At 60.6% G+C, this 57253-nt stretch carries 49 protein-coding genes and 2 pseudogenes (1 of these 51 cut by a window edge); 17 read left to right on the forward strand and 34 right to left on the reverse strand.

The genetic code is table 11. From position 1 onward, the window contains the following. Positions 1-307: 307 nt before the first annotated feature. The 3 genes from AC1Q8Q_RS25300 to AC1Q8Q_RS25310 all read right to left on the reverse strand — a co-directional run bounded on the left by AC1Q8Q_RS25300 (position 308) and on the right by AC1Q8Q_RS25310 (position 3701). Positions 308-1558, reverse strand: a complete 1251-nt coding sequence (locus AC1Q8Q_RS25300; protein WP_492615650.1) for an OprD family porin — start codon at positions 1556-1558, stop codon at positions 308-310. Positions 1559-1725: 167 nt separating this feature from the next. After that, a complete protein-coding gene (locus AC1Q8Q_RS25305; RefSeq protein WP_033045241.1) occupies positions 1726-3375 on the reverse strand; it encodes a cation acetate symporter in 1650 nt (549 codons plus the stop codon). Further along, the gene (locus AC1Q8Q_RS25310; protein WP_020800907.1) at positions 3372-3701 is read right to left on the reverse strand and encodes a DUF485 domain-containing protein; all 330 of its coding nucleotides are present in this window, start codon (positions 3699-3701) and stop codon (positions 3372-3374) included. The genes AC1Q8Q_RS25305 and AC1Q8Q_RS25310 overlap by 4 nt, the downstream gene beginning before the upstream one ends. A 388-nt stretch (positions 3702-4089) precedes the next feature. Here AC1Q8Q_RS25310 and AC1Q8Q_RS25315 point away from each other — a divergent pair, with 388 nt between their 5' ends. Further along, the gene (locus AC1Q8Q_RS25315) at positions 4090-5046 is read left to right on the forward strand and encodes a LysR family transcriptional regulator (protein ID WP_080725407.1); all 957 of its coding nucleotides are present in this window, start codon (positions 4090-4092) and stop codon (positions 5044-5046) included. A 17-nt stretch (positions 5047-5063) separates the two neighbouring features. On the opposite strand, the gene pqqE is transcribed toward AC1Q8Q_RS25315, so the two are convergent. The 6 genes from pqqE to AC1Q8Q_RS25345 all read right to left on the reverse strand — a co-directional run bounded on the left by pqqE (position 5064) and on the right by AC1Q8Q_RS25345 (position 10639). Next, the gene (gene pqqE / locus AC1Q8Q_RS25320) at positions 5064-6239 is read right to left on the reverse strand and encodes a pyrroloquinoline quinone biosynthesis protein PqqE (protein WP_492615651.1); all 1176 of its coding nucleotides are present in this window, start codon (positions 6237-6239) and stop codon (positions 5064-5066) included. Further along, entirely contained in the window at positions 6211-6486 is a 276-nt protein-coding gene (gene pqqD, locus AC1Q8Q_RS25325) for a pyrroloquinoline quinone biosynthesis peptide chaperone PqqD (RefSeq protein ID WP_083348688.1), read from the reverse strand. Before pqqD ends, pqqE begins: the two co-directional genes overlap by 29 nt. Beyond that, positions 6483-7235 carry a pyrroloquinoline-quinone synthase PqqC gene (gene pqqC / locus AC1Q8Q_RS25330; protein ID WP_033043061.1) on the reverse strand — a complete coding sequence of 251 codons (753 nt, stop codon included), beginning with the start codon at positions 7233-7235 and terminating at the stop codon, positions 6483-6485. Before pqqC ends, pqqD begins: the two co-directional genes overlap by 4 nt. Before the next feature lie 159 nt (positions 7236-7394). Further along, positions 7395-7466, reverse strand: coding sequence for a pyrroloquinoline quinone precursor peptide PqqA (pqqA, locus tag AC1Q8Q_RS25335; protein WP_003243383.1), 72 nt, complete (start codon positions 7464-7466; stop codon positions 7395-7397). 88 nt (positions 7467-7554) lie between these two features. Further along, positions 7555-9651: a PQQ-dependent dehydrogenase, methanol/ethanol family gene (locus AC1Q8Q_RS25340; protein WP_151141473.1), complete on the reverse strand. Its 2097-nt coding sequence runs from the start codon at positions 9649-9651 to the stop codon at positions 7555-7557. A gap of 55 nt (positions 9652-9706) precedes the next feature. Next, positions 9707-10639, reverse strand: coding sequence for a transporter (locus AC1Q8Q_RS25345; RefSeq protein ID WP_033044819.1), 933 nt, complete (start codon positions 10637-10639; stop codon positions 9707-9709). A gap of 258 nt (positions 10640-10897) precedes the next feature. Between AC1Q8Q_RS25345 and AC1Q8Q_RS25350 the strand changes: the two genes are divergently transcribed. Continuing rightward, complete coding sequence (locus AC1Q8Q_RS25350; protein WP_492615652.1) at positions 10898-12808, forward strand: sigma-54-dependent Fis family transcriptional regulator; 1911 nt, start codon at positions 10898-10900, stop codon at positions 12806-12808. 53 nt (positions 12809-12861) lie between these two features. Here the strand turns inward: AC1Q8Q_RS25350 and AC1Q8Q_RS25355 are convergent, their stop codons facing one another. Both AC1Q8Q_RS25355 and AC1Q8Q_RS25360 read right to left on the reverse strand, forming a co-directional pair. Continuing rightward, the gene (locus tag AC1Q8Q_RS25355) at positions 12862-13134 is read right to left on the reverse strand and encodes a DUF4242 domain-containing protein (protein ID WP_033044821.1); all 273 of its coding nucleotides are present in this window, start codon (positions 13132-13134) and stop codon (positions 12862-12864) included. A 91-nt stretch (positions 13135-13225) separates the two neighbouring features. Then, positions 13226-14716, reverse strand: a complete 1491-nt coding sequence (locus AC1Q8Q_RS25360) for an aldehyde dehydrogenase family protein (RefSeq protein ID WP_489327978.1) — start codon at positions 14714-14716, stop codon at positions 13226-13228. 273 nt (positions 14717-14989) lie between these two features. On the opposite strand from AC1Q8Q_RS25360, the gene AC1Q8Q_RS25365 reads away from it, so the two are divergent. Beyond that, positions 14990-16018, forward strand: coding sequence for an AraC family transcriptional regulator (locus AC1Q8Q_RS25365; protein ID WP_168757667.1), 1029 nt, complete (start codon positions 14990-14992; stop codon positions 16016-16018). A 79-nt stretch (positions 16019-16097) separates the two neighbouring features. On the opposite strand, the gene AC1Q8Q_RS25370 is transcribed toward AC1Q8Q_RS25365, so the two are convergent. Continuing rightward, the gene (locus AC1Q8Q_RS25370) at positions 16098-17021 is read right to left on the reverse strand and encodes a transporter (protein ID WP_033044824.1); all 924 of its coding nucleotides are present in this window, start codon (positions 17019-17021) and stop codon (positions 16098-16100) included. 55 nt (positions 17022-17076) lie between these two features. Next, entirely contained in the window at positions 17077-18261 is a 1185-nt protein-coding gene (gene acmB / locus AC1Q8Q_RS25375) for a methyl acetate hydrolase AcmB (RefSeq protein ID WP_454866539.1), read from the reverse strand. Between the two features lie 373 nt (positions 18262-18634). Between acmB and AC1Q8Q_RS25380 the strand changes: the two genes are divergently transcribed. The 5 genes from AC1Q8Q_RS25380 (at position 18635) to AC1Q8Q_RS25400 (ending at position 24533) form a co-directional block, all read left to right on the forward strand. Then, positions 18635-19876 (forward strand): OprD family outer membrane porin, encoded by a 1242-nt coding sequence (locus AC1Q8Q_RS25380; protein ID WP_020801120.1) that lies wholly within the window; start codon positions 18635-18637, stop codon positions 19874-19876. Positions 19877-19917: 41 nt separating this feature from the next. Continuing rightward, positions 19918-21273, forward strand: coding sequence for a spinster family MFS transporter (locus AC1Q8Q_RS25385; RefSeq protein ID WP_033044825.1), 1356 nt, complete (start codon positions 19918-19920; stop codon positions 21271-21273). Positions 21274-21358: 85 nt separating this feature from the next. Next, positions 21359-22333, forward strand: coding sequence for an AraC family transcriptional regulator (locus AC1Q8Q_RS25390; RefSeq protein ID WP_083348693.1), 975 nt, complete (start codon positions 21359-21361; stop codon positions 22331-22333). Between the two features lie 95 nt (positions 22334-22428). Further along, the gene (locus AC1Q8Q_RS25395) at positions 22429-23538 is read left to right on the forward strand and encodes an NAD/NADP octopine/nopaline dehydrogenase family protein (RefSeq protein ID WP_492615653.1); all 1110 of its coding nucleotides are present in this window, start codon (positions 22429-22431) and stop codon (positions 23536-23538) included. Continuing rightward, a complete protein-coding gene (locus tag AC1Q8Q_RS25400; protein ID WP_492615654.1) occupies positions 23535-24533 on the forward strand; it encodes a 3-hydroxybutyryl-CoA dehydrogenase in 999 nt (332 codons plus the stop codon). Before AC1Q8Q_RS25395 ends, AC1Q8Q_RS25400 begins: the two co-directional genes overlap by 4 nt. A 28-nt stretch (positions 24534-24561) precedes the next feature. On the opposite strand, the pseudogene AC1Q8Q_RS25405 reads toward AC1Q8Q_RS25400, so the two are convergent. Further along, positions 24562-25134, reverse strand: a pseudogene (locus tag AC1Q8Q_RS25405) (alpha/beta fold hydrolase); the annotation flags it as partial. 186 nt (positions 25135-25320) lie between these two features. Here AC1Q8Q_RS25405 and AC1Q8Q_RS25410 point away from each other — a divergent pair. Next, positions 25321-25908: a CGNR zinc finger domain-containing protein gene (locus tag AC1Q8Q_RS25410; protein WP_168757669.1), complete on the forward strand. Its 588-nt coding sequence runs from the start codon at positions 25321-25323 to the stop codon at positions 25906-25908. Between the two features lie 30 nt (positions 25909-25938). On the opposite strand, the gene gudD is transcribed toward AC1Q8Q_RS25410, so the two are convergent. Beyond that, positions 25939-27291 carry a glucarate dehydratase gene (gudD, locus tag AC1Q8Q_RS25415; RefSeq protein WP_492615655.1) on the reverse strand — a complete coding sequence of 451 codons (1353 nt, stop codon included), beginning with the start codon at positions 27289-27291 and terminating at the stop codon, positions 25939-25941. A 41-nt stretch (positions 27292-27332) separates the two neighbouring features. Further along, positions 27333-28697, reverse strand: a complete 1365-nt coding sequence (locus AC1Q8Q_RS25420; protein WP_492615656.1) for an MFS transporter — start codon at positions 28695-28697, stop codon at positions 27333-27335. A 557-nt stretch (positions 28698-29254) separates the two neighbouring features. On the opposite strand from AC1Q8Q_RS25420, the gene AC1Q8Q_RS25425 reads away from it, so the two are divergent. Continuing rightward, positions 29255-29965 carry a FadR/GntR family transcriptional regulator gene (locus AC1Q8Q_RS25425; protein WP_033044833.1) on the forward strand — a complete coding sequence of 237 codons (711 nt, stop codon included), beginning with the start codon at positions 29255-29257 and terminating at the stop codon, positions 29963-29965. A gap of 49 nt (positions 29966-30014) precedes the next feature. Here AC1Q8Q_RS25425 and AC1Q8Q_RS25430 read toward each other — a convergent pair whose 3' ends face one another. From AC1Q8Q_RS25430 to AC1Q8Q_RS25440, 3 genes are read right to left on the reverse strand one after another with little or no spacing between them, the layout of a single operon-like run. After that, positions 30015-30686, reverse strand: coding sequence for a GNAT family N-acetyltransferase (locus AC1Q8Q_RS25430; protein ID WP_020801111.1), 672 nt, complete (start codon positions 30684-30686; stop codon positions 30015-30017). A gap of 17 nt (positions 30687-30703) precedes the next feature. Continuing rightward, positions 30704-31150: a GNAT family N-acetyltransferase gene (locus AC1Q8Q_RS25435; RefSeq protein ID WP_020801110.1), complete on the reverse strand. Its 447-nt coding sequence runs from the start codon at positions 31148-31150 to the stop codon at positions 30704-30706. Between the two features lie 2 nt (positions 31151-31152). Continuing rightward, complete coding sequence (locus AC1Q8Q_RS25440) at positions 31153-31782, reverse strand: FMN-binding negative transcriptional regulator (RefSeq protein WP_020801109.1); 630 nt, start codon at positions 31780-31782, stop codon at positions 31153-31155. Between the two features lie 90 nt (positions 31783-31872). Here AC1Q8Q_RS25440 and pdxR point away from each other — a divergent pair, with 90 nt between their 5' ends. Next, entirely contained in the window at positions 31873-33405 is a 1533-nt protein-coding gene (pdxR, locus tag AC1Q8Q_RS25445; RefSeq protein WP_033044835.1) for a MocR-like pyridoxine biosynthesis transcription factor PdxR, read from the forward strand. A 31-nt stretch (positions 33406-33436) separates the two neighbouring features. On the opposite strand, the gene AC1Q8Q_RS25450 is transcribed toward pdxR, so the two are convergent. From AC1Q8Q_RS25450 to AC1Q8Q_RS25480, 7 genes are all read right to left on the reverse strand, one after another. Then, the gene (locus AC1Q8Q_RS25450) at positions 33437-38014 is read right to left on the reverse strand and encodes a hypothetical protein (RefSeq protein ID WP_492615657.1); all 4578 of its coding nucleotides are present in this window, start codon (positions 38012-38014) and stop codon (positions 33437-33439) included. Between the two features lie 158 nt (positions 38015-38172). Beyond that, positions 38173-39273, reverse strand: coding sequence for a polyamine ABC transporter substrate-binding protein (locus tag AC1Q8Q_RS25455; RefSeq protein WP_492615658.1), 1101 nt, complete (start codon positions 39271-39273; stop codon positions 38173-38175). Positions 39274-39290: 17 nt separating this feature from the next. Next, entirely contained in the window at positions 39291-40319 is a 1029-nt protein-coding gene (locus AC1Q8Q_RS25460) for a histone deacetylase family protein (protein WP_110754915.1), read from the reverse strand. 447 nt (positions 40320-40766) lie between these two features. After that, entirely contained in the window at positions 40767-41762 is a 996-nt protein-coding gene (locus AC1Q8Q_RS25465) for an AraC family transcriptional regulator (protein WP_020801375.1), read from the reverse strand. A 64-nt stretch (positions 41763-41826) separates the two neighbouring features. Continuing rightward, positions 41827-42456, reverse strand: a complete 630-nt coding sequence (locus AC1Q8Q_RS25470) for a LysE family translocator (protein ID WP_020801374.1) — start codon at positions 42454-42456, stop codon at positions 41827-41829. Between the two features lie 71 nt (positions 42457-42527). Next, a complete protein-coding gene (locus tag AC1Q8Q_RS25475; protein WP_033044696.1) occupies positions 42528-43877 on the reverse strand; it encodes an NCS2 family permease in 1350 nt (449 codons plus the stop codon). Positions 43878-44167: 290 nt separating this feature from the next. Next, positions 44168-44611 (reverse strand): MarR family transcriptional regulator, encoded by a 444-nt coding sequence (locus AC1Q8Q_RS25480; RefSeq protein ID WP_020800029.1) that lies wholly within the window; start codon positions 44609-44611, stop codon positions 44168-44170. A gap of 82 nt (positions 44612-44693) precedes the next feature. On the opposite strand from AC1Q8Q_RS25480, the gene AC1Q8Q_RS25485 reads away from it, so the two are divergent. Then, a complete protein-coding gene (locus AC1Q8Q_RS25485) occupies positions 44694-45860 on the forward strand; it encodes an aminotransferase-like domain-containing protein (RefSeq protein ID WP_033042653.1) in 1167 nt (388 codons plus the stop codon). Positions 45861-46036: 176 nt separating this feature from the next. Here AC1Q8Q_RS25485 and AC1Q8Q_RS25490 read toward each other — a convergent pair whose 3' ends face one another. The 5 genes from AC1Q8Q_RS25490 to AC1Q8Q_RS25510 form a co-directional block, all read right to left on the reverse strand. Beyond that, positions 46037-46408 carry a glutathione S-transferase N-terminal domain-containing protein gene (locus AC1Q8Q_RS25490; RefSeq protein WP_020800031.1) on the reverse strand — a complete coding sequence of 124 codons (372 nt, stop codon included), beginning with the start codon at positions 46406-46408 and terminating at the stop codon, positions 46037-46039. Positions 46409-46510: 102 nt separating this feature from the next. Beyond that, positions 46511-47056 (reverse strand): GTP cyclohydrolase I FolE, encoded by a 546-nt coding sequence (gene folE, locus AC1Q8Q_RS25495; protein WP_020800032.1) that lies wholly within the window; start codon positions 47054-47056, stop codon positions 46511-46513. A gap of 77 nt (positions 47057-47133) precedes the next feature. After that, positions 47134-47691 (reverse strand): Smr/MutS family protein, encoded by a 558-nt coding sequence (locus tag AC1Q8Q_RS25500; RefSeq protein WP_020800033.1) that lies wholly within the window; start codon positions 47689-47691, stop codon positions 47134-47136. Between the two features lie 87 nt (positions 47692-47778). Then, positions 47779-48099 carry a hypothetical protein gene (locus AC1Q8Q_RS25505; protein WP_020800034.1) on the reverse strand — a complete coding sequence of 107 codons (321 nt, stop codon included), beginning with the start codon at positions 48097-48099 and terminating at the stop codon, positions 47779-47781. Between the two features lie 131 nt (positions 48100-48230). After that, positions 48231-48821: a cysteine hydrolase family protein gene (locus AC1Q8Q_RS25510; protein ID WP_020800035.1), complete on the reverse strand. Its 591-nt coding sequence runs from the start codon at positions 48819-48821 to the stop codon at positions 48231-48233. Between the two features lie 239 nt (positions 48822-49060). Here AC1Q8Q_RS25510 and prmB point away from each other — a divergent pair, with 239 nt between their 5' ends. Next, positions 49061-49969 (forward strand): 50S ribosomal protein L3 N(5)-glutamine methyltransferase, encoded by a 909-nt coding sequence (gene prmB, locus AC1Q8Q_RS25515; RefSeq protein WP_492615659.1) that lies wholly within the window; start codon positions 49061-49063, stop codon positions 49967-49969. Between the two features lie 46 nt (positions 49970-50015). Here the strand turns inward: prmB and AC1Q8Q_RS25520 are convergent, their stop codons facing one another. Both AC1Q8Q_RS25520 and AC1Q8Q_RS25525 read right to left on the reverse strand, forming a co-directional pair. Further along, positions 50016-50807 carry a hypothetical protein gene (locus tag AC1Q8Q_RS25520; protein ID WP_020800037.1) on the reverse strand — a complete coding sequence of 264 codons (792 nt, stop codon included), beginning with the start codon at positions 50805-50807 and terminating at the stop codon, positions 50016-50018. A gap of 92 nt (positions 50808-50899) precedes the next feature. Beyond that, positions 50900-51897, reverse strand: a pseudogene (locus AC1Q8Q_RS25525) (alpha/beta hydrolase). Between the two features lie 83 nt (positions 51898-51980). Here AC1Q8Q_RS25525 and aroC point away from each other — a divergent pair. From aroC to AC1Q8Q_RS25540, 3 genes are read left to right on the forward strand one after another with little or no spacing between them, the layout of a single operon-like run. After that, complete coding sequence (gene aroC / locus AC1Q8Q_RS25530) at positions 51981-53072, forward strand: chorismate synthase (protein WP_020800039.1); 1092 nt, start codon at positions 51981-51983, stop codon at positions 53070-53072. Positions 53073-53079: 7 nt separating this feature from the next. Next, positions 53080-54240 carry an MFS transporter gene (locus tag AC1Q8Q_RS25535; RefSeq protein WP_492615660.1) on the forward strand — a complete coding sequence of 387 codons (1161 nt, stop codon included), beginning with the start codon at positions 53080-53082 and terminating at the stop codon, positions 54238-54240. 12 nt (positions 54241-54252) lie between these two features. Continuing rightward, positions 54253-54795: an acireductone dioxygenase gene (locus AC1Q8Q_RS25540; RefSeq protein WP_492615661.1), complete on the forward strand. Its 543-nt coding sequence runs from the start codon at positions 54253-54255 to the stop codon at positions 54793-54795. 76 nt (positions 54796-54871) lie between these two features. Here the strand turns inward: AC1Q8Q_RS25540 and AC1Q8Q_RS25545 are convergent, their stop codons facing one another. Continuing rightward, the gene (locus AC1Q8Q_RS25545; protein WP_020800042.1) at positions 54872-55147 is read right to left on the reverse strand and encodes a DUF3509 domain-containing protein; all 276 of its coding nucleotides are present in this window, start codon (positions 55145-55147) and stop codon (positions 54872-54874) included. 344 nt (positions 55148-55491) lie between these two features. Here AC1Q8Q_RS25545 and AC1Q8Q_RS25550 point away from each other — a divergent pair, with 344 nt between their 5' ends. After that, on the forward strand, positions 55492-57253 hold the 5' portion of the coding sequence (locus AC1Q8Q_RS25550; RefSeq protein ID WP_020800043.1) for a long-chain-acyl-CoA synthetase. The gene runs 77 nt beyond the window's last position; the window shows 1762 of its 1839 coding nt (coding positions 1-1762); its start codon is at positions 55492-55494; the stop codon falls past the right edge of the window.

The following is a 57253-nucleotide window of genomic DNA, read 5'->3' on the forward strand; positions in this document are numbered from 1 at the left end:
ACCATAAGCCGCCGTTACCGCAGCAATGGATATGTACGCAGGCAACCAATTTCACACAGGGCTTCCTGTGACGCCCCCGCATCACCGTTGCGCACGACTCAATTAACGCGTCGTCAGCGGAACGCAGAGCGTCCCGGGCGGCATTCCTTTGCTGCGCGTGGGAACGATCAAAACACAGGCATCACCAAAGTCAGGTCGGCTTTAAGGCCGCCTCGCTTTGGCTGTTGATCGCGAGCGCCCCGTTAACCACGATGGCCGGAGAGAGGGCATGCCGAACCCCAGCGAGGCACCGAGTGGCGGGGGGGATTTACCAGAGCGCCAGGGTATAGCTGAGGATCAGTCGATTCTCATCCAGGTCACTGCCGAAATGGGTCGAGCGCACCGTCGCGTTGCGCCACTTCACGCCGACATTTTTCAGCGGCCCGCTCTGTACGACGTAGCCAATGTCGGTATCCCGTTCCCACTCCTTGCCTTGCGGGCGGTTTGCGCCCAGATCGATGTTGTCGCCGCTGAGGTAGCGGGTCATGAAGGTCAGGCCCGGCACGCCAATGGCCGCAAAGTTGTAGTCGTAGCGCGCCTGCCAGGACTGTTCGTCCTTGCTGGCGAAGTCGCCAATCTGCACGAAGTTCACCAGGAAGGCGTCGGTGCCGTTGACGTAGGCGTAGCCGGTGTCGCCGCTCATGCCTTGATAACCCAGGCCCAACGCATGCCCACCAAGGTTATAGGTGAACATTGCGCCAATGGCGTTGTTATCGACATTGCTGCCCCCATCGTCCGTTGAACGGGCGAAGCGCAGATCCGTCTTCAACGACTGGCCGGTCGTCACTGGCAACACGTAGGTCAGGTTGACCAGGTGCTGGCTGTAGAAGTTGTCGAGGTGACCGTAGCTATAGCCGGTGGCGAGGTTGCTGGTCCATTTGTAGTTCAGGCTGGCGAAATCGAAGCGGTCGCTGTCGATGTGACGTGTGGTGATGCCCTTGGCGCCGGTTCGGGTGATGCCCATGTCCTCGTAGTCCGAGGAGTCGCGCTGATTGACCTGCGTCAGGCGCCCGGCGTCCACGGTCAGGCCTTCGAGTTCCAGCGACGTCAACTGACCGCCCTTGAAGGTTTGCGGCAACAACCGTGAATCGTTAGCCAGTACCGTCGGCAGTTTCGGCAGCAACGTGCCGAGTTTCAGTGTGCTTTTGGAGGCGCGCACTTTGGTGGTCAGGCCCAGTTCGCCGTACTCGTCCTGCGCACCCTTGCTCGTGTCGCGATGGCGTTTGAGCAGGCCGGAACCTGCGCGATCAGGGCTGGAGTCGAGCTTGACGCCGACCAGTCCGATGGCATCGAAACCGACACCGATCAACCCTTCGGTGAAGCCCGATTCATAGCGCAGCAGGAAGCCTTGGGCCCATTCCTCTTGTTTGGATTGGGCGGCGTTGGCCTGACGATAATCTCGGTTGAAGTAAAAATTGCGCAGCTCCAGGCTGGCCTTGCTGTCTTTGATGAAGTCCGCATGGGCCTGGGTGGCAAGGCTGGTGCCTGCGAGGAATAGACTGAAAAGGGTAGGTTTCATGTTTGTCTCTTGTTGTTATGGGCAAGCCGATCCCGCACTGGCCGTGGCCGGTGGAGGGAAGGCTGGTTGGCGGTGCCCTGGCCGGGCGGCGCAGGGCGGGCGTAAAAAAGCGCGAAGCCAAGGGGCGCACTCGCGCTCGAGGCATTGGCCCCGGAAACACTGCAGCGTCAGTGACTGCTGGCCATGGCAGCGCCCAGGCCGGTCTGGGCGCGCACGAACTGATCGGCATAGGCCGCGCGTTCACGATCGGCACGCTCGCTGCGGTCCAGCCTGGACACCACCACGATAACCAGGAAGGCCAGGGGCATGGAGAACAGTGCCGGCTGGTCGTAGGGGAAGATCGCCTGGGCATGGCCCAGTACACCGACCCACACCGACGGCGAACCGATGACCAACGCCAGGGCGCTGACCAGGCCGGTCAAGCCGCCGTAGAGGGCGCCGCGGGTGGTCAGGCCACCCCAGTACATGGCCATGATCAGTACCGGGAAATTTGCCGAGGCGGCGATGCCGAACGTCAGGCCGACCAGGAAGGCGATGTTTTGGCCTTCGAACAGAATCCCCAGGGAGATTGCGACAATGCCCAGGCCGACAGTGGCGATGCGCGACACGCGCATTTCCTGCTTCTCGTCCGCCTTGCCCTTCTTGAATACCGAGGCATACAGGTCGTGGGAGATCGCCGAGGCGCCGGCCAGGGCCAGGCCGGCTACCACTGCAAGGATGGTGGCGAAGGCAACGGCGGAAAGGAATCCCAGAAACAGGTTGCCGCCCACCGCTTTGGCCAGGTGCATGGCTACCATGTTGCCGCCGCCGATCATGGCACCACCGAGCTTACCGTCGACGTAGTACTGCGGGTCTGTGCCGACGATGACGATGGCGGTGTAGCCCAGGATGCAGACCACGAGGAAGAAAAAGCCGATGAACACCGTGGCAAACAACACCGATTTGCGCGCCTCCTTGGCATTGGGCACGGTGAAGAAGCGCATCAGGATGTGCGGCAGGCCGGCGATACCGAAGACGAGGCCCAGGGACAGTGACACCGCGTTGACCGGATCGGCCAGCAAGGTGCCCGGGCCCATGATCTGCACGCCGCTGGCATGCACCGCTACGGCCTGGGCCGACAGCGTCTCGAAGCTGAAACCGAAGCGGCTCAGGGCCATCAACATCAGGGTCGTGCCGCCCGCCAGCAGCAGGACCGCCTTGGTGATCTGCACCCAGGTGGTCGCCAGCATGCCGCCGAAGATCACATAGACCAGCATCAGCAGACCGACCACCACCACCGCCGTACGATAGTCGAGGCCGAACAGCAGCTTGATCAGTTGGCCGGCACCGACCATCTGCACCACCAGGTAGCAACACACCACCGTCAGCGAGCCGAGGGCGGCGAAGCTGCGCACGCGAGTCTGGTCCAGGCGCAGGGAGACGATGTCGGCGAAGGTGTAGCGGCCCAGGTTGCGCAGGCGCTCGGCCATCAGGAAGGTGACGATGGGCCAGCCGACGAAGAAGCCGATGATGTAGATGAAGCCGTCATAGCCCTTGGTGAACACAAGGCTCGAGAGCCCCAGCAACGTGGCGGCAGACATGTAGTCCCCGGCGATCGCCAGGCCATTCTGGAAGCCTGTGATACCGCCTCCGGCGCTGTAGAAGTCGGCAGCGGAACGCGTACGGCGGGACGCCCACCAGGTGATCAGCAAAGTGGCGAGGACGAAGACGAAGAACATGCCGATGGCATGCACATTGAGCGGTTGTTTCTCGGCAGTGATGGGGGCGGCGGTGGCCAGCAAGGGGCTGAAGGCGAGCAGGGCGAGTAGGGGTTTCATGCGCGGGTCTCCTGCAGGATCTGCGCGCTGAGCGCGTCGAAGCGGGTGTTGGCGGTGTGCACATACCAGGCGGTCAACAACCAGGACAGCAGGATAATCGCCACGCCAATCGGCATCCCGAGGCTCAGGTGGCTGCCGTCGTACATTGGCAAGTGCAGCCAGGCGGGTGCAAAGGCCACGACCATGATGAAGCTGTAATAAACGGCCAGGACCACGGCGCTCAGGGACCAGGCCAGCAGCGAACGCTGGCGCGTAAGGCGTTGGAAGTTGGGATTGGCCCTGACCTGGGCGCAGATCTGGACATGGTTCGGATGGTCAGTCGTCATCGTGAGGCTCCGCTTTTTTAATTGTTGTTTGTCGGCCTTTTGAGGGGCGTACGGGTACCCGGGCGACGTTCCGAAACGGAGCGTCACCTGAATGCTGCTGGAGTCGTTGCTGCCCTGGCGATCTTCCGGAGGCGAGGGGATGTTGATGGCGAAATCGGGTGCCAACAGTGGGCCCGCCGCATGAACCCGCGGTGGGTACGAATGCGACAGATTGCACTGCCGCGCAGTTGCCTTTTTTCGCCTTGAAAACAGGCTTTTGAGCCTGCATTCAGGCCGTCAGCCCTGATTGAAATCAGGGCCTTTCCGCTTGCGAAATGCTGCTGGTAAAACCAGGCTGGATGCGAGTATATGTTGGCTAATTTCCAATAAGAATTGGCAGAAAAGCCTGATGAATATGCAAAATCGCACAACGCAAAACCAAGTGAATTGGGACGATATGCGTTTCTTTCTCGAGGTCGCCCGTGCGCGCACCGCCAGTGGCGCAGCACGCCGCCTGGGGGTCGACTACACCACGGTGTCGAGGCGCATCCGCGCCCTTGAGCAAAGCCTTGGCGCACTGCTTTTCGAGAAGTCCCGTGCGTCGGGTTTTGTCATGACGGTCGAGGGGCAACGCCTGATCAGTCACGCCGAATCATTGGAAAGTACATTGCTGGCAGCGTGCGAGCAGGTATCGGGAACCACCGCGGGGCTCGCCGGGCATTTGCGCATCGGCTGTACCGAAGCGTTCGGCTCCTGTTTCATCACCACGCAGATGAGCCATTTCATCATCCACTATCCGCACATCTCAGTGGACATCCTGCCGGTCCCGCACTTCGTCAACCTGTCGCGACGCGAGGCGGACATCGCCATCACCCTGGAGCGTCCTGAACGGGGGCCCTACGTGTGCTCGCGCCTGTGCGACTATCGCTTGCGCCTGTATGCGACACCGCAGTACCTGGCCGATCATCCACCGATTACCAGCAGCGAGGATTTGGCCAGTCACCCGTTCGTGACCTATGTCGAGGACCTGGCCTTCAGCTTCAAGCTGCTCTACCTGAACGACCTGCTGCCCGGCGCGCACAGCCGCCTGCGCAGCACCAGCGTAGTCTCCCAGTACCATGCGGCTTTGGAAGGCCGCGCGCTGGCCATTTTGCCCTGCTTCCTCGCCGGTCCCGACCCGCGCTTGTGTGAAGTGCTGCCGGATGAGGTCGAGGTCACTCGACAGTTCTGGATGTACTACAGCGAGGATCTGCGCAAGCTCAAGCGGATCACTCTGGTAGCCGACTATTTGCGTGCCTGCGCGGAACTCAATCAGCCGCTGCTGATGGGCGAGTCCCGTGTGATGGCGTACTTGCCGTCGCCCTGAATCCTGGGTTAACGCATTCAACCGTTCTTGACGATCAGGCGTGAGTTTCGTTCATTGCGAAAGGCCAGTTGTTCAATGGTCTGGGTCGCGTGCTCGGCCTCTTCGCGGGCCTTGAGGATCACGCCGTGATGAGGCGACTTGCTGCACACCGGGTCCGCGTTGCGCGCATCCCCCGTGAGCATGAAGGCCTGGCAGCGACAGCCGCCGAAGTCCTTTTCTTTCTCGTCGCAGGAGCGGCATGGCTCCGGCATCCAGTCGTAACCGCGAAAGCGGTTGAAGCCGAACGAGTCGTACCAGATGTGCTGCATGCTGTGCTCGCGCACGTTGGGAAACTGCACCGGCAGCTGTCGGGCGCCATGACAGGGCAGGGCGGTGCCGTCCGGTGTGACCGTCAGGAAGATACTGCCCCAGCCGTTCATGCAGGCTTTCGGGCGTTCTTCGTAGTAGTCCGGGGTGACGAAAATCAACTTGCAGGGATGCCCTTCGGCTTCCAGTTTGGCGCGGTATTCGTTGGTGATGCGCTCCGCACGAACAAGCTGTTCCCGGGTCGGCAGCAGCCCCGCCCGGTTGAGTTGCGCCCAGCCGTAGAACTGGCAGGTGGCGAGTTCGACGAAGTCGGCCTCCAGGGCAATGCACAGCTCGATGATGCGGTCGATCTTGTCGATGTTGTGCCGATGGGTCACGAAGTTCAGCACCATCGGGTAGCCATGGGCTTTCACGGCGCGGGCCATTTCCAGCTTTTGCGCGAAGGCCTTTTTCGAGCCCGCCAGCAGGTTGTTCACCTGCTCGTCGCTGGCCTGGAAACTGATCTGGATGTGATCGAGACCAGCCTTCTTGAAATCGCTGATTTTCTGCTCGGTCAGGCCGATGCCGGAGGTGATCAGGTTGGTGTAGAACCCCAGCTGGCGAGCTTCGCCAATCAGCTCGGCGAGGTCCTGGCGCACCAACGGCTCACCACCGGAAAAGCCCAACTGCGCCGCGCCCATCTCGCGGGCCTCGCGGAACACCTTGATCCACTGCTCGGTACTCAACTCCTGGCCTTGTTCGGCAAAATCCAGCGGATTGGAGCAGTATGGGCATTGCAGCGGGCAGCGATAAGTCAGTTCGGCCAGCAACCAAAGGGGCAGGCCGATCTCGGGCTTGGGCGGCACTTGCCTGGATGAATCAGGCAAGTTCGATCCAGTGCTGCGCACGGGCAACCTCCATGAATTGCTCGATGTCGTCACCGAGCTCAGGCACATCGGGGAACTGCTGGTTGAGTTCCTTGATAATCGCGGCGACATTGCGCTCGCCATCGATCAAGCCGCCAATCAGCGCGGCGCTTTCATTGAGTTTAATCATGCCTTCCGGGTACAGCAGCACGTGGCCTTTCTGTGCCGGTTCGTACTGGAAACGGTAGCCAGGACGCCATGACGGGGTCTTGCTGCGATCGAAACTCATAGGGGGATTCCTTTGTGCCAGACCCGTTCACTCGTCACCGTATGGTAGGGCGGGCGGTTCAACTCATAGGCCATGCTCATGGCATCGAGCATGCTCCAAAGTATGTCCAGTTTGAACTGGAGAATTTCCAGCATGCGCTCCTGGCCTTCCCGGGTCGTGTAGTGCTCGAGGGTGATGGCCAGGCCGTGCTCGACATCGCGCCGCGCCTGGCCCAGGCGGGTGCGGAAATACGCGTAGCCGGTGGGGTCGATCCACGGGTAGTGCTGCGGCCAGCTGTCCAGGCGCGATTGGTGGATCTGCGGGGCGAACAGCTCGGTCAGCGAGCTGCTGGCCGCTTCCTGCCAACGGGCGCGACGGGCGAAGTTGACGTAGGCGTCGACAGCAAAACGCACGCCGGGCAGTACCAGTTCCTGGGAGCGCAATTGGTCCGGGTCGAGACCGACGGCCTGGCCCAGGCGCAGCCAGGCTTCGATACCGCCGTCTTCGCCGGGGGCGCCGTCATGGTCGAGCAGGCGTTGAATCCATTCGCGACGGACCTCGCGGTCCGGGCAATTGGCCAGGATGGCCGCGTCCTTCAGGGGGATGTTCACCTGATAGTAAAAGCGGTTGGCAACCCAGCCCTGGATCTGCTCGCGGGTGGCCCGGCCTTCATACATCGCCACGTGGTAGGGGTGGTGGATGTGGTAGTAGGCGCCCTTGGCGCGCAGGGCGGCTTCGAATTCGGCGGGGGACATGGGGGTGTCGGTCATTGCGGTTCTCCAACGAACAGCCGTAGAAATGAGGCGTTATTACCGGCCTCTTCGCGAGCAGGCTCGCTCCCACAGTAGATCGCCTTCCCCCTGTGGGAGCGAGCCTGCTCGCGAAGGGGCCATCGGTTACAGCACAAGACTCATGCCGTCACTACAGGGTCACCGGTTGGCGAAGTACATCGTGACTTCGAAGCCAATGCGCAGGTCGGTGTAGGCAGGTTTGGTCCACATGATCGAGTTCCTCATTGTTTTTGGGTTGGTTAGTTGCCCGGCAGGGTGGCGAGCCCGGTCATCCGGACTCGCCACTTTTACGCTACGTCTACGGCGTGGCCTTGGCCGCAACCGGTTGCTGTGCCTTGAGGTAAGCGGCGTACTCCTGGCTCATGACGTAGTGCTTGATCTTCTCGACATCGGCGGGCTCGAGGCTGTCCTTGAAGGAGGGCATGCCTAGCGGCCGCAGTACGCCGTCCAGGACAATCTGCTGGAACAGGTGGCGGCGCGATTCATCGGACTTGCGCAGATCGGGGATCAAGCCACCACTTTGCGCGCCCACACCGTGGCAGACGGAGCAGTAGGCGCCGTACAACTGCTGGCCGGCGGCGATATCCGCGGCGGGAGCGTCGACCGGTGTTGGCGTGCGGTTCACCGCCACCACGGCTTTTTCCGGCAGTGGCGGAAGGGAGGCCTTGCCATCGAGCTTGAACACCAGCAGGCGGCTGAGGTTACCGGCTCCCGGCGCGACGGCGGCATCGCCTCCGATCAGCGGGGCGACACCGCCCCAACCGGCCATCACGGCGATGTACTGCTCACCGTCCAGGCTGTAGGTGATGGGGGCGGCGACGATGCCGGTCTGTGCGCCGAACGACCAGAGTTTTTTTCCCTTGTCTGCGGAATAAGCGACGAAGTTGCCGTTGGCCGTACCCTGGAACACCAGGTTGCCGGCGGTGCTGAGGGTGCCGCCGTTCCAGTAGTGATCGTAGGGTACGCGCCAGGATTCCTTTTGCTTGACCGGGTCCCAGGCCAGCAATGCACCGGAAACAGCCTCGCGGGGAATCTCGGTGGCGTCGGAGAAGCCCGCGCCGGTGTTGAAGCCCTTGCGCTTTATGAAGTCCTTGCCTTCGTTGCGATAGACACCCGGGATCTCCTGATAGGGAATATAAACCAGGCCGGTTTGCGGGTTGAATGACATCGAATGCCAGCCGTGCGCGCCGAAGGGGCTCGGCCACATGACGATGGGCTCTTTCTCGTAGCGCACACCGGGTGCCTCCACCGGCTTGCCGGTCGCCAGGTCGATCTTCTCGGCCCAGGTGACCTTGCCGAATTTTTCGGCAGAGAGCAGCTCGCCGGTCTGGCGGTCGATGACGTAGAAGAAGCCGTTTTTCGGCGCTTGCATCAGCACCTTGCGCGGCTTGCCGCCGATCTCCAGGGTCGCCAGGGTAATCTGCTGGGTGGCGGTGAAGTCCCAGGAGTCGCCCGGGGTCACCTGATAGTGCCAGGCCAGCCGACCGGTGTCCGGGTTGAGCGCGAGGATCGAGGACAGGTAGAGGTTGTCGCCGCCACCGGGGCTGCGCAGCTCGCGGTTCCACGGCGAACCATTGCCGGTGCCGATGTACAGCAGGTCCAGCTCAGGGTCATAGGCCATGCCGTCCCATACCGTGCCGCCGCCCCCAAGCTTCCAGTACTCGTCACCCTTCCAGGTCTTGGCCGCTTCGGCCAGCTCTGGGTGTTCGTAGGGCTGGTTCGGGTCGCCGGGCACCGTGTAGAAGCGCCAAGCCATCTTGCCGGTCTCGGCATCATAGGCGGAGAAGTAGCCGCGCACGCCGTATTCGGCGCCGCCGTTGCCGATGATGACCTTGCCCTTTACCACACGTGGCGCGCCGGTAATGGTATAGGGCTTGCTGTTGTCGGTGGTCTGCTGGCTCCACACCTCTTTGCCGGTTTTTGCATCGAGGGCAATCAGTCGCCCGTCCAGGGTGCCAATGAAGACCTTGCCGTTCCACAGCGCGACGCCGCGATTGACCGCGTCGCAGCAGGCGTCGCGGGCTTTTTCGCGGGCGATCTGCGGATCGAAGGTCCAGAGCGTCTTGCCGGTGCGCGCATCCACCGCCATCGCGCGGCTCCAGGACAGCGATGTGTAGAGCACGCCGTCGGCGAAGAGCGGCGTGGCTTCCAGGCCACGGTGGTTATCAAGGTCGAGGGACCAGGCCAGGCCCAGCTTGTCGGCGTTCTTCGCGGTGATCTGGTCCAGGGGGCTGAAGCGCTGTTCGTCGTAGGTGCGGCCATGGCTGAGCCATTGGCTACCGTCTTGCTTGCTGGCAATGATGGCGGCCTGGTCGACCTGTGCGGCGACGGCCAGCGGCGCCAGCAAGGCGAAGGCCAGGCCAGCGAGAATTCGGGATGCAGACTGCGTGTTCATAGACGCAGGACTCCTGTTATTGAAATTGGAATGAGACCCTGGCGAGCGGCGGTGGCTAGAACAGCTGCAGGATGCGCAAGTTGATGCGGCTGTCCTCCTCGAAGCCGTTGTCCACCGCGATGTCCTGCCCGTAATTGACCATCAACTGGGTGCTCGGGGTGACGAAGTACGACGTGCCGACTGTGAATTTGCTGGTGCCCGGCTTGTCGTCCATATCTATGTCACTGATGTTGCTTTCACCGCCCCAGAGCTTCGAAACGCCCGCGCGCACATCGAAACGCTCGGTGAAGTTGTAGCGTAGAAAAGCCTGGCCCTGATAGAGAGGGTCCTGCTTCTGGGTTTCGCTGGCTCTACCGAAGTCGTCGTTGTGGCCAAAGAACGTCACGTCGCCGACCAGATCGAGGGTCAGCTTTTCGGTCAGGCCGGTGATATAGCCCGCTTGCAGGGCGAGCTTCCAGCGGTTCTCGCCGAGGTTGATCGCGCGGTCCTTGTCGTAGCTCCCAGTGGGTACGTAGAGGAACGGGGTGATGCCGAAGTAGCGGCGATTTTTCGGTTCATTCAGCAGCCAGACGGTGGCGGCAAGGATCAGGTCGCCAGTGCCGCTGTCGTTGCCCAGGTCTTGCAGATCATCCTTGGCTCGCAAGTTGCCGAACGGCAGGAGGAACTGCGGGTCGACGATGTAATCGCCAATCTTGGTGAAGTGCACGCCGCGCAAAATACCGATGTCGGAATCCAGGCCGGCATCGATCGGTACCTTGTGGCCGTCGGAGTAGAGGGCATTGCGTTCGGCATGCTGGTAATAGACCAGGCCCAGGTTGGTGCCTTCGGGAAGTGCGGTGTAATCGCCGGCATCGACGTCCACCGCCAGGGTGCTGCAAGAGAAACCGGCCAGCAGGCCGAAGAGCGAAGCGTGCAACAGATGGGCCAGGCGAAACTTGTGTGGTGGCCAGCCCGGGCTGCGAGGAGCCGGCTCTGTGCTCATTTTCATGACATTACCTTTATTGTTTTTGTTTATGATCAACTTAGTGCCGGAGCGGTTATCCGGACTAACGTGAAGTCATTGAGCAGAGCTTGTGCCAGCTTTTTCTGGATTAATAAAAAAGCTTTTAAATCAATGGCTTGAGTAATAATAAGAAGTGTCGAAGGCCGTGCGGGAATAGTCCCGCTGTATCGCTGGCTCAATTTGAGACAGTGGCTTGGGGTCGAGCTGGCCCACTTCGAGACATTCGGCCGCGAGACGCATGCCATGCCCAAATCCAACAGCCCCGCGACACCCCCTTCGCGCAAGCGTTTCGTCGACTCACAAGTGATCGAGAGATCCTGGCAGCGCTCGCAGAATTACGGCCTGTGCCAGCGCGACAATCTGCTGTTTGACGCGCCGGTGGTTGCCAGTCGCGAGCAGATCGCTGAAAGCAATCGCCTGTTGCTGACCTGCGCTGCTCCGGAGATGGAGCAGCTGCACGCCGCCCTGTCGCCGAAAGACTGGGTGCTGGCCTGCCTCGATCTGGAAGGCGTGGTGCTCAGCAGCCTGGGCCGACTCAGCCCGGACAACCGCGAGTTGAATCAGGTGTTCCGCGTCGGTGCGCAGATTTCCGAACAAAACGTCGGCACCACCGCACCAAGTTGCGTCCTCACCGAACGCGACTCGGTGTTTTTTGTCGGCGAGGAGCATTACCTGGAGGAGGCTCGCCAGTTCTCCTGTCTGGCCACGCCGATCTTCGGCCTGGATGGCGGCATAGTCGGGGTACTGGACGCCAGCAGCAAACATGGCGTGCCCTCGGTGTACACCCTCGATTCCCTGGTGTTCGCCGCGCGTGCCATCGAAAACCGCATGTTCGCCCAGCTCGGCGATGTGCTGCTGGTGCACTTGCACCATCGCCTGGACATCCTCGGCACGCCACTGGAAGGCCTGCTGGCCTTCGATCCTGCCGGCAAACTGCGCTGCGCCAACCGCATCGCCGCACAGTTGTTGACGCTCGGTGAGATCCAGGCCGGCCTGGACTTCGCCGAACTGTTCGACATGCCCTTCGTTCATGCCACCTGTTACTGCCGCCACGACCTCAGCGCGCCGTTGCGCCTGCGCAGTCACCACCGCGGCGAACTGCATGCTTGCATCACGCTCGGCCCCGGGCAGAAACCGACGCGGGGACAGCCTCCGGTACTCTCGCGTGCGAAAACCGCCGAGCCGCTGCCACCGCCGCAAGCCGGCCCCTGTCTGCAGGATCCGGCCCTGCAGGAGGCTCTGGCCCGCGCACGCAAGGCTTTCGCCCGCGACATCCCGGTATTGATCAACGGCGAGACAGGCACTGGCAAGGAGGTCTTCGCCCGTCTGTTGCACGAAGGCAGCAGCCGCGCTGGCGAAGCCTTCGTCGCGATCAACTGCTCGTCCATTCCGGCCAGCCTGATCGAGTCGGAATTGTTCGGCCACGCCGAAGGTGCCTTTACCGGCAGCCGCAAGGGCGGCGCCAGCGGCAAGATCGAACAGGCGCACAAGGGCACCCTGTTCCTCGACGAGATCGGCGACATGCCCCAGGAGCTGCAGGGTCGCCTGCTGCGCGTGTTGCAGGAGCGCAGCCTGACCCGCCTTGGCAGCAGCGAGGTGATCAAGGTGGACTGCGCGCTGATCTGCGCCACCCACCGCGACCTCAAGCAGCTCAGCGCCAACCATGGATTCCGCGAGGATCTCTACTACCGCATCAACGGCCTGCGCGTGGTGCTGCCAGCGTTGCGCGAACGGCACGATCTAGTGGAACTGATCCAGCACCTGTTGTGCGCCGAAACCACCGCACAGCAGGCGCCCAGGCTGAACAAGGCGGCGCTGCAGGCGCTGTTGTCCTATCGGTGGCCTGGCAATGTCCGCCAGCTTTACCAGACCCTGCGCCTGGCCGCCGCCCTGGCCGAGAATGAAGGCGAGATCGGCCTGCAGCACCTGCCGGACGACGTAATGGAGGTTGGTGATACCCTGGCCTCGCCAGCGGCAGGCAAGCCGCAGTCGCAGCCGCAGCCACAGGCGGGGGATACCTTGCTGGCCTCCAAGCAGCGCGCAATCAAGGCGGCGGTGGAGGCGAGCGGCGGTAACCTCTCGGCTGCCGCGCGCAGCCTGGGGATCGGGCGCGCGACGCTGTACCGCAAGCTCAAGGGGATGCAGGAAGATTAACGCCACGGGCAAGACCGCGCTCCAAGAGGAGCGGCGGCCTTGCGCACGAGGTCCTAGCGGGCGGTGTTCGCGCCGATGATATCGAGCACTTCGGCCACGCTGTTGGCCGGGAAGCCGCCTTGCTCGGCATGTTCGCGGATCAACTGTTCGTTAGCCGCGATGTACAGGCAGTAGACCTTGTCGCCTGTCACATAACTGTGGAGCCATTGGATGTGAGGCCCCATGGTGCTGAGCACGGCACAGGACTTCTGCGAGATGGCCCGGAGTTCCTCGGCCGAGAGTTTTCCAGCTCCCGGGATTTCCCGTTCGATGACATATTGAGGCATGACAGTTCCTTCAAATGAGTGGTGAGCGATGACGCATCACCCGAGATGAAAAGGCAGAGACCGCGCAAGCCGGCCCCAGCCTGAGAAGGGATTACAGCTTGATCATTACCGTCTTCAGTTCGGTGTAGTGGTCGATCGCTGCCGCACCCAGTTCACGGCCGACGCCGGAGAGCTTGTAGCCGCCGAAGGGCAGCACCGGGTCGAGGGCGCTGTGGCAGTTGACCCAGACCGAGCCGGACTTGATGCGCGGGATCATGCGGTGCACCGCGCTCATGTCATTGGACCAGATGCTGGCCCCCAGACCGTAGCTGTTGTCGTTGGCCAGGTGCACGGCCTGGTCGATGTCGTCGAAGGGCATGGCCACCAGCACCGGGCCGAAGATTTCTTCCTGCACCAGGCGATGCTGCTGGTCGACGTCGACGATCACCGTGGGTTGGACGAAGTAGCCGGGGCCGAACTTCTCGCCGCCGCAGGCGATGGTGGCGCCCAGTTCGCGGCCCATCTCGATGTAGTTGTGCACCCGATCCTGTTGCTTGGCGGAGATCAGCGGACCCATGGACACGCTGGGGTCCAGGCCGTTACCGAGCTTCATGCCATTGGCGATATCGACGATGTCGCCCACCACCCGGTCGAAATGCTTGCGGTGCACATACAGGCGCGAACCGGCGCAGCACACCTGGCCCTGGTTGAAGAAGATCGCGCTGGCGGCACCGGCCGCGGCCACCTGCAGGTCGGCGTCCGCCAGGACGATGGTTGGCGATTTGCCGCCCAACTCCAGGGTCACGCGAGTCATGTTGTCCATGGCCGCCTTGCCGATCTGCTTGCCCACTTCGGTGGACCCGGTGAAGGTCAGCTTGTCTACTCCCGGGTGATTGCTCAGCGCCGCGCCAGCGTTAAGACCAGTGCCGGTAACCACGTTGAACACGCCGGTCGGGTAGCCGGCTTCCAGCACAAGCTCGGCCAGCTTGAGGGCACTCAGGGGGGTCTCGTCGGCAGGCTTGAGTACCAGGCTGCAACCGGTGGCCAAGGCCGGGCCGAGTTTCCAGCAAGCCAGCATGAAGGGAAAGTTCCAGGCAACGATGGCGCCAACCACCCCAACCGCCTCGCGGCGGATGAAGGCATGGAATTGGCTGTCCGGCATCAGCGGCAGGGACGGGTCCACAGTAGTGCCCGAGAGCTTGGTGGCCCAGCCGGCCATGTAGCGCAGGGAGTCGATAGACAGTTGGACGTCCACCAGGCGTGCCATCTGCACGCTCTTGCCGTTGTTCAGGCATTCCAGCTCGGCGATCACCTGGGCGTCGCGCTCGATCAGGTCGGCCAGCCGCCACAGCAGGTTCTGCCGCTCGCGTGGGCGCATGTGGCTCCAGGCGGAGTCATCGAAAGCGCGTCGCGCGGCTTGCACGGCGCGATCCACATCGACATGGGTGGCGGACGGCACGTCCAGCAGCAGCTTGCCGGTGGCCGGATTGCGCACGGCCATCGTCGCGCCGCTGGCGGCGTCCATCCATTCGGCGCCGATCAGCATGCGCGATCGTCTGGAGAGGAATTCAACGGTCTTGGGATGCAGTGGAAGGTGTTCCATGGGCGAGGCCTCGTTGTTGTGATTTTTGTCCCAAGCCCCGGAGCAACGCCTGTGCCAGCCTGCTAAAAACGCCGTGGCGCCGGGCGTGATGCGTTGCCAATGAGCATTGCGCACAGGTATGACGAAGGCAGGGCTGTATCGAACCCGTACAACTGTTTCAGAACGGGACAGTCACCATCAAAAAGCTCTTTACGCAGGGTCACTGGCACCGGATGATCCCAGTCCAGCAAGAGCATTCACCCGACCCTAGAAAAATAAAAAACAGGTGTCTTCATGCTTCTCGACCATGCGTTGTTAACAGATGTCAGCGGCAAGCCGATACGCCAGCAGCACAAAGTTTTTTCAACCGAGTGGGATGAAATCAGCGCCTGGTCGGATCGCGTTTACATGCCCTATCGTGTCACCCCCAAAGGGCAAGCCATCAAGCCTCGCGCCACCATGCATTCATCCAGGATTGGGGAGTTGACGCTGACCCGTTTTGGTTATGGCGTGGCGGTGAGCGTCGATGATTTTTCGCCTGAGGCGGGGAATGCCTTGCTGCTCACGACCATTGGCGGCAATGCCCGGCATTGGACACAACGTTCAGACACTGAAGATACTGCAGTGGGTGAGTCCTTCATTGCCGATTGCAGTCGTGTCGAATACCGGGTTGACCTGGATCCGGATCACCTGCAACTGAATTTGACCCTTCCACATGCAGTCTTGGAGCAGATGGCGCAGCAGTGGTTTGGGTTCGTGCCCGACGATCGATTCTGGAGGCATAAGTGCATCATCGGTGGGGTCGGTTCGAGCTGGCTAAGTCTGCTGGAGTACACGGTTCGGTGTGTTGCCGAAGCTGGCGAACACATGACTGAGGGACGTATGGGGGCTCATCTGCAGCAAGCGCTGTGCGTTCATCTGTTGCGAGAGTGGGCTGGTCGCGCCGCACAAGCCGGACTTGATTTCAACAGTCCAAAGAACCGGATTGCGCCCCGCTACGTGAGGGCTGCCGAAGAATTCATGAGTGCCAATGCAGCTAGCCTGCCGACGATGGCAGAGGTTGCCAGTGCGGTCGGGACCAGTGTGCGGGCATTGAGTGGGGCCTTCTCGCGCTTTCGCGGTATGACGCCCGGTGCGTTCCTGCGCGAGCAGCGGCTACAGGGGGTACACCGCGATTTATGGGTGGCGGATCCAGAGTCGGGCGCGACAGTTTCTGCCATTGCCTTTCGATGGGGTTATCTGAACCTGGGTGATTTCGCGGGGCTCTATCGCAAGCGTTTCAGTGAACTGCCGTCACAAACCTTGCAGCGCCGGTTGCGCTAGCGGCTTGATGAAAAAAAGGGCACCGAGAGTAACGTCAACGCCACTCTCGGTGCCCACCAACCCAGCCAATCGCAGCGGGTCAGAACACCCACAGCAACCGTAGGTTAACCCGCTGTTCTTCCTTGAAACCATTGTCGACCGATACGTCCTGGCCGTAATTGAGCAGGGCCTGGAAGGTCGGGGTCATCCAGTAGGATCCTCCGACACGATACTTGCTGGTACCGGGTTCATCGTTCTGGTCCTGGCCATCGATGCGCGTCTCGCCGCCCCAGAGTTGAGACGCGCCGACGTGCACCGACAGCTTGGGTGTAACGGCGTACCTGAGGTAGGTCTGGGCTTGCCATAGCGGCTTCTGGCGCAACGTCAGGCCTTGACTCGTGAGGTCGTCATTCTTGCCGAACAGCGTGACGTCGGCGGTGAGGTCCAGGGACAATCTGTCAGTGAGGCCGGTCACATAACCGGTCTGCAACGTCATCTTCCAACGGTTTTCACCGAGGTTGAGTGCATCGTTGCGGTCATAGCTACCGGTCGGCACGAACAGGTAGGGCGCAATGCCCCAGTAACGGTTCTTCGCCGGATCGTTCACGAGCCACAGGGTCGAGGCCAGAATCAGATCACCCGTGCCACTGGTTTGTCCCAACGCGTCGTTGTCGCGTGTTCCTTCCAGGCGACCGAAGGGCAACAGGAACTGCGTATTGATCGTGTAGTCACCCAACTGCTGGTAATTGGCGACGCGCAGTATGCCGATATCCGAGTCGAGTCCCGCTTTGATCGCAACCTTGTGACCGTCACTGTAGAGCGACCGCCGCTCGGCATGCTGCAGGTAGAGCAAGCCGATATTGCTGCCGGCTGGAAGCGCAGCGGCGTATTCGCCGGCGTCCACATCGATGGCATGGGCGTTGCCGGCCAGGGTGGCCAGCAGCAATGCGGCACCGATCATTGAAGTATCCAATGCGCAAGCTGAGAAACGAGCGCGCGCAGGGGTACGCGTGGAGATCTCCATGAGTCACCTGTTTTTGTTTTTGTAGGTTTTAGAGAGGGGTGAATCAGGAACCGGCTCAGTGGCTCAGGTTGCGGTAGGCCGCCGTTTCGAAATCCAGATAACCCTGGGTCGATACAGGGTCTACGAATGGCAATATCTGGGTGGCCCAAAAGCCACCGATGCCATTCTTGCGATCGATCCAATAGAAGAGATTGGCCAATCCAGCCCACGCCAAGGAGCCCGCGGGGCGACCGGTGGGAGCGTCTTGTTCGTTGATCATGAAACTCAACGCCCACGACTTTGGCATGCCGGGGAAAAATTCCGCAGTATGGGAAATACTCGGAATCACGCAGGGAAGGGCTTTTATCTTCAAGTTGTCGAGGCCGTTTTGCTCGGCGAAACGAATCGTCTCCGGCTTCAGGATCCGTCCGTGATCACCTTGTCCGTCGTTCAGCCAGGCGCGGATGAACAGGCAGTAATCCTTGACTGTCGAAAACAGGCCATGGCCTCCCATATGCACTTCGGGTTCCGGCGGGAGGAGGGAGCCTTCGACCGGGCTCAGCGATCCATCCTCTTCACGCTGGTGCATGCCAGCCCGTCGCTGGAGCATTGACGGGGTCATGGTGAAGGCCGTGTCGGTCATGCCCAGAGGCTCAAAAATACGCTGTTGCATGACTTCACCCAGGCGCTTGCCGGTAATGGCCTCGACCACCAGGCCGGCCCAGTCCATGTTGGAGCCGTATTCCCACTGCTCACCCGGCTCGAACAGCAACGGCGTCTTCAGGGCAGCCAACGATCCGCTGATGATGCTGGGTTGTCGTTGTTCCTGGACCAGCCTGTTGTAGTGTTCGTTGAAGAATTCGTAACCCAGGCCTGCGGTGTGAAGCAGGAGCATTCGGGTGGTGATGTGATTTTTCGCAGGGCGAAGCCGTGGGGTGCCGTCGCTATCAAACCCTTCGAGCACCTTGAGTTCGCCGATCATCGGCAGGTAGTCCCTGGCGGGCGCATCGAGATCCAGTCGGCCTTCCTCGACCAACTGAAGCACGGCGGTGGCGGTTATCGCCTTGGTCGTGGAAAACATCGCGAAAACACTGTCGGTCGTCATTGCCCCTGTTTGACCGAGCGTTCGTTGCCCTGAAGCACCCTCGTAGAGCAAACCGTCTCGCCCGGTGACGGCAGCCACGACGCCTGGGACGCGCTGCTGCCCAACGGTGACGGTTTCGAGTATCTGGTCGAATGCTGATGTAGAACCTGGATTCATTATTCTTATTCTCCTTAAACCCAACCCTGGTGCGCTTGGCTAGCGCCTGGAGCGGGATGTGCAGTGACAGGACTGATTGGGCCGACGTGAAGCGATGAACGTCGGGCCAGGGGAGATTAAGAAAATAAAACCGGAGCGTTTGTCGGCTGCCGGCAGAGGGTGTCGGAATCCGGCATTTATCCAATTACCTGCTTCGCCTAAGGGAAACCTTTAGCCGCACGGGAGATTTCCCCCCTTCGGATGCTGTTCATCTTGATACCGGCGCGGCGTCTACTCGCTTACCTTGCGCACACAGGAAGCGTGTCGTCGTAGCGGACTGTTCCATTGAGCTCGCCTTGCGCTTACCCCATAACAATAAGAATGGAGATATCAGGTGAAGCAATCTTGCCGTGGGCTCGGTATTGCCAGTGTGATCGGGGTTATCTGTTCGCCATTGGCAGCTCATGCCGATGTGATCGATGACAGTCATTTCAAAGTGGATACGCGTAACTTCTACTTGCACCGAAACTACACCAACACCCATGCACCGGTGTCTGAAGTGCACAGTTGGTCTCAGGGTTTCGATGCGCAATTTACCTCCGGCTACACCGACACGGCCTTGGCCATTGGCCTGGATGTGGATGCGCAATACGCCGTGCGTCTGGATTCCTCGGGCAACGACGGTTCGCTGCCGTACAGTGTGAGCGATCAACAGACGGCCAATGACTACAGTCGCGCCGGTGCGACCTTCAAGATGCGCTACAGCAAGACCGAGTTAAAGGTGGGTGACCTGCGCCCGCAATTGCCGGTGGCGTTCGATGACCCCAGTCGACAGCTGGATACCATCTATCAAGGGGCCGTGGTCGAGTCCAAGGAAATTGACGGATTGACCGTGACCGGTGGCCGCTTCTGGTCTGCCGTGACACGGGAGTCTTCCAATCACGAAAAGCTCTACAAGTTTGGCTCCACCGATAATCTCGACAGTGACGGCCTGGATTTTGGCGGCGTCACTTACGACATCAGCAAGACGTTGCAAGCCAGTTACTTCTACGGCGTCCTGCACGATATCTACCAGCAGCACTATTTCGGCCTGATGCACATGGCTGACCTGGGCAATGGCTACAAACTTAAAACCGACTTGCGCTACTTCAATAACAATGAAGACGGCAGTGCCTTGAACGGTGAAATTGACAACCGCTCCTACGGTGCCCTGTTCAGCTTGCTCAAGGGGGCGCACATGTTCGGCCTCAGTTACCAGCGCATGCTCGGTGACAGCGTGTTCCCGACCATGAACGGCTATATCCCGCAACCTTACCTGGTGCACTGGTCGTCCCTGGGTTTTGTCCGCCCCGATGAAAAGTCCTGGGGCGCGCGCTACAGCTATGACTTTGCCGGGATGGGCGTGCCGGGGCTGAAATTCTACACGCGCTACATCAAGGGCACGAACTGGGACCGCGGCGGCAACTTGAGCGACAACCAGGAAAGCGAACGCTACCTGGGGCTCAATTACGTGGTACAGAGCGGGGCGCTGCAAGGCCTTGGACTGGACCTGCGTAACATCGATGTGAAACAGAAGTACGGCTACGACTACAACGAGTTCCGTGTCGCCACGACCTACACGTGGAAGTTCTGGTAAGCGCATTGACTCCATAACAATACAAATAGGAGCAAAGACTAGTGAATATACAGGTCGATAACCCGGTCCTGCAGCGCAAGAAAACCTACGTCTACGAGTGGTACGTGGTGGCGCTGTGCATGATCGCCTACATCTTTTCGTTTGTGGATCGGCAGATCCTGGCGCTGATGATCGAACCGATCAAGGCCGACCTGCAGATCAGCGACACCCAGTTCAGCCTGCTGCACGGGCTGGCCTTTTCGTTGTTCTACGCCTTCATGGGCATGCCCATCGCCTATCTGGCTGACCGCTTCTCCAGGCCGAGGATCATCGCCGTCGGCGTGGTGTTCTGGAGCCTGGCGACCGCAGCCTGCGGCCTGAGCAAGAACTTCCTGCACATGTTCCTCGCGCGCATTGGCGTCGGCGTTGGCGAAGCGGCCCTGTCGCCCTCGGCCTACTCGATGTTCAGCGACATGTTCCCCAAGGAGAAACTCGGTCGCGCCGTGGGCATCTACTCGATCGGCTCGTTCGTCGGTGGCGGCCTGGCCTTCCTGGTGGGTGGCTATGTGATCGCCATGCTCAAGGACATGAACACCATCGAGGTCGCCTTTCTCGGCGCGATGAAAGCCTGGCAACTGGCGTTCTTCATTGTCGGCCTGCCCGGTATCGTGGTCGGCCTGTTGATCTGGCTGACCGTGCGCGACCCGGCGCGTAAAGGCCTGCAGGTCGATGCCCAGGGTCGAGCCAAGAAGGTCGCCATGAGCGATGGCTTGCGCTTCCTGGGTCGTCACCGTGCCACTTTCACCTGCCATTACCTGGGCTTTTCGTTCTACGCCATGGCGCTTTTTTGCATGATGAGCTGGAGCCCGGCGTTGTACATCCGAAAGTTCGGCCTGTCGCCGATGGAGGCCGGCTACATGCTCGGCACCGTGCTGTTGGTGGCCAATACCGCTGGCGTGCTGTTCGGTGGATGGCTCACCGACTACCTGGCCAAGAAGGGTCATCAGGACGCGGCGATGCGCACTGGTGTCATCGGTGCCCTGGGCATGGCTGTACCGGCCGTGCTGTTCCCGCAAGCCGATCAGCTGTGGCTGTCGGTGACCCTGCTGGTGCCAGCCATGTTCTTCGCCTCGTTCCCGATGCCGGCATCCACGGCGGCGATGCAGATCCTCGCACCGAACCAGGTGCGCGCACAGGTCTCGGCGGTGTTCCTGCTGATCAGCAACCTGCTGGGGTTGGGCCTGGGCACCACGCTGGTGGCGCTGTTGACCGACCGCTACTTCGGTTCGCCGGCAGCGGTGGGCTCGTCGATGTCGTTGGTGATCGCCGGTGCGTCGGTGTTGACCGTGTTGTTGCTCTGGCGTGGTTGCCGGCGTTTCCGCGAAAGCTATGCGCGGGAGTATCCGAGCCGCGCTTGATTGGTCATAGTTCATGATCGGTGCCTCGGCCCCGCTGCGTTTGTATGCAGCGGGGCTGAAGCACTTCCAGGCCAGGAGAATCCCGATGTTGAATGACGTACACCTACTGGAGCGGCATAGCCTGCTCAGCTCGGCCGATTACCGCGAGATCAAGGACAAGGTCAGTCATTACCTGTGTCCGCACAGTTTCAACGTGCTGCGTGACGAGCCGATCCATACCCGGCTCAACGGCGTATTCTTCGGTACTTCGGCGCTGCTCGACCTGCGCTATGGCGCGCCGGTGGAGATCAACATCGGCGACATTGCCGATCAGTACCTGTTTCGCATCACCTTGCAGGGGCATTGCGAAGTGGCCCACGGCCGGCGAAGTGCGGCGATGCAGTCGGGCTGCCTGAGCGTTTCCTCGCCGTTCGCGCAAAGCCGCATCGTCACCGATGGCGAGTGCCGCAACCTGATCCTGCGCGTCGACCGTGATGCCCTGCAGCTGCAACTGCAACGCCTGCTCGGGCGCAGCTTGCGGCAGTCGGTGATCTTCGATGTCAGCGTCGACCCGCTGGGCGCCGGCGTGGTCAGCCTTTATCACACCCTGGACTACATCTGCCGGCTGTACGGCAGCGGCGTGGACGGATCGCGGCTCGCCAGCGGCTTGTCCGATTACCTGATGCAACTGCTGCTCACCCAGCTGCCACATAACTACTCGACGGATCTGTTGATCGATTCGCGCGCGCCGCTGCCGCACCACGTGAAGAAGGCCCGTGACTACATCGAGGCGCACCTTGGCGAGTCGATCAGCCTGGCGACCCTGAGCGAGCTCTGTGGCGTCTCGGCCCGCACCTTGCAAAACGGCTTCAAACAGTTTCTGCAGCAGGCGCCGGTCGAGTACATCCGTGAGCGTCGCCTGGCGGTGATCCACGAATCGCTGCAACAGGGTAATACCTGCGAAAGCGTCACCGATATCCTGTTGCGCCACGGCATCAACAGCTTCGGGCATTTTTCCAGTGCCTATCGGCAACGCTATGGCTGCCTGCCGTCGGACACCCTGCGCCGACACAAGCATTAAGACTTCTGCGTAATCCGTCAGTCGGCTGCGCAATCGGGAAAGTCCGTGGCGGTGCAGCCCGATAGCATCGAGTCTCTTACAAGAGGAGCAACTCGATGAATATTACCGTGCTGGGTGGGGGACATGGCTGCTATGCCGCAGCTGTCGAGATGGCTGAAAAGGGGCATCAGGTCCGCCTGTGGCGGCGCGACTCGGCAGCGCTCAAAGAGTTGCTGGCCATCGGCAGCCTGACCATCAGGGACTATCGGGGTACCCGTCAGCTGTCCGTCGGCAAACCGGGCGACAAACTGTCGTTCACCGACGATTTGGCCGAAGCCCTGGGCGACGCGCAACTGGTGATCATCCCGCTGCCATCGACCTCCCACGAAGACCTGGCCAGGCATGTGGCGCCGCATCTGCGCGATGGCCAGGTGGTGTTCCTGCCACCGGGCACTTTCGGCAGCTACGTGTTTGCCAAGGCCATGGCTGATGCCGGTAACCTGGCCAAAGTCGCCTTCGCTGAAACCGGTACGCTGCCGTACCTCGTACGCAAGCATGGCGCCAGCGAGCTGGTGATCAGTTGCTACGCGACCCGCCTGCCGACTGGCGTGTTCCCCAGCAACCTGTCCGAGCACGCCTTCACGGTATTGCGCGAGGCCTACCCGAGCGTTGAACCGATCGAAGACGCCTTGAGCGGTGCGTTGATGAACGCAGGTCCCATCATCCACCCACCGCTGATCATGATGAACGCAGGTCCCCTGGAGCATTTCGAAGCCTGGGACATTCACAACGAAGGCACCCAGCCGTCGATTCGTCGCGTGACCAACCAACTGGACGCCGAGCGCATGGCCGTGCGTGAAGCACTGACCTACGGCGCACCGCACTTTCCCCTGGCCGACCATTACAACACCAGCGAAGGCGAGGCGTGGATGTACGGTCGCGGTGCCCATGGCAAGCTGACCGACAGCGGTGACTGGCGCGAAGACATCGACCTGCAGATCCATCGCTATATGCTCGAAGACACCCGCCTGGGCCTGTCCTTCCTGGTGTCCGTTGGCCGTTGGGCCGGTGTGCCGACCCCGGTTGCCCAGGGCCTGCTGAGCATCGCTTCGGTCGTTGCCGAACGTGATCTCTACGCCGAAGGCCGCACCCTGGAAAACCTCGGTCTGGCCGGGCTCGACCGCGAACGGATGACCGAACTGCTGACCAAGGGCTTTCAATCATGAGCATTGAATTGCCTCAGGTCAGCGTGGTCGGCGCCGGCCGGATGGGCGAGGGCATTGCCCTGGCCGTCATCCATGCGGGCTTGCCGGTTACCCTCATTGACATCAAGGAGCGCGCCGAGGATGAGCGCGACGACTACTTCGAGCGCGTGCGCAATAACATCCGCGGCGAACTGCTCATGCTGGTTCGCCTCGGAGTGCTCCAGCCGGAACAGGCGGACATCGCGCTATCGCGCTTGACCCTGCAAACCCGGGACCGGGCCTGCGAGGCGTTGCGCCGATGCGAGCTGGTGTTCGAAGCCGTGCCGGAAGTCATCGAGGCCAAGCAACAGACGTTCGCCTGGGTCAGCGAGCATGTCCCGGCGTCGGCGATCATCGCGTCGACCACCTCGACTTTCCTAGTTACCGAGTTGAGTGAAATGGTCAGCACGCCGGCGCGCTTCGTCAACGCGCACTGGCTCAATCCCGCGCACCTGATGCCGCTGGTGGAAGTCAGCCTCAGCGCCGCGACCTGCCCACAGGTGGTCGAGCGGCTGCTGCAACTGCTCAAGCGCATCGGCAAGGTGCCGGTGGTGTGCAATCCGGTGGCGGGCTATATCGTGCCGCGCATCCAGGCACTGGCGATGAACGAAGCCGCACGGATGGTGGAAGAGGGCGTGGCCAGCGCAGAGGATATCGACACAGCCGTTCGCATTGGCTTCGGCTTGCGCTTCTCGGTACTGGGACTGCTCGAGTTCATCGACTGGGGTGGCGGCGACATTCTCTACTACGCCTCGCGTTACCTCAGTGGCGCGCTGGCGCCGCGCTTCGAATCGCCACAGGTGATTGCCGACAACATGCACAACGGCCGCAACGGCCTGCGCGACGGCCAGGGTTTCTACGATTACCGTGAACTGGACGTGGAGGCCTACAAGCAGCAGCGGATGGGAGCCTTTGTGCAAAAGCTGGCGTCGTCGGGGTTGACGCCAGCGTTCGATGGCGCGTTGGCTCAGGCCTGAGCATCAGGGCCCGGATGCCGGGCCCTGACTACGCGACGTTTGAGTTGATGTCGTTGCCCACGACTTCGACGATGCGCCGGGCAATATGGTCGACGTGGGTCTCCAGGGCGAAGTGGCCGGTATCGAGCAACTCGACCACCGCATTGGGGTTGTCGCGCTGATAGGCCTCGGCGCCCGGTGGAATGAAGAAGGGGTCGCCTTTGCCCCAGATCGCCAGCGTTGGCACCTGGGTGTCGCGAAAGAACTGTTGGAATGCCGGATACAGCTCGAGGTTGTTCTGATAATCAAGGAACAGGTCGAGCTGGATGTCCTTGTTGCCGGGCCGCTCCAGCAGAAGCGCGTCCAGATGGTACGCCTCGGGTGCGATCACCTCGGGATGACTCACGCCCTCCACATACTGCCAGCGCGTGCCTTCCAGATGCAGGATGGCATCCTTGATCACCTGGCGATTGGCGGGCGACGGGTCGGCCCAGTACTGGCGGATCGGCGCCCACGCATCCCCCAGACCTTCGAGATACGCATTGCCGTTTTGCGAAACAATCGCGCTCACCCGATCCGGGTAAGCCAGCGCCAGGCGCAAGCCAGCGGGGGCGCCGTAGTTGACGCCGTCGGCTTCGACGAATTTGTAGGCAACGTTGGTGTGTCGGGAAGTGGTCATTGTTCATTGATCCTGTAACTGTATAAAAGTGTTTTTACGGGTTACTTGAGTCTATTTTGCATGGATTATGTAACTGGTCAAACTATTTTTATGGGTTACAATCTGTCTGGTTATTCCCCGGAGATTTCCATGACTGACAACGTCCCCCCCCTTGAACTGCCTGCGCCGCTGCTACTGGCCGATCACCCGGCACTGGACCTGCTGAACACCCGCATGATGGTCGATGGTCAGCGGCAAGACCTGCTCGGCACCGATTCCGATGCGGCGTCGTGGCTGCAGCAGTCGGGGTTCGGGTGGGTGACAGGCGTGGAAGGGAGCGACGGGCATTTGCTCGCCCGATTGCGCAAGCTGCGCGACAGCATCGAGGGCCTGGTCGCAGCCCGCCGGGAAAATCGCCTGGCGGATCCGGCAGCGTTGAATGCCTTTCTGTTGGCGGCGGTGCCGCAACTGGTGTGGGAGGAGGGCGGCGCGCCGGTACTGGATCGCTTCCGTCAGGGTGATGCCGCCAGCCAATGCCTGAGCCGGCTGGCTTATGCCGCTGCCGAGTTGTTGGCTGAAGGCGATTTCAATCTGGTGCGCAAATGCGAAAACGCGGAATGTTCATTGATGTTCTATGACCGCACCAAGGCGCACAAACGGCGCTGGTGCAGCATGGCGCTGTGCGGAAACCGGCATAAGGTCGCCGAGTTCCGCAAGCGGCGCCAGGGTGCAACTTAGGGTTAGGGCACCTGGCTGTGGACCTGTCAGTCAGCGCACCAGGCAAGGCTGCTTGTTGTTGAAGCGCCAGCCCGGAATCAGGAACTGCATCGCGACGCTGTCATCCCGCGCGCCAAGACCCATGCCTTTGTACAATTCATGGGCCTTGGCCACCGCGTCCATGTCGATCTCTACGCCCAGGCCATGTCGGGTCGGAACCTTTACGTAGCCGCCTTCGATCTTCAGCGGTTCCCGGGTCAGGCGCTGGCCGTCCTGCCAGATCCAGTGCGTGTCGATCGCGGTGATCTCTCCCGGTGCGGCGGCTGCTACCTGGGTGAACATGGCCAGGGAGATATCGAAGTGGTTGTTGGAATGCGAGCCCCAGGTCAGGCCCCATTCGTGGCACATCTGGGCAACACGCACTGAGCCTTGCATCGTCCAGAAGTGCGGGTCGGCGAGCGGGATGTCGACCGATTGCAATTGAATGGCGTGGCCCATTTCGCGCCAGTCGGTCGCGATCATGTTGGTGGCGGTCTTCAGTCCCGTGGCCCGGCGGAATTCGGCCATGACCTCGCGGCCCGAGTAGCCGTTTTCTGCACCGCACGGGTCTTCGGCGTAGGCGAGGACGTGATGCTGATCGCGGCACAAACGAATGGCTTCTTTGAGCGACCATGCACCATTCGGGTCAAGGGTGATTCGTGCGTCAGGAAAGCGTTCAGCCAGCGCGGTGACCGCTTCGATTTCTTCATCGCCGCTCAACACACCGCCCTTGAGCTTGAAATCGTTGAAACCATATTTTGCGCTGGCTGCTTCTGCCAGGCGCACGACGGCTTCGGCGGTCATGGCTTTCTCATGACGAATCCGGAACCAGTTGTCTTCAGCGTCGGCCTCGTTACGGTAAGCCAGGTCTGTGACATGGCGGTCGCCGATGTAGAACAGGTAGCCGAGCATCTTCACCGCATCGCGTTGCTGCCCTTCGCCGAGCAATGCAGCCACCGGCACCTCGAGGAACTGACCCAGCAGGTCGAGCAGCGCGGCTTCCATCGCAGTCACCGCATGAATGGTGATGCGCAGGTCGAAGGTTTGCAGGCCGCGACCGGCCGCATCCCGGGATGCAAAGGTGCTACGCATCTGGTTGAGGATGCGTTGGTACTGGCCGATGGGCTGGCCGATCACCAGGGCGCGAGCGTCTTCGAGGGTCTCACGGATGCGTTCGCCCCCCGGTACTTCGCCCACGCCGGTATTACCGCAACTGTCCTTGAGAATGACAATGTTGCGGGTGAAGAATGGTCCGTGGGCGCCGCTCAGGTTCAGCAGCATGCTGTCGTGGCCCGCGACGGGTATGACTTGAAAATGGGTGACGACAGGTGACTGGGTGGCGTTGGCAGAATGTTCAGCGTTCATGGCAAGTTCCTACGAGTATGGTCGTTCAACGAACAATGGAGTCAGTGCGCTTTGACTGTCGCATGCGTTGGAGCGGCGTTCGGTGGTGTCAGCACGGGTGATGGCTTGGGTGAGGTCCTGGCAAAAAACACCAGTATCGCGGCAAGAACCGAGGTGCCGGCCAAGCCATAGAGGCCGCCCTGGATCGACCCGGTCGTCTGTTCCAGGAAACCGAAGGTCGTGGGTGCCACGAAACCGCCCAGGTTGCCGATCGAGTTGATCAGCGCGATAACCGCGGCGGCGATACGGGCATCCAGGTAGCCCTGGGGAATTGGCCAGAACAATGAGGACGCGGACTTGAAGCCGATGGCAGCGAAGCAGATGGCGACAAAGGCGAAGATCGGCCCGCCGGTGGTGGACAGGAACATGCCGGCAGCTGCAATCAACAAGGCAGTTGCGACCCAGGCTTGCTGGAATTTGAACTTGCTCGACAGCGCCGCAAAGGAGTACATGGCGATGATCGAGATCAACCATGGGATCGAGTTGAAGAAACCTACCTGTACATCACTCAGGTCACCCATCTTCTTGATGATGCTGGGCAGCCAGAAAGTCGCTGCATAGATCGTCAGCTGGATGCAGAAGTACAAGGCGCAGAACAGCAGGATCTGGCGATCTTTCAGGAGTTTGCCAATGGTCGGTTTTACGCTGGTCAGGGCTTCACGTTCGCGTTGCTCCTGATCGATGGCGCCGACCAGCGCATCCTGCTCCTCGCGTGTCATCCACTTGGCGTCATGGGGTTTGGAATCAAGCCAGAACCAGACGAAGAAACCGAGGAACACCGAGGCCAGGCCTTCTATGGCGAACATCCATTGCCAGCCGTGAAAGCCAAAGCCTTCGATTTGCAACAGGGCACCCGACAGCGGACCGGAAATCAGCGAGGCAACGGCTGAGCCGCTGAGGAAAATGGCGATGGCTTTGCCGCGCTCGACGCCTGGCAACCAGCGAGTGAAGTAGTAGATCACGCCTGGGAAGAAGCCCGCTTCGGCGACACCCAACAGAAAGCGCAGGATGTAGAAGTGGGTTTCGTTCTGGATGAACGCCATCAGCGTGGCGACGATGCCCCAGGTGAACATGATGCGGGTCAGCCAGATCCGGGCGCCGACCTTTTGCAGCAATATGTTGGAGGGCACTTCGAACAGTGCGTAGCCAATGAAGAAGAGGCCTGCGCCCAGGCCATAGGCGGCAGCGCCAATCCCGAGGTCATGTTCCATGTGCGTGCGCACGAAACCGATGTTGACCCGGTCGATGTAGTTGAGGATGAACATGATCACGAAAAGCGGGAGCACATGTCTCTTCACTTTGCTCACGGCGCGCGCGAGTACCGAATCATTTTCTGGAACGACAGATGCGTTGCTTGAATTGTTCACAATTCAAATCTCCCACTGATTATTTTTATGCGGGTTTGAGCGTGATAGCGGCGGCCTGGCTGCCGGTTATTGCTGTCGAGTTACCAGGCACCGAGCGCCTTGATCAGGGTCGCGTCGGGGTCGGTCAAAGGAAAAGGCAGGGAGGTCTTGCGAGAGGAGGGACTTGAGTACTTGAGGATTCATGGGATTCGCCTGCATCGATGGTTTTTGTTTAGATGTCTGGAGCGGGTTAAGTTGATAGACATCATACAAGTGGTTTTTTGAGGCTGCAATGCGGCGGATGGTGTTTTGTGTGCATAACGACGTGAAAAAATAATTTATTTGGTTATTTTATTCAGTATTTATAGGGGTTTAACTGCAGCATTGTGCCGGGTCTGAGAGGCTGGACCTGTCATTCAGCTGGAAGGTGTCCCGAATTAATCAGTTCTTTATAGATGTGTTGTCATACAAGTAGGAGTCTTTTCTAACCTGGTGTAGCGGGGGTGCATTCGCATTTCGCCAGAGAATCTCCGGTGGGTGTTAAGCTCTGTGAAGCAAAATTCCGTGGACTCGAACCTATGCAAATTGAAAGCGGAACCCCTGTCCGCAGACGCTCCAATAATCTGGCTCAGGGCGTGGTCGAAGCACTGACCCAGCGCATTTTGCTCGGCCAATTGAAGCCAGGCGAAAAGCTGCCTTCGGAATCCACCATCGTTCTCGAACATGGCGTGAGCCGCACTGTTGTCCGGGAGGCGATCTCCAAGCTGCAAGCTTCGGGGCTAGTCGAGACACGACACGGAATCGGCACATTCGTGCTGGAGCAACCCTCCCAGCCAGGGCTGCGCCTGCATGTGGATACCGTTGCGAGTGTCCGCAGCATGCTGGAGCTGAGATTGGGCCTGGAGGTGCAGGCGGTTGCACTGGCCGCTATGCGCAGAACCGACGATCAGCTCGCGCGTATGCGTCAGGCCTTGAGTGATTACCAGGCTTCGCTGGCGAACAACGATAGTTGCGTCGAGCAAGACAAGCGCTTTCACCAGATCATTGCCGAGGCGACCGGTAATACGTTTTTCACGGAAATCATGCAGCACCTGGGCAATGCCATGATTCCTCGTACCCAGGTGAAGGCCGACGAACGTGGAGGCGCCGACTTTTCGCAATTGGGGCAGCTGGCGAATCTGGAGCATGAAGCGATTTTCAACGCGATCAAGCGACAGGATCCCGATGCGGCTCGAGCAGCGATGGTGCTGCACCTGACCAACAGTCGGGATCGGTTTTCGGGGAGTTGAAGGGGGGCTGAAACCGTGGCAAGGGAGCTTCCACTCCCTCACTGATGTCTTACCCCCGACACTCCACCAGGCTTTTCACCTGTCCAGAATCCGTCTGGTTCTCATCACTCAACCAGCGTTCGAACCCTGCGCCAATCGCCGGCCATTCCGAATCGATGATCGAATACCAGGCGGTGTCGCGGTTCTGCCCCTTGACGACCATGTGCTGGCGGAACACGCCTTCGAAACTGAACCCCAGGCGCTCGGCCGCGTACTTGGAGCGGGCGTTGGCGTTATTGCATTTCCACTCAAGGCGCCGGTAGCCGAGGGCGAAAGACTCCTTGGCCAGCAGATAGACGGCCTCGGTGCTCTTGGGTGAGCGTTGCATCGGCGCGCCGAAGGTCACGTGGCCGATTTCAATGCGGCCCTGGGCCGGGACGATCGACATCAGGCTGAGGATCCCTTGTACTTCGCCGCTGGCGCGGTCGATCACGCTGAAGAAGTAGGGATCGCTGCTGGCGGCGTGGTTGTTCAGCCAGTCGTTGAATACGCTGCGCTGCGGGAAAGGACCGTAAGGCAGGTAGTCCCACAGTTTCGGATCGGCACCCGGGCCTTGCAGGGCGTTGAACAAATCGTCGCCGTGGCGCGCCGGGTCGAGTCTTTCCAGGCGGATGAAACGTCCTTCGATCAGTTGGGCTGTCGGGGCCGGGACGCCTTTCCAGTCGGCGAGTGAAGTCGGCATGCTGTTCTCCTTGAACGTTAAATGGCTTTGCGAAACTGGATGAAACCCGGACGCTCAGCGATGCGCTCGTAGAGCTGGATCGCAGTGGCGTTGGTTTCGTGGGTCAACCAATGCACCTTGTTGCAGCCGTCGGCCTTGGCCGTGGCGTAGACGAATTCGATCAGCTGACGGCCAACGCCGGTGCCGCGGGATTCGGGTGTTACCAGCAGATCCTGCAAGTAGCAGGCGTTTTCAATGCTCCAATTGGAGCGATGGTAGATGAAGTGCACCATGCCCACCGCTTTGCCGTCTACCCAGGCGAGGGCGGCATGGGTGGGTTCGTTTGGGTCGAGCATGCGTTGCCAGGTGCTTTGGCTGACGGTTTCTGGCAGTTCCGTGTTGTAGAAACGCAGGTAGGCCTGCCACAGCGGCAGCCAGTCGGCGTGGTCGTCGGCGCTGACCTGGCGGATGTCGATCTGGTTCATGTTCATTCCTTTGGCATCAAGTGGGCGAGGGCCTGGTCGTGTGCGTCGGCGCTGGCGGCCAGCCCTTCGCGCACGCCGGCAATGTCGGCGGCGTTGCGGTTCTGGCTGAGCTTGCGTTTGCCTTCCAGGCGCTGGATCGGCAGGGCGAAGCCGACGATGGCCTTGAGCATGCCGTCGATGTAATCGGCCGGGGCATCGGCGACTTTCCACGGTTGCGCGCGACCGGCTTCATGGCGCTCGGTCAAGGCGCTGACCAGTGAGCGCAGGCGCTCGGCATCGGTGAACACCTCAGCGCTGCCATAGGCGTGCACAGCCACGTAGTTCCAGGTCGGCACGACTTTGCCGTCCTCGGCTTTGCTCGGGTAGAACCCGGGGCTGACATAAGCCTCGGCGCCGGCAAAAATGACCAGCGCTTCGGCGCCGTCCTGCAGTTCTTTCCACTGTGGGTTGGCCTTGGCGAAATGGCCATACAGGGTTCCGTTCGGACCCTCGTCGGTATTGAGCAGCAAAGGCAAATGACTGGCTTGCAGGCCTTGTTCGCCATGGGTAACCAGCAGGGCGAGGCGAGTGCCGAGCATCTGTTGCTGCAGCTCATGCAAATCGTTGAAGGCAAAGGCGCGGGGCGTATACATGGAAATATTCCTTGGCGAATGCCTGCATCCTAGGCAGGCTATTGGTCTGTTGTAAGAGCCATTAACGATAAATTTCATAGGTCCATTGTCATGAAGGATGCGCCGCTGTCCTTGTCCTTCAATCCGGCGGGTATCGAGCTCGACCGCCGCCAGGGCTTGAGTCGCCAGCTTTATCAGGCCTTGCGGGTTCGAGTGCTCGACGGGCGCCTGGCCAGCGGCACGCGATTGCCGGCGAGTCGGGACCTGGCGGCGGCCCTGGCGATTTCCCGCAACAGCGTGGTACGGGCCTACGACCAGCTCTACGCCGAAGGGTTTATCGAAGGGCGGGTGGGTGACGGAACCTATGTCGCACAATTACCCCAAGCACCGTTCCCCGGCAGCAAAACAGCGCCGAAAGCCCCGCCAGGCACCTCTCTCAAAGGCCTGGATGTGCCTGTGTTGGCGGCCGGTCAAGTCGCTCGCAGCGGCGCATTGGCGCGGGTGGAAAACAATCATTTGCCGACGCCTCCGAGCGGTCCGCCGCGCGCTTTTCGGGTCGGTGTGCCGGCATTCGATCTGTTTCCGTTCGAGGTGTGGGCCAAGCTGAATGCTGCGTTCTGGCGCAAACCGGATCTCCAGCAGTTGTGTTACGGCGCACCGCAAGGTGATGCGCGATTGCGCGGGATGATCGCGGCGTATTTGCGCAGTTCCCGCGGCATGCAGTGCACGGCGGAGCAAATCGTCGTGACCAGCGGCGCGCAGCAAGGGATCAGCCTGTGTGCGCAGTTGCTGGTGGAACCGGGGGACGGGGTGGCGGTGGAAAACCCCGGGTATCGGGCGGCCGGTCATGCGTTTGCGGTGGCGGGTGGGCGATTGCACGGCATCGCCGTGGACAGCGAGGGCATCGATTGCAGCGAGCTGGCGCGCCTGGGCGATTGTCGTCTGGCCTACGTGACGCCCTCGCATCAATACCCCTTGGGCGTGGTGATGAGCCTGGCGCGACGCCTCGAATTGCTGGCCTGGGCCGAGCGCAACCAGGGCTGGATCGTCGAGGACGATTATGACGGCGAGTACCGATACAGCGGCGCACCGCTGGCGCCGTTGGCCGCGCTCGATCGTCACGGGCGGGTGCTCTATGTCGGTACGTTCGGCAAAGTCGCCTTTCCCGCTCTGCGCCTGGGCTACCTGGTGTTGCCGCCAGCATTGGTCGAGGCATTTGCCCAGCGGCGTGCGGTGGATGTCCGGCATTCCGAGGTAAGCACACAGGCGGTGATGGCCGAGTTCATGGCCGCCGGGCATTTCCAGCGCCACGTGCGGCGCATGCGACGTGCCGCGTTGAGCCGCCGCAACACGCTATTGGCCAATTGGCCCGCGGATATCGCCGGTGTGGGTCACCTGCCAAGTGTGGCAGCCGGCTTGCACATGACGGTGATGGTCGACTCTCTGGCCCGTGAGCGTGAACTGATAGAGGCTGCGTCCAGCGTCGATGTCGAGATCAATGGCCTGAGCAGCTATTGGCTAGCGGATTCGAACAACACGCCCGATCAACGCGCCGGGTTGGTCCTGGGCTTTGCCGCGGTGCCGGAGGAGGCGATCAGCGCGGCACTCGAACGTTTGGAAAAGGTCTGGCGCAGGACTCGCTGAAGCGCGAATCCTGGCGGGTGCGGGTTGTCTCTCAGGAACTCGAAGCGGCTTGCTTGATCTTTGACAAGAACAATTCATCCGCCAGTTTCGGACTGATTTCGCTGCGATAAACCGCGATCAGCTCGTTGTAGGAGGCCGATGTGCGCTTATCCAATGTACTGCCGAGCAGGCGTTGGGATACGGTTTTCAGGTGGGCAGCGGTGTAGGTTTTGGGGGCGGTGTCCGGGCCTGAATAGTGAAAGTGGGCGTACCAGAGCACCTTTGCAGTGCCATGTTCGCGTATCTCGTATTCTTCGAGAAAGTCGTTTTTATGCCCTTTGAGTCGCCGCCGACCGGGTGTCTTGGCGATGGTTATCAGTTTTTTGCTCATCAGCCATTCAACGCGCGCGGCGGTGGGGGGCTGTTCCTTTGTCATGCGGATTCGGGTCCGGCGACCTTTATCAAAGAGCTCGGTCGCGCCCTCATTGAGCTGTTTGGCCAGCAGTACGGCTGACGCCGGCCCGCCGTCAGTCGCATTATTGTCGGTGAGGGCTTCTTCGATCGTATCGCTCGCTTCTTGCAGTCGCCTGGCGTACTGGTGAAACATTTCTTCTATTTCCGTGGGATTGCGTCCCGCTACCTTCGAGTGCCCTTCGGTGCGACGGATAAACGGCTGCAACTGATCCACCAGCGCCTGCCCCTTCTGGACGCTGATTTGCAGATCAGGTCGCACAGGGGCAGGTGCCTGCTCCGGCGCAGGTTCATGTTCCACCCAGACGCCCGGTGTTTTCTCATGGAATGTCGCGGTGACCTTGTTGGTCAATGGGGATATCACGTCGACCCATTCGGTGTTGTCCGCCGCCGTGCGCACACGTGGCTTGCCAACCACCGTGCCTTTGTAACGGGTCTTGATGATGCGTTTTGAGACAGGGGCGGGGCGAGAAGGACCCGGTGTCGGTTCGAGTGATTTGCGTTCTTGCAGAAGACCAGCGAGGTGCTTAACGCTGAGCTCCCTGAAGGTTTCGATGCGCTCGCGCATGAGGTCCAATGGGGGTTGCAGCAACTGCCGCGGAAACTCGTCAGGCAGGTCCTGTATCCGCAGGTCGAGGATGGCGAACTGTTCCACCAGCTCACTGAAACCGTCGATTCGCTCAGGCAGGGGCAGTGCATTGTCTTGTTCGGCAAGCTCCAGTGAAGACTGGACGGTCAGGCCCGTATCCTCGACAAGTCGTGTCATGGCTTGTCGGGCTGGCGCCGTATCCACGGAGGCGCTGTCACTCAAGCAAAGTTCCTGGGCAAGGCTGATCTGGAACAGTTTCAGATCCTGCAGCGCGTAACGGGGCAGCACTGCCTGACTCTCTCGCGCCACTTCGGCCGCTTCCTTGCCCAGTCGTTTCAACTCTTCGATGCGTGCCTGGGCAAACTCGATCTTGTCGATGAAGCCCTGGGTCAGATCGCTGGTGAGCTGGTGTGTCTGGCGCGGAGTCTGTGTGCCGTCCCCCGGCTCGTTATCCAGCAACGCCAGGGATTGGCGCATGTGTTCGCCAAACACTCTGTTTTGCTGAATGAACCACTGCTGCGTGAGGGACAACTGATGATCCAGGCAGTCGACCAGGACCGCACGGTAGTTGGGGATCGATTCAATGCTGTTGTAGGTCTTGAGCTGTTCGATGAAGGTGCCGAATTCCGCCACATGCGCATCCAGGGTTTCGATCAGGCGTTGCCGATTCGGGTCGACAATGTCCGTGGTAGGCGCTGTTACTGCCTTCTGCACGGCATCGAGCTCCTTTGTCAGCTGGGTTTTGCGACTTTCAAACGCGCTCAGTTGCAGTTTCAGCGTGGCCTTGCGTTGCTGGTTTTCCAGGGCTAGCGCTTTTCGGCTGCGGCCTCCGCCGCGCAATCGCAAGCGCGTATCGATGAACCATTGTCCCCCTGCCGAATGAATCAGCAGCGGACCCCGGCGTGACGGAGTGATGCGCGAGTCGATGATTTGCACATCGCCGTCGTCGTTGAGCCAGGCTTCGAACCAGCGCTGGCCCACCTGGGCATACCACTTTTGCTCGAGCGGGCTCAGATAGCGGTGAGGGCCGGGTTCGTTCGACGGCTTTTCGAGCCCGGTGGGCTTGGCGATAGCCAGCCGGTCCAGCACGGACGCCAGGCTCGCTTGCGACAAAATGCCGAAGGTATGCAGGGGTGTCGGGTGGTTGTCGGGCAGCAGGTGAGCGACGACATCGGGCATCTGCGTCACAGTGATGGCCGCGACCGGTTTTTCGAGCGTTGGGGTAGCGCTCTCAAGGTGTGGGGCACGTGGTTTGTTGCGCGTGGCGGCGTGGTGCGCCAGGACCATGCCCAGGGACAGGAACAGGTCGGTCAACGCAGTCCATTCATGCTCGGAATCATCCGCTTCCCGGGCTTCGCGCGCCTCGTCCAGATCGTCCATGATTTGCCAGATCCAGGCCGCAGTTGCCGCCGTACGCCCGAGAAAAGGCAACGTTACGTTGAACAGCATCCAGGCCGCTTGCTTGAGGGTAGCCCAACGGCTTTGCGCATTGGACACCGACTGCCGGTCGGCCAAGGTGACCAAGGCATTGGCGTTGGCGCTAAACAGTACCGGCAAGGCGGGTTGCAGCACCGGCGACGAACCCAGGGTCAAGGCGCCCATCATCCCCAGTATCGAAGTTGAATCAACCAGCAACTGGGACAACGTCCAGACGGAGGGCAACTCGCCTGGGAACACGTACTGCGAGTAGTTAAAGCGCACGTCATCCGCTAACCAGGCCAGCACCGATTGGCGCAACGCCCTGTTGTGCTTGATGGCGTAGAGCAGGCTCGCTTCGCCGGGGTATTGCAACAGTGGATGATCGAGCAGTGGCCGATACAGCAGGCACGGACCTTTTTCGACTTGTCGCGGCCCGATCACGAACATGTTGGCGACTTCGTCAGCCTTGCCATCGTTGCGTCCGCCTGGAATAAAAGCCAGAGGGCGGATGATGATTTCCAGACCCTCGACATAACGATCCGCGGCCTTCTCCTGCAAGGCCGCGACGACATAGCGATAGCCCAGTTCATCGATCCCGGCCTCGCCACGGATCTTCGCTTGCAGCGTTTGCAGCGGTAGCTGGATGCGCAGGTCTTCGGCGTAGAGTTGCTGGCGCCGGGCCTTTTCCTGCGGGTCGTCGAGCAGTGTGCGCTTGATCAGCCTCGGGTAGTTTTCGCCGATGTTCACGGCGCTCACCAGGCTGTCCAGGTAGGTCGGCGTCAGCCATGGCGCAACCGCTGAACCGTCGCGGTATTGCACGGTTTTTTCACCCCAGGGCAGGGCTGTGAGGTTCTGCAACGCCAGATCGACGAGTGACAACGTGACGGTTTCGGTTTCGCCCGGCACCGCGAATGTCCCGAGGATCACAGGGTGAGTGCTGCTGATTTGAATGTCTTCCAGGTGCGGCAGGGACGCTTGCGGGTGATCCTTTGTCATCTGGTCTTGCAAGGCCTTCAGGGTAAATTCGCGTAACGCAGCAATGCCATCGTGAAACGATTTCCCGGCGTGCTGCTCGCGTACCAACGCCAGGTCCATCAAGTGCCGACCGTAGCGAGTAAGATCTACTGTCGAAGCATTCAGCAACCAGTCCGGTAAAAGACGCTGGATCTGGTTGAAACGGGTGGGGCGCTGTTGCACCCGCTTTTCGAATTGTCCAGCCGCTGCCGCGATCCGTGGGGCCAGCGTCGACACCGCCATCTCGTTGAGCGAGCCAATGGCCTGGATTTCCAAGGCGATCAACGCACAGGCCTGCTGGTCGAAAAAATCGCCCGTGGGTTCGTAGAGGCACCACTGCAACTGTTGAGCATTTTCCGATGGAGTGACGCGTCGGCGAAGAACTTCGCCCAATGCCGCCAACGAATCGTAGTGCCTGAATCCTTCGATGATCGAATGAGTAACGATCAGCGTGCGTTTCTCCAGCGTGCCGACAATGACGGCGGTGTCCATCAGCTGCCGGTGTTCGCTGTGTTGTTGATCGAGATGGTCGATGTCGATCAGGCAGGCGCGTGTCTGGTATTTGTCGTGGGCCTGACGATCGGCCTGTTGCGGGTAGTTGTAGACGGTCAGCGCCAGGGCCAGTTGGTCTTCGTCCCAGTCTTTGGGTTTGTCGTCGTTCCAGAGGCTGTGCAGGGCTTCGCTGATTTGATGCCAGCGGGGCTTGTTGGGGGCGATGGCTTCATTCCAGTAGTCCAGCTGTTGCTCCTGATAGGCCACGAACAACAAGCGCGCCAGGCGATTGAGCAGGCAGCCGATGGCATCGATCTTCACTGGCAGCTTGATGCCTGGCTCCACACCCGGTTGCCGGGTCAGGAAGTGTTCCCCGTCGATGTAGGTGGCTGTCGCGCCAGACAAGGTGAGCCGTACCAGCGCGTCAGTCAGGGATTCGAACCGGCTGTTGGCGGGCAAGACCTGGTTGTCGCTGATGGTCCAGGCGGGTGTAACCACCACGGTCAGGTTCGGATCGATGTGCAGTTGCGGATACTCGGTGTCGAGGGCGGTGCGGATCGAGGTCGAAGCGACTTCCCTGAGCGAAGGGCCGGTCACCAATTGAGTGAGTATGTCGTCGGGATTGTTGGAGGGTATGGCGGGCATGGCCGTTTCCTGTGTCCGGTGAAGCGCTTGGGACAGCGCGGGTTCGGGCACGGTAGAGGGCCGGTGGAAACAGGAGGTGGTAGATAGTTATCGCAGTAGGAGCGAGCATGCTCGCTCCTACAGGGGATTTCGTTTTATTCAGTTCCCTGCGCCGCGTTTCAAGTCCCCGACTTGATCTTGGTCCACGCCCGGGTCCGCGCACGTTCGGCATCGCGTGGCAGCGGTTGCAGGGTGTAGAGCGTGCCCATGGCCGCTTCGGTCGGGTACAGGTTCGGGTTGTTTCGAATCGCCGGGTCGACCAATTCCGTGGCGTCCTTGTTCGGGTTCGGATAGCCCACGAAGTCACTCACCGGCGCGATCACCTGGGGTTGCAGCAAGTAGTTGATGAAGGTGTAGGCGTCTTGCGGGTTCTTCGCGCCCTTGGGAATCGCGAGCATGTCGAACCAGATCGGCGCGCCTTCCTTGGGCAGGCGCATGTCTACGACCACACCGTTCTTGGCTTCCTTGGCGCGGTTGGCGGCCTGGGAGAAACTGCCGGAGTAACCGACGGCGACACAGATGTCACCGTTGGCGATGTCGGCCATGTACTTGGACGAGTGGAAGTAGGTGATGTGCGGACGGATCTTCATCAGCAGCGCTTCAGCCTTGTCGTAGTCCGCAGGCTTTTTGCTGTTGGGGTCCAGGCCAAGGTGTTGCAGGGCCAGGGGCAGGATCTCCGAAGGCGAGTCGAGCAGGGCGACGCCGCACTGCTTGAGCTTGCTGATGTTCTCTTCCTTGAAGATCAGGTCCCAGCTGTCCACCGGCGCATCGGCGCCCAACGCGGCCTTGACCTTGTCCGGGTTGAAGCCGATCAGGATGGTGCCGTACATATAGGGCACGGCGAATTTATTGCCGGGGTCGTTGGCTTCGATCAGCTTCATCAGCTTGGGATCGAGGTGGTTCCAGTTTGGTAGTTTGCTGCGGTCCAGTGGCTGGAATACGCCCGCTTCGATCTGCTTGGCCAGGAACACGTTGGACGGCACCACCACGTCGTAGCCGGAGTTGCCGGTCAGCAGCTTGGCTTCCAGCGCTTCGTTGGTGTCGAAGATGTCGTAGACCAGTTTGGTCTGTGGGTTCTGGGCCTTGAAATCTTCCAGGGCCTTGGGGGTGATGTAGTCGAACCAGTTGTAGACGCGCAACGTTCGTTCTTCTGCATGTGCGCCGCCACTGAGCACCGTGGCGCACAGGGCAGGAACAATCAGGCGCTTTAGATTTTTCATTGTCATGCGATTCCCCGTTAAGCGTTTTCAAAGCCTTCAAGCACGTTGACGGCGTTGATGCCGATTTCTTCCACCGCGTAACCGCCTTCCATCACGAACAGCGTCGGCACACCGAGCCTGGCGATGCGTTGACCCATGGCCAGGTAATCGGGGCTGTCGAGCTTGAACTGGGAGATCGGGTCGTCCTTGAACGTATCCACGCCCAGGGAGACGACGACGATGTCGGCGCCATAGGTCTCGATCTCGTTGCAGGCTTGCTCCAGCGCAGCGCTCCAGGTATCCCAGCCGCTGCCGGCGGGCAAAGGATAGTTGAAGTTGAAGCCTTCACCGGCGCCTTCGCCGCGCTCGTCCTCGTAACCGAGGAAGAACGGGAACTCGGCTTCCGGGTGGCCGTGGATCGAGGTGAACAGCACGTCGCTACGCTCGTAGAAAATCGACTGGGTGCCATTGCCGTGGTGGTAGTCGACGTCGAGAATCGCGACTTTTTTGTGGCCCTGATCGAGAAAGGCCTGGGCGGCGATGGCAGCGTTGTTGAGGTAGCAGTAACCGCCCATCAAGTCGCTGGCGGCGTGGTGCCCCGGTGGGCGGCACAGGGCAAAGGCGCTGCGGGCACCGCGCTGGATCTCTGCTTGCGCGGTGAGTGCGACCTGCGCCGCGCTGTACGCTGCTTGCCAGGTGCCGGCGGTGATCGGCGCGCCGCCGTCGAAGCTGTAGTAGCCGAGCTGGCCGTGCAGGCTGGTGGGCTTGACCTGACGCAGGGTACGCGCCGGCCAGGTGTAGGGCAGCAAGTCACCGTCGGTGTTGAATTCGGTCCAGCGCGCCCAGGCACCTTTGAAAAAGTCCAGATAGTCGCGGCTGTGGATACGCTCGATTGGCCCCAGGCCAAAATCCTTCGGCGCTTCTACGGGACCCAGATTCTGCTTTTGCACACGTGACAGCACATGATCGGCACGCGAAGGCATTTCAAAGCAGGGCTTGAGTTGCCCGTCGATGAGTTCGCAACGACCGTGGTGCAGGTGGTGATCATCCGAGTAGATCGTCAGCATTTTATTGTTCTCCGCAGGCGGTTTCGGTTGCACACAGTCTTGCGGCGCGGACGATTTCGGAGAACGGCAGGAAAGGCCAAAAGGGGATTAATGTGGCCAAAATAATTGACCGAAATTCGCCCCTTCCTGGATAAAAATCAAAAGCCAAAGCAAAAGTAAAAACGAGGTGGCTTGTCCGGGATGTGATCGTTCCCATGCGCAGCAAAGGAATGCCGCCAGGGACGCTCTGCGTTCCACTGACGACGCATGACGTGAGCCGTGCGCAATGGTGACGCGGAGCGTCACAGGATGCATTCCCACGCAGAGCGTGGGAACGATCGGCGTATTCACTTCAAGTCAGGTCGGCTGTCAGGCCGCCTTGCTTTGCTTTTGATCGCGAGCGCCCCGTTAAACCACGATGGCCGAACGCAGGCATTGCGCAGTAGGTAAACCGGCAGGAGGTGTTCTTCAGGGCCGGAACTGGCTAGGCGTCACACCACTCCAGCGCATAAACGCATGGCGGAAACTCGCGGTCTCGCTGAAACCCAATGCTTCGGCGATCCGGTAGATCGGCATCTGGTCCTCACAGAGTAAAAGCTTGGCCTGCTCGAACCTGAGCTCATCGAGCAATTCCTGATAGCTGCACCCCAGGTCCTTGAGGTGCCGTCGCAAGGTGCGTGCTGAACAATTCATCTGCTCGGCCAATCCCTCGAGTCCCGGTGCCGCATGCAATTGTGCCCTGAGCAGCTGGCGGATCCGCCCCAGCCAGGCCTGGCGCCCGGTGAACTCGGTATTCTGCTTGCGGCAACGCTCGGCCATGGCCTGGTGGGTGATGGCATCGGCCAGGGGCAAGGGTTGGTCCAGCCAGCGCCGGTCGAAGGCGAAGGCGTTGTTGCGTGTGCCAAAGTGCAGCGGGCAATTATTGAAGTGTTCGGCGTAGTTAACCTGGTAATCGGGCGCGGCATGTTCGAAGCGTGCAGCCAGCAGCGGCAGGGCGTGCCCGAGCAGGTCATCGCAGATGACTTTCAACGACACCAGGCAGAACTCGGCGTTGAACACCGCCAGTGCCGGATTCTCCCGGTAATCGGCGGCGACAAACCAGACGCGCTCGTTGTCCTCTTCCAGGCTCAGCTCGAAAAGTGTTCCCAACAGCGCCGGATAACGCATCGCAAGGCGCAATGCGTCACCAAAGGTGGCACTGGTGAGCAGGGCGTAGCCGAGCAAGCCGTAGGACGAAACATGCATGCGTCGGCCCAGTTCCAGGCCGATATCGCGCTTGAGGGCGACGGCGTTGGCGCAGACCTGCATCTCTTGATTGGTGGTGATGCGCGTGTCCGCCCGGGCCAGATCCGCGGCACAGATGCCGCTGCCGGCGAGCAGGGGGGCGCTGGGCAGACCTTGGGCCTTGAAGGTGTCGAGCACCAGGGAAACGGCGTTAAGGGTGGTGAGGTGGGAGTGGAGCATGCTCGATTCCGGCGTGGGGGTGCCAGAACCGAGCAACTTGTGTGCCGGTTTGCGTCAGAAGGCCTTAATGACCGCTGAGCAAGGACGCAGCCCCGGCTCCACCGAACAGTCCGGCACTGACCCGGTTAAACCAGCTCTGGCCCTTGCCGCTGCGCAGATACCGCGCCGCGCCATGGGCACCCAGGCCGTAGGCCAGCTTGCATAGCAGGTCCAGTACGGTCCAGGTGGCGATCATCACCAGCAATTGCGGCAGGAACGGTTGCCCGGCGCTCAAGAATTGCGGCAGAAACGCGGCGAAGAACAGGATGTCCTTGGGGTTGCTCGCGCCCAGCATGAAAGCGCGCCCGAACAGTGCGCGAAAGCGTGGCACTGCGGCGGCCTGAGGCACTTGCGCACCGTGGGACGGTTGGCCCGACTGCTGCCAGCTCTGCCAGGCGAGGTAGAACAGGTACAGCGCGCCGACGATTTTCAGTGCGCTGAATAATTGTTCCGATGCCAGCAGCAGCGCGCCCAAGCCCAGCGCCGAAGCACTCAACAGGCAGATCGAGGCAATCACGCCGCCAAGAAACGCCGGGTAGGAACGGACCAGGCCGTAATTCAAACTGTTGCTGATCATCAGCAAAGACAGTGGCCCCGGGATCAGGATCACTACCAGCGCAGCGCCGCTGAACAGCAGCCAGGTTTCCAGACTCATCACTTTCCTCCATTTGCACAAAAGCCTCACCCGACGGGGTGAGGCTGGTTTAACGCGCGTACCGCCGAGATTTACAAGAAGATGAACTTGGCAATGAAAATTGCGCAGAGCACCCACAGACTGACGGAGATTTCCTTGTACTTGCCAGTGCCGGCCTTCAGCGCCACGTAGGTGATGAAGCCCAGCGCGATGCCGTCGGCGACCGAGAAGGTCAGGGGCATCATGATTGCCGTGACGATCGCCGGAATGCTGTCGGTCGCCTCGTCCCATTCGATGTGGGCCATGCCGCCCATCATCAACATGGCCACATAGATCAGCGCACCGGCCGTGGCATAGGCGGGGATCATCCCGGCCAGCGGCGCGAAGAACATGGCCGCAATAAATAGCACACCTACGGTCACTGCGGTAAGACCAGTCCGACCACCCGCCGCTACGCCCGCGGCACTTTCCACGTAGCTGGTGACCGGCGGAACGCCCACTACCGCACCAAAGACACTGGAGGCACTGTCGGCTTTCATGGCTCGCGAGAGGTTTTCGATGCGACCGTCAGCGCCCACCAGGTTGGCGCGCTGGGCCACCCCCATCAGGGTGCCGGCGGTGTCGAACATGTGCACGAAGAGGAAGGCCAGCACCACGCTGATCATGCTGACGTTGAACACGCCGGCAACGTTCATCGCCATCCAGGTCGGGGCCAGGCTCGGCGGGGCCGACATGATGCCCTCGTAGTGCACCAGGCCCAGGCCCCAACCGGCCAGGGTCACGGTGATGATGCTGATGAGGATCGCGCCGAACACCTTGTGGTAGCTGAGGATGGCGATCATCAAAAAGCACACGGCGGCGAGCAGCGGGCCAGGCTCGCGCAGGGAACCGAGCTTGATCAAGGTGGCCGGGCTATCGACGACGATGCCTGCGGTTTTCAAGCCGATCAGCCCGAGGAACAGGCCCACACCAGCGCCCATGGCGTAGCGCAAGCTGACGGGGATGCTGTTGAGCAGCCATTCGCGGATGCGCGAGAAGGTCAGGATCATGAACAGCACGCCGGAGACGAACACCGCGCCCAGTGCAGTTTCCCAGTTGTAGCCCATGGTGCCGACCACGGTGTAGGTGAAGAAAGCGTTCAGGCCCATGCCCGGTGCCAGGCCGACCGGCCAGTTGGCGTACAGGCCCATCAACAGGCAGCCCAGGGCGGCGGCAATGCAGGTGGCGACGAACGCCGCGCCATGGTCGATGCCGGCATCCGCCATGATGTTGGGGTTGACGAAGATGATGTAGGCCATGGTGATGAAGGTGGTCAGACCGGCAATCAACTCGGTCTTCACCGTGGTGCCATGCAAGCTGAGTTTAAAGATGCGCTCCAGCCAGCCATTGCGTAAAGGCGGCGAGAGATCCAGCGTCGATGCTTCGGATTTGCGGCTTTCCACAGCGAGGTACTCCTCAAGAGTTTTATTGTTATTTCCAGGGCCGGACCCATGAGGGTGGCAGCGGCCCTTTGAGGCACTTGCGAATTTGTTGACCAATAGGTCAGAAACTCGCACGAAGTGGATTATGCTTTTGTATACAAATAATGCAAATAATGTTTTTGGTTTTGTAGACGAAAAGTTTGGCAATAGGGATATATCGCCCGCTCTGGTCCCTTCGCGAGCAGGCTCGCTCCCACAAGGGACCGCATTCCCCTGTGGGAGCGAGCCTGCTCGTGAAGCTTTTGTGGTACTCAGATTTTTTGCTGGTTCTCACCAAGCGCCATATTCACCGCCAGCCACCCATTCACCGCCGTCTCACCCGCCTCGGCAAACACCCGCTCCAACAATTTCACCTGCTCACGACGCAGCGATTGTTCAAACCGCGCGCCGTCCTCGGTCAACTCCAGCAGCCGCTTACGCTTGTCGGTCTCGGACGCCACGCTGTTGACCAAATGCATCTCCAGCAGTTGGCGCAAGGGCATGTTCAACGCCTGTTTGCTCACGCCCAGCAATACCAATAACTCCTTGACGCTAAGGTTCGGGTAGCGGGCAATGAAAAACACAATGCGCTGATGCACCCGACTCAGGCCGCGGCGCTCGAGCATTTCATCGGCCTTGGCGGTGAAGGCCTGGTAGCCGAAGAAAAACGCTTCCATGGCCTGCTGTTGAGAAATCGGGCTTTTAAGGTCAATCATGTTGACGTATCCGTTGGTGATGCCGTAATTTCGGTCAATAAGTTTGACTCATTTTTCCCTGGCCTCGCTACTGGTGACCCCCATGGCTTTTTCCGAACGTGTCTCGCGCCTTAAAAGTTCCTTGATCCGTGAAATCCTCGCTGCCGCCCAGCGTCCGCAAGTGATGTCGTTCGCCGGGGGCTTGCCGGCCGAAGCCATGCTGCCGAAAGTCGAATGGGCGCGGATGCCGGTGTCCATGGGCCAATACGGCATGAGTGAAGGCGAACCGGCCTTGCGTGAAGCCCTGGCGCAACAGGCTCGAGTGCTGGGTGTGCCATGCGAGGCGAGTCAGGTGTTAGTGGTCAGTGGTTCACAGCAAACCCTCGATCTGGCCGCCAAGCTCTATATCGACAAAGGCACCGAAGTGCTGCTCGAAGCACCGACCTACCTGGCGGCACTGCAGATCTTCCAGCTGTTCGGCGCCGATTGCCTCACGGTGCCGCTGGAAGCCGACGGCCCGAACCTGGCGCAGCTGCGTTCGCGCCTGGAAACACATCGTCCGGCGTTCATCTACCTGATCCCGACCTTCCAGAATCCATCGGCGGTGCGTTACAGCGAAGCCAAACGCGAGGCGGTCGCCGGATTGCTGGATGAGTTCGGCGTGACCTTGATCGAAGACGAACCCTACCGTGAGCTGACGTTTGACGGCGGCAGCGCCAAACCGATTGCCGGACGCCTGAAAAAATCCAGCTGGATCTACACCGGCACGGTGTCGAAAACCTTGCTGCCGGGTCTACGCGTGGGTTATCTGATCGCCAGCCCGGATCTTTTCCCGCACTTATTGAAACTCAAGCAGTCGGCGGACTTGCACACCAATCGAGTCGGCCAGTGGCAAGCGTTGCAATGGATCGGCAGCGAGTCTTACCAGCAGCACCTGAGTGAGTTGCGTGGTTTTTACCGCGTGCGTCGCGATGCATTCCAGGCGGCGCTGCAAACGCATTTTGCCGATCTGGCGGATTGGAACGTGCCCCAGGGCGGGCTGTTTTTCTGGTTGACGCTCAAACAGCCGCTGGATACCCGTACGCTACTCGATGGGGCGTTGGCCAACGACGTGGCGTTCATGCCGGGCGAGCCGTTCTTCCCTGAGCCGGATAATCATCACGGGCACATGCGGTTGAATTTCAGCCACATTGACCCGGCGCGGCTGGAGGAGGGGATCAAGCGACTGGCGCAGGTGGTGCGACAGGTGCAGGCGGCGCAAGCGGCCTGAGGGCTGGGCAGAAATGAATAAACCGGCCATTGGGCCGGTTTATTTTTGTCTGGGATTTGCAGTGTTTGTGCCGGCCTCTTCGCGAGCAGGCTCGCTCCCACATTGAATCTGTGCAACCAGTTCCCTGTGGGAGCGAGCCTGCTCGCGAAAGCGTCAGTCAGAACACCACAAATAAATCAGGCTGCAGCGAAACGCTTATCCAGATAATCAATGATCACCTTGGACTCATACATCCAGGTAGTCTGGCCATTTTCTTCAATACGCAAGCACGGCACCTTGACCTTGCCGCCGTGCTCGAGCAGGGCCTGGCGATCCTGTTCGTTGTTTTTCGCGTCGCGCAGGGCCACCGGCACGTTCAGGCGGCGCAGGGTGCGGCGGGTTTTCACGCAGAACGGGCAGGCATGGAACTGATACAGGGTCAGGCCCCTGGCGGCAGCTTCGACCTGGGCCTGAGCGGCGGCAGGGCGCTGCTTCTTGCCTGGACGGGTAATGAAGTCGATGAAGATGATCAGTTGGCCAAGGCCGACACGAAGCGCTTTTACGAACACGTTGAAGCCTCACGGTGCTAATGAGAAAGGCGCGCAGCTTACCTGATTTTTTCAAGACGAAAAAAAACCGGCGATGAAAGCCGGTTCTCTTCGTACCGCCAATTACTTGATCAAGCTGAGAAACTCGCTGCGGGTCGCGGCGTTCTCACGGAACTCGCCAAGCATCACCGAGGTGATCATCGTCGAATTCTGTTTTTCCACACCGCGCATCATCATGCACATGTGCTTGGCCTCGATCACCACGGCAACGCCCAGGGCGCCGGTGACCTGCTGGACTGCATCGGCAATCTGGCGGCTGAGGTTTTCCTGGATCTGCAGGCGGCGGGCGTACATATCGACGATACGCGCGACTTTCGACAAACCCAGCACTTTGCCGCTCGGGATGTAGGCCACGTGGGCCTTGCCGATGAACGGCAGCAGATGGTGTTCGCACAACGAGTACAACTCGATGTCCTTGACCAGCACCATTTCGCTGTTGTCGGAGCTGAACAAGGCACCGTTGGTGACCTCTTCCAGTGTCTGTTCATAACCGCGGCAGAGGTACTGCATGGCTTTGGCGGCACGTTTTGGCGTGTCGAGCAGGCCCTCGCGGGAGGGATCCTCGCCCAGTTGGCCAAGGATCGCGGTGTAATTCTGTTCCAGGGACATGAAACTACCTGTGGGATTTTACGCAAAGGGCAAGGGTACGGTGGCAGACACGGCGCTGCAAGCGCGGCGCATCAGGTTTACTCGTCGCGACCTTCCATCATGGTGCGTTTGAGCATCACATAAACGGCTCCGGCACCGCCATGCCTGGCCTGGCACGAGGTGAAGCCAAGTACCTGTGGATGCTGGCGCAGCCAGGTGTTGACGTGGCTCTTGATCATCGGCCGCTTGCCGTCCAGGCGCACGGCTTTGCCGTGGGTGACACGTACGCAGCGGATTTCGAATTTTGTCGCTTCAGCCAGGAATGCCCAAAGGGTTTCCCGGGCTTTTTCCACGCTCATGCCGTGCAGGTCAAGGCTGCCCTCGAACGGGATCTGCCCGATCTTGAGCTTGCGCATCTGGCTTTCCTGCACGCCGTCGCGTGCCCACATCAGTTCGTCTTCCGGGCCGACGTCGATGACGAACTGATCGGACAGCCCGTCAACAGTGGTGGCATCGGTACGCACGGTGGCGGCTTGGCGCAACGTGGCGATGTGCGCGCGGTCCGCCTTGGGCTTGCCGGTTTCGGCGCGATCGTGCTTGATCGGCTTGACGCCTTGGATCGCACTTTTGAACAGGGAAAAATCGTCGTCTTGCATGTCAGCCTCCGCGAAGGGTGGCCAGTTTACCCAACTCGAAGCGAATCGGGCGCGAGAAAACGTGCGGCATCGCGCTGCAACTTGCGCTTAGTCGTGTTTTTTCATCAGGTGCGGGGAGATGTTCAGTGCGTTCGACTGACGCGAGCGGCGGCGGCAGCGGCGCCACAGCCAGATGCCGAGGTACAGCACGAACAGGCCTATCACCAGGATCACTGCCGCGCCCGCCCGGTTGGTGTTCAACTCGCCCAGGGCCGGAGCATGGCCGAACAGGCTGGCGGTGCCGGCCATCGCCAGCAGCACGCCGCAGGTCGCCAGCAAGGCAGCGAAGGCTGCGCCGATTCGAAAACGCCAGTTGCTTTGGCCTTTGGGCCGTAAACGGCGAGCGTCAAAACCATCGGATAACTTCATTCCGACCTTCCTCAATGGGTATCGGCCCTTCGACCGGAAGTTGACCGGGATGTTCCTGAGGCTAAGACATTTACGGCATATGAGAGGCTTTTGCGGATGAGCGGCGGCATGGACCGCTCATGAACCGCCGATCAGACCAGGTCGTTGGTCAGGGCGAGGGCGGCAAAGTTGTCCGCCATGATCGCCATTTCGGTCTGCTGCACATGCTCGGCACTCAGGACGCCGCCTTTGTACGGCAGGTCTCGGGTGGCGCAGGCGTCTTCCACCAGGGTGCAGCGGAAACCCAGGTTCTTTGCTGCCCGCACGGTGGTACTGACACTGGAATGGCTCATGAAGCCGCACACCACCAGATCCACCGAGCCCAGTTCTTCCAGGCGTTTTTTCAGGTCCGTGCCATGGAACGCACTGGGCAGGATTTTCTCGATCTTGATTTCCCCGGCCAGCGGTTCCAGCCCTGGAATGAACTGGCCGCGCTCGCCGCGTGGATCGAACAGCCCCCCAACGGTGCCGAGGTGGCTGACATGCACGATCGGCCGGCCGGCCGCGCGGGCGGCAGTCACCAATTTCTTGATGTTCGCGACCGCCGCATCCATGCCGCTCAGGGCCAGGGGACCGCTGAGGTATTCTTTCTGGGCATCGATGATGATCAGGGTCGCATGACTCAGTTTGGCTGCTGCATAACCGCGGCCGCTGAGTTGAAACATCGTTTGTGGAACGGACATTCTGGGGCTCCTTCGGGTGGGGCTTTTGCGACATTGTCCTCTGGCTGAGCGCTTCTGTGAATCGCTACCATCGTAGGCACCGTCGTTACTGGCTTACAGCGTTGTCAAGTATTGAGTTTTGTTCAATAGCCGGCGATAAAACCAGATAATTCCTACATTTGTCCCGGTGTATTTCCTGCGTCGTCGGGACGCCGTTTGACTGGTAGAATCGCCCGTCGATTTTTCTGGAGTTTACCGTCGTGATCACTTCCCGCCTTCGTACCCTGCGTGACCATATCCGTTGGGCCGTCAGCCGCTTCCATGGGGAGGATCTGTTTTTCGGCCATGGGACCGACAACGCCTGGGACGAAGCCCGTCAATTGGTGTTGGGTGCGCTGCACTTGCCGTGGGAAATCTCCGACAGTTACCTGGACTGCAATCTGGAAGAAGACGAAGTGGCGCACCTGCAGAACCTGCTCAAGCGCCGGATCGAAGACCGCGTGCCGACCGCCTATCTGTTGGGTGAAGCCTGGTTCTGTGGCATGTCGTTCATCGTCGATGAGCGCGTATTGATTCCTCGCTCACCGATTGGCGAACTGATCGAAAACCGGTTCACACCCTGGCTGGGCACCGAGCCTGCGCGAATTCTCGACCTGTGCACCGGCTCCGGCTGCATCGGTATCGCTTGCGCCTACGAGTTCCAGAACGCTGAAGTGGTGCTGGCCGACCTGTCCTTCGAAGCGCTGGAGGTGGCGAACCAGAACATCGAGCGCCACGGAGTCGACGAGCGTGTCTACACCGTGCAAGGCGATGGTTTCGATGGCTTGCCAGGGCAGCGCTTCGACCTGATCGTGTCGAACCCGCCGTACGTCGATGCCGAGGATTTCGCCGACATGCCGGACGAATACCAGCACGAACCGGAACTGGGCCTGGCCTGTGGCGATGACGGCTTGAACCTGGTGCGCCGCATGCTCGCCGAAGCGGCGGATCACCTGACCGAGAAGGGCTTGTTGATTGTCGAGGTAGGTAATAGCCAGGTGCACGTCGAGACGTTGTACCCGGAGGTCGACTTCGCCTGGCTGGAGTTCGAGCGTGGCGGGCATGGCGTGTTCATGCTGACGGCTGAGCAGTGCCGCGATCATCAGGCCCTGTTCGCCTCCCGCGTCTGACCTGCACTCAGATCGTTCCCACGCTCTGCGTGGGAACGATCAGCCGCTACCGGTGCGTAGCAATCCAGATCAGTAACCCCGCCTGAAACACCGCAAACGCCACCAAACACGTAATGGTGAAGCGCAAACCGGCGTCTTCACGCTTGTATTTGCTGACCTTCTCCTCGTGTTTCTTGAGTTTGACTTCCTGCTCGGCCAGGTTCTGCTCGGCTTGCTGGAGCATCTGCGCCGCCTCGAGAATTTCCACGACTTGGACTTTCTCGGTATTCCAGTCGCTCAACAGGTCGCCGACCCTGACCTCCTTGACGCTGCCCTTCAAATGCTGGGCATCGGCATAGACCACGTCGAACCCGTGCACCCGCAAAAAGTGATCGCGACGCAGGCGCGTGTCTTCGTTCAGCGCGTCCTTGTTGTTGAGGTCGGTGCCGTCGACGGTGTAGCCAGGCCATCTTTTCTTCGCCCAGTTGATGCCGTGGGCGGCCATGAAGCGGCCGATGCCGCGGTTCAGTGGTTCGATTTGCAGGCCGCTGTCGGGGCCGAAATGCACGCGTTTTTCCGCGTGGTCGACCCATACGTCCAAATGATTCTGTTCCTTGCGTACGCGTTGGCCAGGCAGGGAGATGCTCATGCGCATCAGGCTGCGCAGCTTGTCGTTGCGCTCGGCGTAGCCGAATTCGACAAAGCGCAGGGGCCGGCCACCGGTATTTCGGTCCGTCTGCAGCGGCGCCAGACGGAGCATCTTGTGGTGCTCGACGTGGACGTCCGCCCAAGGCAGCTCGACCGCTGGCGGTACGTCTTTTTCAGCGGTGGTGTCGGGTGAAGTCTGGGTATCGGTCATAACGGCGAGATCCTGTCCAAGCTCGACTGCCGCCAGCCAGTACGCTGGCGACAAAGGCTTATCGGCCGTTTTCGACAAGACTGGAGAGCAAATTAGCTGGAGCGAAGCCCGTCAATGAATCCGAGGATGCGCGCGCCCAGCTCCGCCGCCAGTGGCAAATTCGGATCCTTGTAGGAGGCCAACTGGCGTTTGACGTCGTTGGGCACGATGCGCATCACGTGGTTCATGCCTTCGATCAGCGCCAGTTCGGCGTCCGGTTTGGCCGCCTTGAGCAGTTTGGCGTCATTGACTCCAACCTGGATGTCATTGCTGCCCTGGATGATCAGTGCCGGCATTTTCAACTTCGCGAATGCAGCGGCGGGGTCCTGGCGGAACAGCGAAATCAGGTACGGCTGCACGCTCGGACGGAATATCACTTGCAGTTGCGGTGGCACGTTGTCGTCGGTTTTCCCGGCCTTGAGACTGTCGAGCAGCTCATTGCTGCGCAACATCAGCGGGGGAGGCAGGCGATTGCCCAGTTGCTGGCGCAGGACCTGGTCGATCGGTCGGGCGCTGCCGGACACGGAAATCACCGCCGCCGCATCGACGCTGGGCGCCGCGAGGCTGGCGATCAAGGCCCCTTCGCTGTGGCCCAACAGGATCAGCTGGCCGAAGCGCGGATCGGTCTTGAGTTTTCGCCCCCAGGCTTCGGTGTCGGCCACATAGGCTTCCACCGACAAGTTGCGTTCGTCGGGGGTGGCCGCCAGGCTCGCCGCGACGCCGCGCTTGTCGTAGCGCACGCTGGCGATGTTGTGTTTGGCCAGCACCCAGGCCAGGCGCTTGAGGCTGTCATTGCGCCCGCCTTCGGGGTTGTTGCCGTCACGATCGGTCGGGCCGGAACCGGAAATGATCAGGACAACAGGCACCGGGGTGTCGGATTTAGGCAGCAGCAGCGAGCCGAAAAGCTCGCCGGTGCCGGTGTCCAGGGAGATTGGCCGCTGCAGGACAGTGGCCTGGGCGAAGCCGGAAATCAGGGTAAGGCTCAAGGCAAGAACTCGCAGCATTGTCGGGCCATCATCAAAGGGTGCCGGTTGGACTCGCAGGCAACCATAAGGTTCGAGGATGAACTAGTTGGATAGCCTGCGTATACTGGCGCGCATTACGTATTCAGGTTCATTTCACGGAGCGTCCTGCATGTCCGGCAATACCTACGGCAAGCTATTCACTGTCACCACCGCTGGCGAAAGCCATGGCCCGGCGTTGGTCGCCATTGTCGATGGCTGCCCGCCGGGGCTGGAGATTTCCCTGGAGGACCTGCAGCGCGACCTGGATCGCCGCAAGCCCGGCACCAGCCGTCACACCACCCAGCGCCAGGAAGCCGACGAAGTCGAAATCCTCTCGGGGGTATTCGAAGGTCGCACCACCGGCTGCGCCATTGGCCTGCTGATCCGCAACACCGATCAGAAGTCCAAGGACTACTCGGCGATCAAGGACTTGTTCCGTCCGGCCCATGCCGACTACACCTACCACCACAAATACGGCGAACGCGACTATCGCGGCGGCGGCCGCAGTTCGGCCCGGGAAACCGCGATGCGCGTGGCTGCGGGTGCGATTGCCAAGAAGTACCTGGCGACCCAAGGCATCGTCATTCGCGGCTACATGAGCCAGCTTGGCCCGATTGAAATTCCGTTCAAGACCTGGGACTCGGTGGAGCAGAACGCGTTTTTCAGTGCCGATCCGGACAAAGTGCCGGAACTGGAAGCCTATATGGACCAGTTGCGCCGCGACCAGGATTCGGTCGGCGCGAAGATCACCGTGGTCGCCGAAGGCGTGATGCCAGGCCTGGGCGAGCCGATTTTCGACCGTCTCGATGCGGAGCTGGCCCATGCGCTGATGAGCATCAACGCGGTCAAGGGCGTGGAAATCGGCGCCGGTTTCGCCAGCGTCGCCCAGCGTGGCACCGAGCACCGCGATGAAATGACCCCGCAAGGTTTCCTCAGCAATAACGCGGGCGGCATTCTCGGCGGCATCTCGTCCGGCCAACCGATCGTCGCGCACCTGGCGTTGAAGCCAACGTCCAGCATCACCACGCCGGGCCGTTCCATCGATATCCATGGCAACCCGGTGGACGTCATCACCAAAGGCCGCCACGATCCCTGCGTCGGCATCCGTGCCACGCCGATCGCCGAAGCGATGATGGCCATCGTGCTCATGGACCACCTGCTGCGTCACCGTGGCCAGAACGCCGATGTACGTGTGAGCACGCCGGTGTTGGGCCAGATCTAAGCCAGCGGTGACGGCGCTCCCGTACTGGCGGCTGTCCAGCTTCTATCTGTTTTACTTCGCCCTGCTCGGTTCGACAGCGCCTTTTCTGGCGCTGTACTTCGATCACCTGGGATTCTCCGCGGCGCGCATCGGCGAACTGGTGGCCATCCCGATGCTGATGCGTTGCGTAGCGCCGAACATCTGGGGCTGGCTCGGCGACTACACCGGGCGGCGCCTGGCCATCGTGCGCTTCGGCGCCGTGTGCACGTTGCTGACGTTTTCGCTGATTTTCGTCAGCCAGACTTACGCCTGGCTGGCGATGGTCATGGCCTTGCACGCGTTCTTCTGGCACGCGGTGCTGCCGCAGTTCGAAGTCATCACGCTAGCGCACCTGCAAGGCCAGACCTCCCGCTACAGCCAGATTCGCCTGTGGGGCTCGGTTGGTTTCATCATTACCGTGGTCGCGCTGGGGCGCTTGTTCGAATGGCTCAGCCTGGACATTTACCCGGCGGCGCTGGTGCTGGTCATGGCCGGGATCGTGCTCAGCAGCCTGTGGGTGCCGAACGCCCAGCCGGTCCAGGGCGAGCGATTGAGCGGCGACGGTTTCCTCGCGCAACTGCGCAGCCCCGGGGTGTTGGCGTTTTACGCCTGCGTAGCGTTGATGCAGATGAGCCACGGGCCCTATTACACTTTTCTCACGCTACACCTCGAACGACTGGGCTACAGCCGGGGCGTGATCGGCATGCTCTGGGCCGTCGGCGTGGTCGCTGAAGTGCTGATGTTCATGGCGATGAGCCGCATTCTTGCGCGTTTCTCGGTACGGCGCGTGCTGCTGGCGAGTTTTCTGCTGGCGGCGTTGCGTTGGCTATTGCTCGGTTCGCTGGCCGAATTTCTCTGGGTGCTGTTGTTTGCCCAAGTGCTGCACGCGGCGACGTTCGGCAGCTTTCACGCCGCGGCCATCCAGTTCGTGCAGCGCAGCTTCGGCCCACGCCAGCAAGGGCAGGGCCAGGCGCTCTATGCCGCACTGGCCGGCACCGGTGGCGCAATGGGCGCGCTGTATTCCGGTTACAGCTGGGCGGCCCTTGGCGCCCCCTTAACCTTTAGTATTGCCAGCCTCGCCGCGTTGGCCGCAGCCGTTATCATTGCCACACGAATGCAAGAGGACACGCGTTCCCTCTTGAACCCTTAAGGAGTTGTCCTGATGAGCAGCCTGTCCGTTTATCACGTTTCCAGTCCCGACGTACCCAACAAGGTGCTGACTCATTTCGAAGACATTGCCTCGACCCTCGCCGAGCAAGGCGTACGCTTCGACCATTGGCAAGCCACGGCGAAAATCCGCCCCGGTGCCAGCCACGAAGATGTCATCAGCGCCTGCCAGGCGCCCATCGATACACTGATGACCCAACACGGGCTGCGCGCGATCGATGTGATCAGCCTCGACCGCGATCACCCGCGAAAAGAGTCGATACACGCGAGTTTCTTCGCCGAGCACCGCCAGGACGAAACCGAAGTCATGCTGTTCAGCGCGGGTAGTGCATTGTTGTCTGTATACATCGACGACTATGTCTACGCCGTGCTGTGCGAGAAAGGCGACCTGATTGTGCTGCCGGCCGGCACCCGGCAGTGGCTGGACATCGGCGAACAGCCCTATGTGGTGGCGATTCGTCTGTCCAGCAGCCAACCCTGGGTGGCCAATTTCACCGACGTCGACAACGCGGGGCGATTTCCGCGAATGGATGATTGAAAGCTGTTGGCTGCCCACACAACTCAGGCCGTGAAGCGAAAGCTTGCACGGCCTGTTGGTTTACCGCGGCGCGACCTTACAGCGAATGATAGGTCGGCAGGGCAAAGCGCTGCTGGCTTTGCAGCAGGGAGATTTGTGGCAACTCGCTAGCCTGTTCGGCCAGGTCGCGGCGAATGGCGCTGATGACCCACGAAAGTTGATCGCCATTGTGCAGTTGCTGGTAGGAGATCGAGCGTTTGAATTCCCTACCCTCGCAGCGCAGGGTCAGCAGGATGCCGCCATCAGGACGGTCCTGGGTGGTGACGTCGAAGTTGGAGAACAAGGAGGAAAATTTTTCTTGGATGAGGCTCATGTCTGTCAGCTCCGTTAGCTCTTGAATGGCAAGCATGGGGAGACTGTTGCAGTGATTGTGCCAGTATGTCGCTTTCTAAAATAATCATATAAAACAATGACATATAAAAGATGATGATTTTTGGTTTCGTGCAATCTGCATGAATGGCTATCGTGCATCCTGCATTTTGCGTGGTCGTCGGCGCTTCAATGGAACCATTTGCCTTATGCGCGCTCACGATTTCAAACGTGGGTGTCGCGGATACAAAACATTTCAAAAACCGCGTGTACAGCCGCAGAACCGTTGACGTATTTTCGGGGTCAATCAATGCCGCCCGACAATAAGAAGAGCCAACGGGATCAGCCATGAGCCGCACGCAGCACGACACGATCACCTGGGGCATGATGCTCCGCAAGCTGCCTTCCATTGCCAAAGCGATTCCTCGCGTGGTCAAGGGCATGAAGGTCGCCAACGTCAAGGATCCGACCCAAGCGTGTGGCCTGGGCTGGAGCTTCGAGCAGGCTACCCTGCGTAACCCCGAAGGCCCGGCCTTGCTGTACGGCGAGGTGCAGCTGACATATGCCCAGGTCAACCGTTGGGCCAATCGCATCGCCCACCACCTGATTGCCCAAGGCATTGGCAAGGGTGACGTGGTGGCGGTCTTCATCGAGAACCGCCCGGAATTGCTAGTGACCATCCTGGCGGTGGCCAAGGTCGGTGCCATCAGTGCTTTGCTCAATACCTCGCAAACCCGCGATGCCCTGGTCCATAGCCTGCACCTGGTGACACCGGCGGCCATTGTTGTCGGTGCGGAACTGGTGCCGGCCTACCTGGCGGTCCGAGAGCGGGTGCCGATCGAGATGGCGCGTACCTGGTTCGTCGCCGACCAGGACACCTACAGCCATCCCGGCATCGCGCCCGACGGGTTCGTCAACCTGATGACAGCCAGCGTCGATGCCTGCAGCGACAATCCCGCCAGTAGCCAGCAGATCTTTTTCGACGATCCTTGTTTCTACATCTATACCTCGGGCACCACCGGGCTGCCCAAGGCCGGGGTTTTCAAGCACGGGCGCTGGATGCGCAGTTGCGCAAGCTTCGGCATGATCGCATTGGATATGCACCCTGAAGACATCGTCTACTGCACGTTACCGCTGTATCACGCCACCGGCCTGTGCGTATGTTGGGGCTCGGCCATCAGCGGGGCGTCGGGGTTTGCCATCCGCCGCAAGTTCAGCGCCAGCCAGTTCTGGAACGATGTGCGCAAGTACCGGGCGACCACCCTGGGCTACGTGGGGGAGCTGTGCCGCTACCTGGTCGACCAGCCTGCCAGTGCCGACGACGGCAAACACGGCGTGACCAAGATGATCGGCAATGGATTGCGTCCCGGCGCATGGGGCGAATTCAAGACGCGCTTCGCGGTCGGGCACATCTGCGAGTTGTATGCCGCCAGTGACGGCAACATCGGCTTCACCAACATCCTCAATTTCGACAATACCGTGGGCTTTTCCCTGATGTCCTGGGAACTGGCCGAGTATGACCACGACAGCGGTGTGCCGATCCGTGGCGCCAATGGGTTCATGCGCAAGGTCGGCAAAGGCGGGCAGGGGTTGCTGCTGGCCAGGATCGACGACAAGGCGCCGCTCGATGGTTACACCGATCCGCATAACACCGAAAAAGTCGTGCTGCATGACGTGTTCGCCAAGGGCGATCGATACCTCAACACCGGCGACCTGTTGCGCAACATCGGTTTCGGTCATGCACAGTTTGTCGATCGCCTGGGCGACACTTACCGCTGGAAGGGGGAAAACGTGTCGACCACCGAGGTCGAGAACATCCTGCTGCAGCACCCGAACATTTCCGAGGCCGTTGCCTATGGCGTGGAGGTGCGCAACACCAATGGCCGGGCCGGGATGGCGGCGATCACGCCAGCGGAATCCCTGGCAACCCTGGACTTCGGCGAGCTGCTGGCGTTCGCCCGACAGCACCTGCCGGCCTACGCGGTGCCGCTGTTCCTGCGGGTGAAGGTGAAAATGGAAATCACCGGGACCTTCAAATACCAGAAGACTCGGCTCAAGGACGAAGCCTTCGACCCTGGCAGGACCGGCGATGACCCGATCTACGCCTGGT

The sequence above is a fragment of the Pseudomonas sp. GW823-FHT06B06 genome, assembly GCF_058795195.1.

Excerpts from the sequence above, each read along its gene's own strand:
- AC1Q8Q_RS25300 (WP_492615650.1), bottom strand. The coding sequence starts at position 1,558 with ATGAAACCTACCCTTTTCAGTCTATTCCTCGCAGGCACCAGCCTTGCC.
- AC1Q8Q_RS25305 (WP_033045241.1), bottom strand. The coding sequence starts at position 3,375 with ATGAAACCCCTACTCGCCCTGCTCGCCTTCAGCCCCTTGCTGGCCACC.
- AC1Q8Q_RS25310 (WP_020800907.1), bottom strand. The coding sequence starts at position 3,701 with ATGACGACTGACCATCCGAACCATGTCCAGATCTGCGCCCAGGTCAGG.
- AC1Q8Q_RS25315 (WP_080725407.1), top strand. The coding sequence starts at position 4,090 with ATGAATATGCAAAATCGCACAACGCAAAACCAAGTGAATTGGGACGAT.
- pqqD (WP_083348688.1), bottom strand. The coding sequence starts at position 6,486 with ATGAGTTTCGATCGCAGCAAGACCCCGTCATGGCGTCCTGGCTACCGT.
- pqqC (WP_033043061.1), bottom strand. The coding sequence starts at position 7,235 with ATGACCGACACCCCCATGTCCCCCGCCGAATTCGAAGCCGCCCTGCGC.
- AC1Q8Q_RS25340 (WP_151141473.1), bottom strand. The coding sequence starts at position 9,651 with ATGAACACGCAGTCTGCATCCCGAATTCTCGCTGGCCTGGCCTTCGCC.
- AC1Q8Q_RS25345 (WP_033044819.1), bottom strand. The coding sequence starts at position 10,639 with ATGAAAATGAGCACAGAGCCGGCTCCTCGCAGCCCGGGCTGGCCACCA.
- AC1Q8Q_RS25350 (WP_492615652.1), top strand. The coding sequence starts at position 10,898 with ATGCCCAAATCCAACAGCCCCGCGACACCCCCTTCGCGCAAGCGTTTC.
- AC1Q8Q_RS25355 (WP_033044821.1), bottom strand. The coding sequence starts at position 13,134 with ATGCCTCAATATGTCATCGAACGGGAAATCCCGGGAGCTGGAAAACTC.
- AC1Q8Q_RS25360 (WP_489327978.1), bottom strand. The coding sequence starts at position 14,716 with ATGGAACACCTTCCACTGCATCCCAAGACCGTTGAATTCCTCTCCAGA.
- AC1Q8Q_RS25365 (WP_168757667.1), top strand. The coding sequence starts at position 14,990 with ATGCTTCTCGACCATGCGTTGTTAACAGATGTCAGCGGCAAGCCGATA.
- AC1Q8Q_RS25370 (WP_033044824.1), bottom strand. The coding sequence starts at position 17,021 with ATGGAGATCTCCACGCGTACCCCTGCGCGCGCTCGTTTCTCAGCTTGC.
- acmB (WP_454866539.1), bottom strand. The coding sequence starts at position 18,261 with ATGAATCCAGGTTCTACATCAGCATTCGACCAGATACTCGAAACCGTC.
- AC1Q8Q_RS25390 (WP_083348693.1), top strand. The coding sequence starts at position 21,359 with ATGTTGAATGACGTACACCTACTGGAGCGGCATAGCCTGCTCAGCTCG.
- AC1Q8Q_RS25395 (WP_492615653.1), top strand. The coding sequence starts at position 22,429 with ATGAATATTACCGTGCTGGGTGGGGGACATGGCTGCTATGCCGCAGCT.
- AC1Q8Q_RS25400 (WP_492615654.1), top strand. The coding sequence starts at position 23,535 with ATGAGCATTGAATTGCCTCAGGTCAGCGTGGTCGGCGCCGGCCGGATG.
- AC1Q8Q_RS25410 (WP_168757669.1), top strand. The coding sequence starts at position 25,321 with ATGACTGACAACGTCCCCCCCCTTGAACTGCCTGCGCCGCTGCTACTG.
- gudD (WP_492615655.1), bottom strand. The coding sequence starts at position 27,291 with ATGAACGCTGAACATTCTGCCAACGCCACCCAGTCACCTGTCGTCACC.
- AC1Q8Q_RS25425 (WP_033044833.1), top strand. The coding sequence starts at position 29,255 with ATGCAAATTGAAAGCGGAACCCCTGTCCGCAGACGCTCCAATAATCTG.
- AC1Q8Q_RS25430 (WP_020801111.1), bottom strand. The coding sequence starts at position 30,686 with ATGCCGACTTCACTCGCCGACTGGAAAGGCGTCCCGGCCCCGACAGCC.
- AC1Q8Q_RS25435 (WP_020801110.1), bottom strand. The coding sequence starts at position 31,150 with ATGAACCAGATCGACATCCGCCAGGTCAGCGCCGACGACCACGCCGAC.
- AC1Q8Q_RS25440 (WP_020801109.1), bottom strand. The coding sequence starts at position 31,782 with ATGTATACGCCCCGCGCCTTTGCCTTCAACGATTTGCATGAGCTGCAG.
- pdxR (WP_033044835.1), top strand. The coding sequence starts at position 31,873 with ATGAAGGATGCGCCGCTGTCCTTGTCCTTCAATCCGGCGGGTATCGAG.
- AC1Q8Q_RS25450 (WP_492615657.1), bottom strand. The coding sequence starts at position 38,014 with ATGCCCGCCATACCCTCCAACAATCCCGACGACATACTCACTCAATTG.
- AC1Q8Q_RS25455 (WP_492615658.1), bottom strand. The coding sequence starts at position 39,273 with ATGAAAAATCTAAAGCGCCTGATTGTTCCTGCCCTGTGCGCCACGGTG.
- AC1Q8Q_RS25460 (WP_110754915.1), bottom strand. The coding sequence starts at position 40,319 with ATGCTGACGATCTACTCGGATGATCACCACCTGCACCACGGTCGTTGC.
- AC1Q8Q_RS25465 (WP_020801375.1), bottom strand. The coding sequence starts at position 41,762 with ATGCTCCACTCCCACCTCACCACCCTTAACGCCGTTTCCCTGGTGCTC.
- AC1Q8Q_RS25470 (WP_020801374.1), bottom strand. The coding sequence starts at position 42,456 with ATGAGTCTGGAAACCTGGCTGCTGTTCAGCGGCGCTGCGCTGGTAGTG.
- AC1Q8Q_RS25480 (WP_020800029.1), bottom strand. The coding sequence starts at position 44,611 with ATGATTGACCTTAAAAGCCCGATTTCTCAACAGCAGGCCATGGAAGCG.
- AC1Q8Q_RS25485 (WP_033042653.1), top strand. The coding sequence starts at position 44,694 with ATGGCTTTTTCCGAACGTGTCTCGCGCCTTAAAAGTTCCTTGATCCGT.
- folE (WP_020800032.1), bottom strand. The coding sequence starts at position 47,056 with ATGTCCCTGGAACAGAATTACACCGCGATCCTTGGCCAACTGGGCGAG.
- AC1Q8Q_RS25500 (WP_020800033.1), bottom strand. The coding sequence starts at position 47,691 with ATGCAAGACGACGATTTTTCCCTGTTCAAAAGTGCGATCCAAGGCGTC.
- AC1Q8Q_RS25505 (WP_020800034.1), bottom strand. The coding sequence starts at position 48,099 with ATGAAGTTATCCGATGGTTTTGACGCTCGCCGTTTACGGCCCAAAGGC.
- AC1Q8Q_RS25510 (WP_020800035.1), bottom strand. The coding sequence starts at position 48,821 with ATGTCCGTTCCACAAACGATGTTTCAACTCAGCGGCCGCGGTTATGCA.
- AC1Q8Q_RS25520 (WP_020800037.1), bottom strand. The coding sequence starts at position 50,807 with ATGACCGATACCCAGACTTCACCCGACACCACCGCTGAAAAAGACGTA.
- aroC (WP_020800039.1), top strand. The coding sequence starts at position 51,981 with ATGTCCGGCAATACCTACGGCAAGCTATTCACTGTCACCACCGCTGGC.
- AC1Q8Q_RS25540 (WP_492615661.1), top strand. The coding sequence starts at position 54,253 with ATGAGCAGCCTGTCCGTTTATCACGTTTCCAGTCCCGACGTACCCAAC.
- AC1Q8Q_RS25545 (WP_020800042.1), bottom strand. The coding sequence starts at position 55,147 with ATGAGCCTCATCCAAGAAAAATTTTCCTCCTTGTTCTCCAACTTCGAC.